The following is a 57,671-nucleotide window of genomic DNA, read 5'->3' on the forward strand; positions in this document are numbered from 1 at the left end:
CATAAAGATAGGCCGTAAACGTAGTTTGATGGCTTGTTCTACCGCGTCATCACGGGTCAGCCCTTCTTGCTCTCCTATACGAGTCTGATGCACGAGTAAAATGGCATTGTTTACTACAAGCCCTAGCAAAATAATGAAGCCAATCATGGTTAACAGGTCCATGGGCTGGAAGGTAAAGATGTTCATGATACGAATAGCAATCACCCCGCCCACCGTGGCTAGCGGAATAGAAAGTACTACCAGCACGCTGTCTTTTAACGATTTAAACAACCCCGCCATTAACAGCAGTAGCAACACCATGGCAAAAAGAAAGTTATCAGCCATCGAGGCAATAGCGCCTTTTAAGCTATCCGCGCTACCACCATAATTAATAGCGCCATCGGTAGGCATCATGGCCATAATGGCAGGTTCAACCTCAGAGGTAATCACTTTCATGGCTTCTTCTAAACTCATACCCTCTGGCGGATTTACGTTTAGCGTCAGGGTTCTTCGACCATCAATGCGCTGAATACGACTTGGCCCTACGGCTCTTTCAATACCTACCAGTTCGCCTAATTGCACCACCTCGCCTGATGGTGTCATGACTGGCGTACTGTTTAAGTCTTCGGGTGTGAACCAAGGTGCTGAGCGAAAGATAATATTCATGCGTTTGGTGCCATCGAAGTACTCCCCCACATACATACCATCACCCATGGCACGTACCAGGTTCCCCATACTGCCGCGATTTAACCCGACTTCCATCATTCGGCTGTCATTAGGGTAAAAGCGAAGCTCTGGTTCAGCTTGCTCTAGTGGAGGATTCGAACGCGCGTTAGCGTTAGGGAAAACTTCTCTCAATTTGTCTAAACCTGCTTGCGCAGCGATGCCGAGCATGGCTTGGTCGGTACCTTGAAGATGTATGTCGATTGAGCGACCATTTCCAAAGCCACCAAACAAATTGCCCTGTTGTGAAAAGGTTTGTGTATCCGGCAAATCCTTTAAAATTTCATCGCGAACAATGGCTTCTAACTCTTTAACCTTAGACTGATCTTTAGCGCGCACACCCAAATTTCCGCCATTTGGCCATGTGATAATGTAGTAGTTTTTCAGCGCTGGCTGCTTTTCTCCGTCCATATAGGGCTGCAGTCGCTCAACGATAATTGGCATCACTTCTTCACTAATAAAGTTTTCACTGGCACCCGCAGGCAAACTTAAGAAGGCGTCAACGGCATCGCGTTTTACGGGCGGCAAATAATCCATGGAAGGCATAAGAAAAACACTACCTGTAATAGGCACGCCCATGAGTGTTATGACTAATACAAGGCGGCGAAGCGGCGTACTTGATAGCGACATAATAGCGCGGGTTATCTTAGCCCATACCCGCTGTAAGCTATCAGCTGGCATGTTACCATTAAGGTATCTAGCGGCAACGACGGGCAATACCGTTACCGCAACCACTAGCGACATACACACTGCAATGGCAATGGTAAGAGCGAGGTCAGCAAACAATTGCCCTTCAACATCTTCCAAAAACATGACGGGAATAAAAATAGCAACGGTGGTGGCTGTTGACGCCATGAGGGCACCAAACACTTCTTTCGTTCCCCGATGGGCACAATCCTCCATGTGCGTTTGTGAATGTGGGTCTTTATTTTCGATTTCGGCTTCGGCGCTCTTGCGCGTTCTTACAATGTTTTCCAGCACGACAATAGCGGCATCTAGCACCAAACCTACCGCGAAGGCGAGTCCTGCCAGTGAAATGATATTGAGCGAGCGACCGGTAAGTTGAAGCACCACAAAAGTGCTAAGTAGTGAAATAGGAATGGCCAATGCCACAATGAGCGTTGCCCGCAGCTGGCGCATAAAGAGCCAAAGCACGGCAATGGCAAGCAGCACGCCTATAAATAAATTGCTGGTAACTAGCTGCACCGCTCTATAGATAAACACTGAGGCATCGAAGCTTTGCGCCATTACTAACTGTTCAGGGGCCAAGTCCTGTTCGTTTATTTGTGCAACTTTTGCTTTTACGGCTTCTAAGGTAGCTAAAACATTGGCGTTGTTTTGTCTGTCTACGCGAATAGATATAGCCGGATTGCCGTTTTGCACACTGTAGTTTGCACCGTCAGCGCGGGTGATTTTAATTTCGGCAATGTCATTTAGCGTGATAGGGCTGCCGTCTCGCCATTCAAGGATCATTTCACCCATTTGCGTAGGCTCGTAGCGACCTTCAAAACGCAGGGTATAGCGTCTTCTGCCCACATCGACAAAGCCGCCTGAAATATCATTCGCACGCCCCAACTCGTTGGCAACTGCCGTTAGGTCAATGCCTAACTGCGCCGCTTTAAACGGGTCGAAAACAATTTGAAACTCCTCAACGCCGCCAACCCCGCTTTCCATACGCGCCCTTGCAACGCCCGGGATAGATTCAAGCTGAGGTTTAATGACATCGGTAAAAAAGGTCACATAGGTATTAATTTCGTTTGGATTGCCTGGAAGGCGCTGAAGAAAGAAGTAGGTCAAAGCGGGGGCGTCTCCTCCACTTCCAGCAAGCATAATATTAGGAGACAAGGCATCGCGACGTAGTGGCGGTACGCGATTCATGCGGCTAATCACTTCAATGAGCGTTTTCTGCATGTCCGTATCTAAACCAAACTCTAGATTAATCCAGGCATTACCTTGGTTTGCCCATGCATTCATCGACTCAAGGCCAGGGATCCCTTGCAGCACTTCCTCTTGAGGTTCAATGATCTCCGACTCAATTTCTTGGGGCGAAGCAGCGCGCCACGAGGTCTGGATGTTAATATTCGGTCTTTCAATGTCAGGAAACAGCTGTACAGGTAAATTAAACAGGCTATATAGCCCTAAAAATACCAGCAGTGTTATTCCGATACCTACCCCAGTCGCGTTTTTTATTGCTTGCTTAGTGATGTCCATAATATGGCACTTATGCTTTTTATTGTTTGGTTTACTATAGGTCGCAGGAATGACAGAAAAAGTTTAAAGCCATGACACTAAGAATTTCAGCGATTATTAACATTTTGTTTAAATACCGTTTAAAAAACGTTATTTATCGCAGATGAGTGGACCTCAAAAATACGCCATTTGTCGGCGCTGGACATATTTGCTTACACCCATCGTTAATTAGGCGTCGCGACGTGGAGTGAGGGTAGGGATATTTTAAACTCGCCCTTCGGGAAGGTCTGGCAATCTTCACTCTGGGAATTTGAAAAGCAACGGCCATTCCTACATTCCCACGCTTTGCTAGGAAACTTACCAGCACCTTCTGGGTGGGCAATCATCTATGCGGATTGGTATTGTTCTTTAAGTATCGAACAAAAATTTAGAGCAAAAAAAAGCCGCTCTAGGAGCGGCTTTTTTCAAATACGTCAGCGATTACGCTTCAGCAATGATGATCACTTTGATTGAAGTGATAACGTCAGAGTGAAGTTGTAAGTCGATGTCATACTCACCAGTTTCACGAAGAGTACCAGTAGGTAGTTTAACTTCTGCTTTTTGTACTTCAACGCCAGCTGCAGTGATTGCATCAGCGATGTCACGAGTACCAACAGAGCCAAAAAGTTTACCTTCGTCACCAGCAGGAGCTGCGATTGTAACTTCAGCAAGCTCAGCAACTTTTTCAGCGCGTGCGTTAGCAGCAGCTAGTTGCTCAGCAATTTTCGCTTCAAGTTCAGCACGACGTGCTTCGAACTTTTCAACGTTGTCTTTAGTTGCAGGAACCGCTTTACCCTGTGGGAAAAGGAAGTTACGAGCGTAACCAGACTTAACAGTCACTTGGTCGCCCAGGCCGCCAAGGTTGGCGATTTTATCTAGTAGGATGATATTCATCTTAGCTAACCCTTATATTCGCCAAATTACTTGTGTGAATCAGTGTACGGAAGCAACGCAAGGAAACGTGCGCGCTTGATCGCAGAAGACAGCTGACGCTGATATTTTGCGCTTGTACCAGTAATACGGCTAGGGACAATTTTACCGCTCTCAGTGATGTAGTTCTTAAGAGTAGCGATATCTTTGTAATCAATCTCAGTCACACCTTCTGCAGTGAAACGGCAGAACTTACGACGTCTGAAAAAACGAGCCATGGGTGATCTCCTTAAGCGTTGTCTTCAGTGGTTTCAGTTTTCTTTTCCGCGCGATCTTGGCGAGGAGCAGAATCGTCACGACGCTCACGACGAGGCTCTTCTTTCATCATTGGAGAAGGCTCAGTCACAGCAGTCTTAGTGCGCATAACCATGTTACGTAGGATCACGTCGTTGAAACGGAAAGCATTTTCCAATTCATCAACAGCTTCTGCAGACGCTTCAGCATTGATTAGTACGTAGTGGGCTTTGTGCAGCTTTTCAATTGGGTAAGCCAGTTGACGACGGCCCCAATCTTCTAAACGATGAATCTGACCACCGTCTTGCTTTAGGATTGTGGTATAACGCTCGATCATACCAGGTACTTGTTCACTCTGATCAGGGTGAACCATAAATACGATTTCGTAATGACGCATTATAGCTCCTTACGGTTGTAGCCTCGACAGTACAGCCGACTGTATGGAGACAAGGAACGAATTGGGATGGCTGTAAGGGCGCGCATTATACGCAGCAGTTACTAATTGCACAAGCATTAATCACCTTTAGAACAATCATTTGCCCTTTCCCCAAACACTACGCTCAGACATTTAATCAAAATACTGTTTATTTATACAGTAAAATACTGTACAGTTTTTGTGTCTTTAACAAACAGGGGACCTACCATGGCCATTACCACACAGTATGTTGTTACGCACAAAGGGGTAGAAAAATTGGTAACTACCGACAAAAAAGAAGCCGATCAGTATGACAAAATGCTCGATGCAGCGGATAACCTTGCTGACTACATTTATGCGAAGGGCATTAAGCTAGACGATAGCGTAGTGGAAGAACTCACCATTATGCTGTCTAAAAACAAAGATAAAATCAGTAAGATTTTCAAAGGCGCTACCGCAGAAAGCGTATTAGAAGATGAAAGCGCAGAAGTGGTAAAGCTACAAGCTAACGGCTGATAATTTAGGCGCGCCTTTCTTTTGCGTCGTTATGATGAGCAATTAATAAGAGCAATTGCCGCTTTAGGCTGATGAGATCTGATAGCATAGCTATACGAAAAAATGTTATTTGATAACATTACCTCAACGCGGCAATGTGTTTTCTCTGGTTTTTAACTGGGTGAACAGACGTGTCGCTTTTGCTAATGTGAACATAAGACGTAAATACAGGTCGGGCTTAGCGTGAATACCATCAATAAAAACAATAGCACTCACTCCCAGCGCAATGCAGTAGTTGAAGGCCGCAGTGCAGTGACTGAAGAGCGCAACAAAGCGATTGAAGTTAGCAATTTACAGTTTTCGTACACCAAAGAAAGCCCCCCCATCATTGACATTAAAGCGTGGCAAGTTTCGCAAGGTGAGCACGTTTTTCTCTCAGGGCCTTCGGGTAGCGGAAAGAGCACATTGCTCAATTTGCTGTGCGGAACATTAACTCCAACTCAGGGCGACATCGCCTTATTAGCGCAGCCTTTCTCCGCATTATCGAACCGACAGCGGGACAAGTTTAGAGCACGCAATATCGGCGTTGTTTTTCAACAATTTAATCTTATTCCCTACCTTTCTGTGGCACAGAACATTAATGCGGCGGTGTATTTTGCAAGTACAAACGTCAGCAAGACAGCATCAGACGCAAAGCTTCGTCATTTACTGGACAAGCTACAGCTGCCTTCTCACGTGCTGCATGCGAAAGCTGACGCATTGAGTATTGGTCAGCAGCAGCGCGTTGCCATTGCCAGAGCACTGATTAACGACCCACAATTATTAATTGTCGATGAACCTACCTCTGCCCTAGATACCGATGCCAGAGATAGTTTTATGTCGCTGCTAAAAGACGTTGCAGGTGAAAGCACCATGATTTTTGTTAGTCACGATAAAGCCATGGAGAGTTATTTCGACCGCCACTGCAGCATGAGTGAATTAAACCCAAGTACAAACCACATAAAAACGCGAGGCGATGAGGCCACAAAAGCACAGGAGCGTGCGTAATGCTAAGTACCATTGCTATTGAAAGCTTAAAGCGCAGGAAAACAACGGCAATCCTCACACTTTTAAGCATTACCATCAGCATTAGTTTACTTTTGTGCGTGGACATTATTCGCACCCAAGTTAAAACCAGTTTTACGCGCACCGTTTCTGGTGTAGATCTTATTGTTGGCGCACCAAGTGGACAGCTTAATTTACTCCTGTCATCAGTGTTTAATATAGGCACTCCCACCAAAGGTATTGAATATAAAAGTATTGCGGCGCTTCAATCTAACAAGCAGGTATCGTGGCTTATCCCACTATCTTTGGGTGATACCCACAGAGGTTTTAGAGTAGTAGGTACGACCAACAGCTTTTTCGACCACTTTAAATACGGTGATATGCAATCACTTGAAATGGCAGCAGGCTCGACATTTACGCAGCCACTGTCTACCGTTATTGGCGCAGATATCGCCAAATCATTGGGGTACAAGGTAGGGGATAAGATTATTATTTCCCATGGTCTGGGTAGCGTATCGTTCAACAACCATGATGATCACCCTTTCACTATCTCAGGCATAGTTAAGAAAACCGGTACGCCCGTAGATAAAGCCGTATACGTTACCCTACAGGGACTTGAAGAAGCCCACACAGGACCTAAACATTCGCCCACCTCAATGTTAGGCCGTAAATCTGCTGACAAGGCGAACGAGCATGAGCATGAGCATGAGCATGAGCATGAGCATGACGAGCATACAAAAGAACATGCAGTTTACAATAGCGAAGCGTTTACGCCTGAGTCAGTATCCGTGGTGATGCTGGGGCTTAAACATCGGGTAACTGCACTGCAGCTTCAGTATCAAATTAATCAAAGTAAAAAAGAGCCGCTAATGGCTATTCTACCGGGCATGGCACTCGCAGAACTTTGGCAAATTATGGGAAATGTTGAATCGCTATTGCTTGGCCTTTCCGGTCTTATCGTCATCTGCGCGCTTATTGGGCTTGCGACTATGCTGCTAGCAACGATGAGGGAGCGTTATCAAGAAATCGCCGTTTTACGAACTATAGGCGCAGGACCGTTTACCTTACTGCTACTCATACAGATTGAAGCGATGCTGCTTACGATTGTGAGTGCCGCACTGAGTTTAGGCTTGGTAGCTGGGCTTATGAGCGCACTAAAACCTTGGTTAAGCAGTACCTATGGGTTGTTTTTAAGCAGCCCGCTGTTTGGACAAAGCAGTGTTATTATCATTTTACTGATACTGGGGTGCACATACTTGGTTTCACTATTCCCCGCTGTGGCGGCCTACAGACGCGGCCTACACGCGGGACTAAACGCGAACTCATAAATACCCAAGCCTACAGCGTTGTTTCGGGTTTTGTCAGCTTCTATTTAGCCCCACATCTGTGCGCAAATAGGCAATAGGTCTTTTAATGGAGCGAGCTTAAGCGAGCTGGAGTGAGTATTACTCTCCTACTCACTTATCTGTACTGAAACGCAATATTAGCTCGTGAACCTGATTAACCGTTGCGCGCAAATCGTGGCTTGCTGCAAGCGATGCTTCAGATGAACGCTGGGTTTCAGACGCGCCGTCAGCGACTTCTACTAACTGCTGGTTAATATGCTCTGCCACCGTGCTTTGTTCTTCTACCGCTGAAGACATCTCTACCGTGGCATCAGCGATACCTTTCACTGCATTGTTAATTTCAAACAATGCACCTCGGGTTTCTTCTACTATAGCGCTGCCGTGCTCAGCTGAAGCTAGCCCTTCCGTCGATACCCTTACAGCTCGATCAGAACGCTCAGCCAATTCATTAATGATGTTGTGGATTTTATCGGTCGATTCGCGAGTTTTCGAAGCTAAAGTACGAACCTCATCGGCAACAACCGCAAAACCTCTTCCTTGTTCGCCAGCCCTTGCAGCTTCAATCGCAGCATTAAGCGCTAACAGGTTAGTCTGCTCAGCGATGGTCGAGATGATATTGGCCGCTTCGCCAATATCGCTGGTTGACTGAGCCAACTCTGTCACTGTGGTAGAAATAGACTCTACCGCCTCGCGCAACGCTACGATCGCCTGCATGGCTTGTTCTGCTTTTTGGTTGCCTGTCTCTACATTGGATGCCGCTGTCCTTGCGCTCTTTGCGTTACTTTCTACTCGTTCGGCAACTTCTTGAATCGCTTGACTCATTTGTGTTACCGCAGACGCAATTTGCTGTGTAGCTTGATTTTGCTGAACAACCGCGGCACTGGTGCTTTCTGCTTGCTCATGCGTGGTGTTAGCAATTGATTCGAGCCCCGCTGACGCATCTTTAATTCGGGTTAATGCCGTGCGATTTCTGGCAAGTTCACACCCCAGTGCAAGTTTGGCTTGGCTTATGTGAGGGGGGTCTGGGAAGTAGGTTTGTGCCACCGTTTCATTCGCGTAGCTTTCTGGGCTAAGAGAAAGCAGCGCGCCCCAGTCTTTTCTTGTCTTGGCTTCTTGAGCAATCATTAAAACTATAGCTCCAAGCAGCGCAATGCCAGCCGCAGCGGCGCCGTGGGTAAATGCAAGAGCTATTACTAAGACAGCACTTATCAGCAACGGAGGCGCCAGATGCATTAGGTTTTGAGCTAAGCGCGACATTGGTGATACCGCTGACTTTCCTTGCTGCATTCTTGCATAAACACCGGAAGCACGCGTTATTTCATCATTCAACGCTGGAACTCGAACGGACTCATAGCCGACAACGGTTTTCCCCTCGTACACAGGCGTTACGAAGGCCGAAACCCAATAATGATCGCCATTTTTTCTTCTGTTTTTAACGAGACCTAACCAGCTCTGCCCAGATTCCAAAGTACGCCACATCTCTTTGAATACGGGGGCTGGCATATCTGGATGACGGATAACATTGTGGTTTTTACCAATGAGTTCTTCACGAGTATATCCGCTCGCCTCCACAAATTCGCTATTGCAATGCTGGATAACACCGCGCTTATCGGTCGAAGATATCAGGCGATGATGTGCTGGAAACTTATATTCTTTTTGGGTAACTGGCTGATTGTTTCTCATTCGGTGCTTTCTCCATGTAGCAAAGCAACCATCCGTTAATCGTAGGAAATGTTGCTTACCTCCTAAGACTAGAACATAAACAAATTCTGTCTAGCAGGAAGAAAAAATTAGAGAAATTCTATATTCTATCAGCTATTTAGGAAAGCAATTTATACTTTAGGCTAGAGGTAACAAAACGGTAACGCGCGTACCCTTTCCTTCTTCGCTGGTGATATTTATCTTTCCGTTGTGCTCTTCAACAATAGTCATGGAAATAGACATTCCCAACCCTGTTCCCTCGCCGGGTGGTTTAGTTGTAAAAAAGGGCGTGAATATTCTATCCAGTGTTTCTTTCGACATACCAATACCCTCGTCTTCTACGATAAGCATGGCGCTTTTGTCATCTTGCTGCACTGCATTAACGCACCAGTGAGAATAGCTCTCGCGCAGTGTCAGAGGGGTTTCGTCTTTGAGAGGTTTGGCGAGCTAGGGAGAGCTATACCATCCATTATCGTGAGATAGCACCTGCTATCATCCCCCAACCGTTAGCGCTTCACCTTCTACAATAAATGCTTTTCCACAATGGGCACCGCTAAATTCGACCGCCGCTATGAATTCGGGCGCCACGCTTTTCAATAGGGCCAGTTGAACCGTAAGGTTCTAGGGCCGCTAATTAACTAGCCTATCAAGGAGTGTTATTACTCTCTCACTGGCTTGTTCCATTTCTATAAGCTTAGCATCAGCTTCAGCGTTGTCGCCATTTTGTTTAGCTAGCACTGCGGCTATTCCGCTGCTATGCACTTTTGCATGCGGCGCTTCAATCTCTCTGAATGCCGTTGTCTGGCCAATCGCTTTGTTAGCATTGTCGCTATACCACTGCCCAAGGCGGCAGTTCTTATGATCGCCAAAGTCCGCTACAGATTTATTGCTGTAACCGCACAGCACCGCATAAACCTCGGCCTTCCACACTACATGATCCAATTTTACTGTTTGAATGAACGTAGCAATTGCGCCTTCGCTAATAGTGGACTTCATACTGTCACAGTGTTGTACCATAACTTCGTAGCTGCCATTTAGCTGATTAATGCCGGTCCCTAGCTGCTCATTGTTACCGCGCAGCTCATTAACACCTGAAACCGCTTTGGAAGTAGACTGAATTATACCGTTCACCAGCTCAGATACTTCTGTTGCTGATTTGTTGGTTTCTGTCGCCAATGCGCGTACTTCATCAGCAACAACACTAAACCCGCGGCCTGCATCGCCTGCTCGCGCAGCTTCGATAGCAGCGTTTAGCGCAAGTAAGTTAGTTTGATCAGAAATACTCGTAATAGTAGTAACAAATTTATTAATGTTATCTGCTGTTGTTGATAGCCCCGATATACGTTCACTCATGCTGCCCATTTGGACATTAAGCCCGCTCATGTCGGTAACAATTTTGCTTAACGTAGTAGCGGAGTCACTAAAGAGCTCATGAATATTAGCCACTGACTGATTCTCAGCGTCAATACGCTGATAAGTGGTCAACACCGTTTCACGAATACCTTCTAATTGACGCATACCATCAATAATGCACTTCATTACAACGGAATCGTTCGACGATGCGTGCTGGCTACTTGCAGCCTCAATGGCATTAATGAGCTCACTATTTTCTGCCTCTAAAACGTCAATTTTGTCTAAGGCTTCTTGCACTCTTGCTTCTAGTTTACGTACTTGCGCTTCTTTTTCTTCGTATTTACTGCGAGATACAAACATGTGTGGTTACCGATATGTTTTTATAGAGTTATTTTGTTCAGATTAACAGATATTCAGACCATTTAACTATTAGTCTGAAGTAGCGTTATGCATTGAATATCGGCAGATTTTCTAAATTCGATACATTTAAAACGACGCGTCCAGTTTCTTATCTAACGTTACGAAAAGTGTAAGTACCCTAAAATGATGAGTGCTAACCATAAGGTTTCTGCGAAAATCATAATTATTGGTCGCACACCAACATTGATGAGCTGACCCAAGTTTGATTTCATTCCAATCGCGGCTATGGAAACGATGAGGAAAAAACGTGAGATTTGACTCCCCATCTCTACAAGACTTTCAGGTAAAACAAAGAAGCTGTTCACGAGCATCATCATTACGAAGCCGACTAAAAACAGTGGTATTTTAGGACTGTTTGTTTGGCGGCTTTTGATACCAACAGATAAGGTTTTTGCTACGACTAACACCATAATCATAACTACTGGAACTAGCATAGCCACCCTAACAAGTTTAGTTAGCGTCGCCATATCACCTACTTCCTGAGAAATCGAGTACCCTGCCCCTACAACTTGCGCAACATCATGAATAGTGCCACCTAGAAAAATGCCGGCTTCACTGTCTGACAGGTTTAGCTGAACAGCGATAATAGGATAGAGTACCATGGCGATTGTAGACATAGCGGTAACGCCAATAACGGTAACTAGTGTATCTCGCTCATGGTGCTGGCCTTTGGGTAGAATGGTAGATATAGCTAATGCAGCGGATGCGCCACAGATGGCAACTGCGCCTCCTGTTAAGGCACCTAACTGCCCTTTTAACCCAAAAATTTTAGCGAGGCCAATTCCAAGCAAAATAGTCGTTAAAATGGCAAAGCACAATAAGCCCAGCGTATCCCAACCCAGTGCCGTTAAATCTTCAAGTGCGAGCCTTAAACCAAGGAGTACAACACCTGTACGTAATAGAGTACTGGCACAGAAATCAATACCTTCGGTACTTGGTGAATCGGCTCGATAGAGGAAAGAAACAGCCATTCCTATCAGAAGAGCAAACAGCATGGCAGGGGAACCGTAGTGATCGCTGAGAAAAAGAGCCGCCAAGCCGGTTATGACCGAAACGCTTACTCCCGGGAGAATCGCTTGATATCTAATATTCATACTTTTATTTATTAATTATAGTTATTACTTAAAAGGCCTATCACTACAATAGCTTGATTTTCGTAGGCCTCTAGAGAACGAATCCCTACTCTCGCCAGAGTTAAACGCAACTTATATCTCTTCGTGCTGGTGTTCATGAGAGTGGGCGTGTAAATGGTCATTATCATCACGACATGGCTCACCCGGCAACTCAAACTCTATCGTGGTATGAGCAAGTTCAAAGGGGGCTAAACGCTCGTGAACTTCCTTTTTGAGTGCTCTCAGTTTGTCATTGTCTATTGCACAGTTTATTACCACGTGTGCAGTAAGCACGTGCTGCTCTCCGTCAAGCGACCAAAAATGTACATGGTGAATTTCTTCAACGTGCTCGATTTTCAAAAGCGTGTTGCTAATAGCATTCCTTGTAGCCAAGTCAGGTACGCCCTGTAGAAACAAAGACATGGTCTGCACAACATACCGAACAACATTGACCAAAATAAATAGCGTAAAACCAATAGATAAAATTGGGTCGAGTATAGGCCATTCAACAAAATGGAGCACAATGGCTACTACCAGTACCGCTACCCACCCCATCGTGTCTTCAATTAAGTGCCAGTTAAGCACCTTTTCATTCATCGAATGACCGCCGTGGAGTTTATAAGCTGCAAACCCGTTCACGACAATACCGAGGATCGCTAATCCAATCATACCCTCTGTAACGGGCATTTCGGGGTTAGATAAACGAGGGATGGCCTCAGACAACACCCAAATTGAGCCAATCACCAAGATAACGCCGTTAATCATAGCTCCCATAAGGCTTAGCCGTTTGAAGCCATACGTATACTTTTCGGTAGATGCTTTATTCCCGAGCTTACTTAAATACCACGCCAGACCTATGGATAGAGAGTCTCCTAAATCATGAACAGCATCTGCCATTATGGCGACACTGTTAGTAAGCCACCCCCCGATGAATTCAATAATAGTAAAGATGAAATTTAGCCAGAACGCCCATCCAATGCGTGTGGAATCTGTGCCTAGCGCTTCAGCATGCGCACCGTGGTGATGGCCGTGATGCTGACCTTTATGATGATTGGAGGCGGTAGTGCTGTGATTGTGGTGATGCATAATAACAACTCACATGAGATCGTATATTGAGCTTAACGTGATGTGTACCCAGGTGCGAACAAAATATCGAGCACAGGTCATTAACAAGTCCCTTAGATAATTTGTAAATAGTGAGTGAAACAAGCACCTTTAAATTTTAACCCACCCTCTAATACAACCTTATATTATTGTTTTATTTGACAATAAGCGAAAAACAACAAAAATAAGACCGACAGCCAAATGTTAATTTTTTGAGAACAGTATTGATCTTTATGTGTCAGTCGCTTAATGTAATGTAAGCGCTTTCAAACAGCCATTTTTATTTGACCTAAATTGTAAGCGCTTACAAAAAGCTTTTTACGTGGCATTTGCCACTACATAAAAACCCAATTTCTTTAGATCAGGGCTGAAAACAATGACGAAAAAAGCATCTCAACTTTCGCGGATAGCTGCCGCGATCTCAGTCGCAACCCTATTTGGCTGTGGAGGCGGAGCAACCACATCTACAGACATCGACGTTGTTGATCCTGCGGCACCCGTTTCTGACTGGGAGCTGGTATGGAGCGACGAGTTCGATGGGAACAGTATTGACGATGACAACTGGACTCATGAAGTAAACTGCGACGGTGGCGGCAATAATGAATCTCAGTGTTATACCGACAGCGAAGACAATTCATTTGTGTCTGACGGTAGCCTAAAAATTGTTGCTCTACCCGCGGAAGAAGGAGCGCAAAAGCCTTATACGTCAGCCCGTCTAAACACGCGCTACAAAGCAGACTTTAAATACGGCCGTATTGAAATGCGTGCTAAATTACCCTCGGGCCAAGGCAGTTGGCCGGCATTTTGGATGATGCCAACTGATGAGGTTTACGGTGGCTGGCCTCGTTCTGGCGAAATTGACATCATGGAAGCCGTAAACCTTAAGGCACTAGATGCTGACGGCAATCCCGAAAGCCATATTCACGGCACCCTTCACTATGGTCAAGAATGGCCAAATAACGATAGCTCAGGCAAAGCCTGCTCGCTTCCTGATGGAGCGAATCCAGCAGACGACTTTCACACCTACGCCGTTGAATGGCAAGAAGGCGAAATTCGCTGGTACATGGACGATTACCTTTACGCTACGCAGCGTCGTTCAGAAGTTCGTTATAACGCAAACGGTGACGCAACTGGACTTTCTCACCGCGGCTGGTATGCGGAATACTTTGAGCAAGGCACAGGTGAACTAACCACTCACTGGGACAATGCGCCATTCGATCAAGAATTCTACATTATCCTTAACTTTGCAGTAGGTGGCGACTGGCCAGCTAACGTAAACGAAACAGGTATTGATGCTGAAGCGTTTGCCGAAGGTCAGACTTACGAGGTCGATTATGTTCGAGTGTACGAATGTGCATCGAACCCAGACACCGGCAAGGGCTGTGAAACTGTTCGCCCAGGTTACAACTCACTAGACGATGCATTAGTGGAAGGCGAGGCGCCTATCCCTTCACCACCGTCAACCGGTGTTGCACAAAACCTTACTATTTTCGACGGAACACCTAATCCAAACTGGCCTGCGTGGGACTGCTGCGGTGGTTCAACACCAGCACTTGTAGAAGATGCCGAGCAAGGACAGGTTTTCGAATTTGCTATTAATGAAACACCTACGGTAATGGGCTTTATCAGTCGAGCTCAATTCATTACCGACCCAGAAGGTGAAGCGTCTCCGTTTGATGCGTCTCCAATGGAAGAAACTGGCAGTGTTAAATTCGATCTGAAAGTTACATCGCTGCCTGCAAATGCGACAACTAATTGGCTATTTAAGATTGAAAGTTCTGAAGGTTCAACTGCCGCAGAACTTCCACTGATGGACGGCTATGTAGGACCCGCAGACACCGCTGGTGCTGCGCCTGAACAGGGTGTGTGGGAGTCTTACGAATTTCCACTTAGCGCGCTTGCAGCAGCAGGCTTAGATACAAGTGCTATCGATGTCATCATGGTTTTCCCTGCGTGGGATACCGGCAATGGCGCGGTTTATCGCATGGCTAATGTTGAAATTTCGCAAGAAGGCGGAGCTAGCTACCCAGAATTAGTCATCTTCGAAGATGGGCAAAACCCTAACTGGCCTATGTGGGACTGCTGTGGCGGCTCTACCCCTACTGAAGAAATGGACAACGAAGAACACGGTCTAACTGCAGAATTTCGAATTGGCGCAGAACCGACTGTAATGGGCTTTATCACGCGTCCTGAATCTGGCGGCGGTGACACCCCATTCGATGCTACAGCACTTACCGACGGTGGCTTATTGCAGTTTGATATGCGCGTAGTGAGTGCGCCTAGTAACGCCGAAGCATCTTGGATATTCAAAATCGAGTCTAATGGCGCATCTACTGCTGTTGAATTGCCACTTTCTGATAGCGTTGAGGGTCAGGAGCCTGTGGAAGGTGAATGGCAAACCTACACATTTACTATTTCAGAATTGCAGGCACGTGGTTTGGACGTGAGTGCTATCGACGTCATTATGGTTTTCCCAGCTTGGGGCACAGGTGAAGGCGCGGTTTATCGCTTAGACAATGTGAAATTTTACCACCCTGATAGCGGCGAAGATGCGTCAGGTGCGGGCATCACGCTCTTTGCTGATACAGCAGCTGAACAATGGTCAATCTGGGATTGTTGTGGTGGTTCAACGCCAACTGAAGAAGTAGACGACGCGGAACACGGCACAGTAGCAGAATTTCGCATTGGCGCTACACCAACGGTGATGGGTTTCTTAGCTGATGAAACCGTATCATTCGATGCTTCATCACTACTTTCAAATGGCGCGATTAAGTTTGAAATGAAAGTAAGCTCAATGCCTAACGACGCCTCTGCACCTTGGTTGTTCAAAGTAGAGTCCATTAATGTCTCTTCTGCTGTTGAACTTCCAATGTCGGCCAGCTTGGAAGGTGCTGATCCGGTTGAAGGTGAATGGCAAACATACACTTTCCCACTACAAACCCTATATGACGCAGGCTTAGATATCAGCGCTATCAACGTCATCATGATGTTCCCAGCATGGGGGCAAGGCGAAGGTGCAGTTTATCGCATCGACAATGTAGAAATAGCAGCACAGTAACAAAGCAAATGCCGCTTTAGCCTTTAAAGCGGCAGTGACCAATTGATAAGAATTAGTAGGGCAATTATGAAAAACACACCATTTAAAAAGACCCAGCTTGCCACATCAATGGCTTTGTTGATGGGCTCTACCCTAGCTCTTCCCTCTTACGCACAAGAATCAGAAGCGGTAACACCGGCAGAGGGCGAAGTTGAAGTTATTCAAGTAAGCGGTATTCGCGGCAGTATGATCCGCTCTATGGATTTAAAACGCAGCTCAAGCGGCGTAGTAGATGCCATATCCGCTGAAGAACTAGGTAAATTTCCTGATACCAACCTGGCTGAGGCACTTCAACGCATAACAGGTGTAAGTATTAGTCGTTCAAACGGTGAAGGTAGTGAAATTACCGTTCGTGGTTTTGGTCCTGAGTTCAACCTAATTACCCTGAACGGTAGACAAATGCCGGGGACGGGCTTTACCCGTTCCTTCAATTTAGCCAACCTTTCTTCTGAAGGTGTAAACACGCTTGAGCTTCAGAAGACCGCCCGTGCAGAAAATCCCAGCGGGGGACTAGGTGCAACGGTAAACATTATTACCATGAAGCCGTTGGCGCAATCAGGACAAAATGCCACGTTTTCAGTGAAAGGTATTTACGACTCGTCTAACGAAGCGGGTGATGACGTAACCCCTGAAATTGCTGGTGTCTACAGCAACACGTTTGCCGATGACATGTTTGGATTTGGTCTGTCATTCTCTCACCAAGAACGTGACTTTCAGCAGCAAGCGGCAAATATTCAAGGCTGGCAGCTTCAAGAAAACGCTGCACTACCTGACTTAGACCCTGAAAATGTGGTTGATAACCGCACCAATATTACCGACGCTGCGTTCTTCCCTAAAGACATGAACTACAGCATTACTGACGTTCAGCGTGAGCGTTCAAACGCCCAAGTTACTTTCCAATTTCGCCCAGTTGACGATTTTACGGCAACGATAGATTACACTGCAACACGCGCCACTACTGGCACCAATACAGTGGGATGGGGTATTTGGAATAACTTTGGCGCTAATATTAATGCGTACGAATTAGACGAAAATGGTACAGCAGTCTATGCCGATATTAGTGGCGACGACGGCTCGTTTACTGCCAGTCGCGAAACCACGCGAGTTGACGCGCGTTCAATTGGTGTAAACCTAGACTGGGTAGTGTCTGACGATTGGCATTTCCGTCTGGATTACCACGATTCTTACAACGAGATTGATAACGGTTATGACAAAGGTTTGGGTAGCTCTGGCCAAATTATACTGGGCTCAAACCAGCTTGAGTCAAAAGTTTACGACTACAGAGCAGGCGAGATTCCACAAGTTTATGTGAACTGGAACAACGGTACGAATGAAATCTTACCTAGTGAAATTGACTCTAACTTCAGCCAATTCATTTACTCACCAGGTCGCTCTGATATTGAGCAGCTGCAGCTTGACGGCACGTGGTATAACTCAGCTTTCGACATACCACTGGTTAAAATTGACTTTGGTTACGCCCGAACAGAACAAGCATTGACGGGTTTTGAAGCGTGGAGCGGACTACGCGGCGGCCCGGGTTTTAGTCCATCTTTCACAGAAATTTTCCCAGACAGCATGTTTATTCGCAATGACACATCAGGTTTCCTAGACGCCTTTGACGGTGGTGGCGCAGGCATGAATCCGGGTTACTATTACACCTATGATTTTGACGAAGCCATTGCCCGTCAACTTGCTTTCATTACTGGTGATGTCGTTGGCGAGAGTAACGCTTACTCTATCGACCCTTACTTCAGCGGTGCGCCTTCTGTCAGTAACGTAGAGGAAATTACCGACTCTATTTATGTTCAGTCAGAGTGGGACTTCGAGGTCGGTGATTATTACGTGCAAATAAATGCTGGTGTACGCTACGAAGAAACAGAAGTGCCAAGCTCTGCGGAGGTTCGTGTACCTGTGCAGGTAAATTGGGTCGCAGCTTCTGAGTGGATCACGCAGTTTGAAGACGAGCTACAGGTGCAAGACTTTACAGGCGAATATGACATTCTATTACCCATGTTCGACGTAAAAGTAGATGTGACGGATGACATTGTTGCGCGTTTCTCTTGGGGTAAATCAATTACCAGAGCGCCGATTGGCTTGCTACAAGGTGGCTTGGCATTCAGTGGAAGCCCTAAAGTTGGCGCGAGAACCGCATCGGCGGGTAACACCAGCTTGCTACCGTTCGAGTCAACTAACTTAGACCTTTCATTTGAGTGGTACTACGACGAGTCGAGCATGCTTGCCGTGGGTTTATTCAGAAAGTCGGTTGAAAACTACATTACAACCACAGGTCAAGATCAGCAGTTCGAAGGTTTACGTGACATCTATCAGGGTCCTCGCTGGAACGAAGCCGTGACCGCATTAACGGCAGCTGGTGAGCAAGCCACCGATAGTGCTATTTATAACTACTTCATTGACAACGGCTATGCTGACGAAAACGGTGTGGTAACCCCTAATGCGGATGACCCGTTAATCACGTGGCGCACCACACAGCCTGGTAACTCTAGCGATTCAAAAACCGTTGAAGGTATTGAGTTAGCTATTCAGCATACGTTTGGCGACACTGGTTTTGGTTTCGGCGCCAACGCAACGTTAGTTGACGGCGACGTTGAGTACGACCCTTACAACCTGAACGAGCAAGACCCGCTTGTAGGCATCAGCGACTCCGCCAACTTCCAGGTGTTTTATGAGAAAGAAGGCCTTTCTGTAAAAGTGACCTATGCATGGCGCTCAGACTATGTTGTGGGTATTGGCCAAGCACAAGGTTCTTCAGATAACCCAGCAACTCAGTTCGACACCTTTGGTCAAGTTGATGCCAGCATCAACTATGATGTGAATGAGCACCTAACTGTCTTCCTAGAAGGCGTAAACATTAACGACGAAACAGAGCGTGGCTACGGCCGATTCGAAGAGCAATTCTTATTTGCTCGTCAGTACGGACCTCGCTACACGCTTGGCGCTAGATATACTTTCTAAGTTGATAGAGCAATAATTCTAAGGGCCTTTTCAGGCCCTTTTTTGTAATTAAACAGCATTGTTTTAACGTCGACAAATCGCTTATCCAACATTACTCGGTAACGGGCGTTCCATCCTTATTAAATTTCGCTATTTCGGCGCCAGAAGACTCCCATTCTTCCTTTTCAGCTTTAGTGGCTTTGGGTGAGAACCAGCCAACGTAGGCGTAAAATATCCCTATTAGGGGCGCCGTCCAACAAGCAAAGGCAAGAGGGATGTACAGCAAGTTTTCTAAGTTTGCGCCAGAAATACCCAAGCCAAGAGCAGATATCACAAAAGCACCACCGGCATTCCAAGGGATGAGCGGTGACATTAACGTGCCCCCTTCTTCAATGCCACGGGACAGGTTAAGCGTGGAATAACCCATGCCTCTATAAACGGGTGAATACATTCTTCCCGGCAAGGCTACCGACAAGTACGGGTCGCCAGCCACCAGATTAGTAGAAAACGCCGTACCAACCGCTGCTATCTGTGTACCAGCAAAGGTTTTCGCTTTGCTCTTTATTGCATTGATAATGCTTCTTAGGCAGCCTGTCGTTTCTAACGCTCCACCGAAACCAAGCGCAATCAATACCAATGAAATAGTCCACATCATTGACTGAACGCCGCCGCGATTAAGCAAACTATCTATTTCAACAATATTCGTTTGGATGGCATATCCGTTATTTGCATAATCGAAAACGGCTTGCAAACTCTGCCCTTGCATAAACATGGCGAAAGCTCCTCCCACAACCGCTCCTGCAAATAACGCAGGAAGGGGGGGAATTTTCTTTAAGGCTAACCCCATAACAACAAGCGCTGGCAATAACGCCCACCCCGTAACGGTAAAGTTATCTTCTAATGCACTGGTGATACCTGCAATTTTTGCAAATGAGACGCTCTGAGCATCGATAACGAAGAAGCCGACGCCAAGGTAAATCAGAAATGCGAGCACCATGGCAGGGATTGTCGTTGCCATCATATTCTTGATATGTGAAAACACGTCGGTACCTGTAACCGCTGGAGCAAGGTTTGTGGTATCCGACAGCGGCGATACCTTGTCTCCGAAAAAGGCGCCTGAAACTACTGCTCCCGCCGTCCAGTACATGGGGATATCGAATCCTTCACCGATACCCATTAATGCTAAACCAACGGTGCCTACGCTGCCCCAACTTGTGCCTAAAGAAACTGAAACGACTGCACAGATAACCATACCCGCGGCCAGAAAAATTTGGGGAGACAGGGTCTTTAACCCGTAGTAAATAATGGTGGGTACCGTACCGCTGGCTATCCAAATACCTATGATCATCCCTACAACAATAAGTACACTTACCGACGGCAACGCAACATGGATAACTTTAAAGATTCCTGCCCGCACTTCTTCCCACGTTAGACCAAGATAAGTACCAACAAAACTTGTTAATGCTATGCCAATGGCAAGCGGTATATGAGGCTCAAACACGCCAAAGTAAAATATCTGGGTGCCAAGGATTAAGAGCGTCAATACAACAGGTGTTAACGCAAGTAAGAGACTTGGTGTTGCCCGCTGTTCATCTGTCATTTTACTACCCTGTAATTCAATGAGTGATAAGAATGAATGCACAGCCGACAAACACCTAAACCAGCTTTCATTCAAACACTGATTATTGTTAATGTTACAGATTGGCTACGGGATGAATTGCATAATAGATCGATAAATAGCTGGTTAAGAGACCGTTGGTACCGTTCTCATCTATCGAAAACAAATGAAATTTCATTTAATCATGAGCATACGATCACCTTTGTTGGCTCCTCGCATTGTGTTTTTTCAGCATTGGACTTGAACGTGAAAGCTTTTTGTAATTTAGCTCCAACGATACGTGTTTGTGATATAGAATCTCTATTGAGGAACACACGCCTCACTCTTTCACACAGGATAAAGGGATTAATGTGAATATGATTAATAATAAAACGTTTATATCAGCGGTATCACTTCTAGCCATCATCGGCGTCACATCAGGATGTGCAACAACATCTTCTCAAGTAGTTGAGACACCGAAAGTAAATAGCTATAACACTCAGTATACAGGCGAAAAGAAAAAACTCGTTGTCGGCCAGTTCGTAAATCGCTCTAGCTTCCAAAACGGCATTTTCTCAAATGGCCAAGACCGTCTGGGTAGCCAAGCTAAGACCACGTTGATGAGCCACTTACAACAAACCAATCGTTTCAGCGTTTTAGATAGAGATAATATGAATCTCTTAGCTGAAGAAGCTCAGCGTACTGGTACAGAACAAAAAATTTCTGGCGCAAAGTTTGTTATCACAGGTGACGTTACTGAGTTCGGTCGTAAAGCAATTGGTGATAAGCAGCTTTTCGGTATTCTCGGTAAAGGTAAATCGCAAATTGCTTATGCCAAAGTAACGTTGAACGTGGTCGATGTTACCACGTCAGAAGTGGTTTATTCTGTCGCAGGCGCAGGTGAATACAGTCTTTCAGAAAGAGAGGTTATCGGCTTTGGCAGCACAGCAAGCTACGATGCCACGTTAAATGGAAAGGTTCTTGATTTAGCCATCCGCGAATCGGTTAACAATTTAGTTAACGGTATCGAATCAGGGGCATGGAAGATTTAAGAATGAAAAAGTTAATAATACTTACAGCCCTAACATTAGGAATTGTAGGGTGTAAAACTACCGAGCCGCTTTACTATTACGGTGAATATAATAAAGCCGTTTACAGTTACCTGAAAGGCGAAGAAACGACCGTCGAAGAACAAATTATGGTTCTAGAAGAGACTATTGAACTCGCTGCGGCAAACGGAAAAAATATTGCACCTGGTGTACATGCACATCTTGGAATGCTGTATTTCGAAAGTGGAAATATTCTGCAAGGCGAAGCGCATTTCGAAACAGAAAAGCAATTATTTCCAGAATCGAAGCAATACATCGATTTCCTTCTTAATTCAGCTAAAGGAGCGTAATTGATGTTTGCTAGAATCCTTAGTGCACTTGTTTTAATTACCTCTTTGTCTGCATGCGTAAGCATGCCGCCTGCTCACGACTACACAGCATTTAAAGCTGCCAATCCTGCGTCGGTTATTATTTTACCTCCGTTGAATAATACCCCTGAAGTGATTGCGCCATATAGTGTTATGACACAGCTTGCTACCCCAATTGCCGAATCAGGTTTTTATGTATTTCCTGTCGCTATGGTTAATCATACCTTTAACAATAATGGTTTGACGCAAGCCGCCGATATTCAAGCAGTTCCGACGACTAAGCTAAAAGAGATATTCGGTGCAGACACGGCACTTTACGTCACTATCGATGACTACGGCACAAGCTATGTGGTTATTTCAAGTGAAACACGAGTAACTGTAACAGCATCTCTTGTAGATCTTGAGACTGGAAACATGCTTTGGACCGGAGCGGCTACCGCATCGAGTGCAGAACAGCAAAACGCCAACAGCGGCGGTTTAGTGGGTATGCTAGTACAAGCAGCGGTAAGTCAAATTTTTGAAACCGTAACAGATAGAGGATTTGATATTGCAGCTATAACCTCTGCTCGACTTCTTTCTGCTGAAAGCTATAACGGCCTGTTATATGGCCCTCGCTCTCCGAAGTACGGGCAACCTGTACCTAGCGAAAAGCAAAAATAAGAGCGTTTATCGTTGGTTAATACCGCCATGATTAAATAATCATGGCGGTATTTTTTCACTCAACTCGTCACTTGTCAGTAACTCAGTTTTGGCAATTTATACTCGCCGATTTGCCAGCCTCGGGCGTAAACTGAATATCTGCCACACTCAAGCTAGCCTTCCCTGAACTTCCCAGCTCAAACGGCACCACAAGACCGGTAAAGTCGATACCTTCATTAACAAAGCACTGTAGATCAATACTTACGTTTGTCCATGTGTCAGCTGGCATTGCCTTTAGCTGCTCGCTAATATCAATTTGAGTTGAGCAGCTGCCTGCTGCGTCTCCCTCGCCTTCACAGTTCATGCCTACCGTTACAGGTGCATTTATGTCTGAGTGACGACTAACGTTAAAGCTTAGGGCACCATGCGTAAGTAATTGCGCACTTAAATCTTCACGGAAAAAGCTCTTGCTTGCAAAACGCATAGCGGCGAACTCAGTGCTATCGAAAGTGATTTTACGCGCATCTTCCTGCACTTCCTTATCAACCGTACGATAAGTAATAGCTCCAACAGTATGCGTGCTAGCGTTCACTGCCAGAGAATCATCACCAGAGTAAAGCCATAATACCCAAGGTGCCTCAACCGAGCCCTTTAGAATTTCCATCGGCTTGTTGCTGTCAGTACTGACTCTAATTTCAGTATTTAGCGTATCGCTTAGAACGTTGTCATCGCTGTACGTTAAGCCGAAGCCATAAGGCAGCAAAGGTTCATAGGTTTCATCGCCCTTGTTAACGATCTGCTGAGGCTCTGACGGCCACGAGAAAGACAGCTTGCCTTTAAAGTCCTGCTCACCAAACAAAACGTCTGCCACCGCTGCACCTTCAGAGCCAGGAAGCCAAGCTGCAACAAATGCATCAGATGCATTTAGCTCTGCGTTAACCCACATCGGACGGCCGCTGATAAACACCGACACCACGGGAATTCCCTGAGATTTCAAGTTTTCGAGCAACGCTAGATCCGTCTTGCTACCGTGTTGATAAATTAAGGTTTCTCTATCGCCATGACCTTCTGCATAAGGCTCTTCACCGAACACCACTATGGCGACATCAGGTTTAGTTTCAAAGCTACCGTCAACCGATAGCTGTACGTTACCACCTGCATTTTCTACATGTGCTTTAATACCGTCATAAATAGAGCTGCCGCCAGGGAAGTCATCGTTGGTATTATTTGTGCCTTGCCACGTAATACTCCAACCACCTGATTGCTTGCCGATGTTATCCGCACCATCGCCCGCTACCAATATGCGTTTGCTTGCAGAAATCGGGAGGGTTTTATTTTTATTTTTCAGCAGTACCAGAGACTCGCGCACCGCTTGCGCCGCCACTTCTCTATGCTCTGCCTTACCAATAAGCGAACGGTCGCCAGATAACGGGCGGTTTGCCGGGCTTGGCTTTTCGAAAAGTCCAGCGCGTACTTTCACTCGAAGAATTCGGCGTACCGCATCATCAATACGCGACATAGGGATGGTGCCGTCGTTTACTTGAGCAAGAGTGTTGTCATACAGCACCTTCCAATCGTTTGGCACCATGAAGATATCTAAGCCTGCGTTAATGGCCTGCGCACAATCTTCGTTGTTGCAACCTTTAACTTGCCCATGACCGTTCCAGTCACCAACAACAAACCCGTCAAAGCCCATTTGCTCTTTAAGTACGTCTGTTAGTAAGTATTTATGACCGTGAAGCTTCTCGCCATTCCAGCTATTGAACGACGCCATAACAGACTGCGCGCCCGCCGTTAATCCGCCCACATAGCCTTGGGCGTGAATATCAAATAACTCTTGTTCGCTGGCAACATTGTCACCTTGGTCATCACCGCCAACCGTACCGCCGTCACCTACAAAGTGCTTTACCGTACTAATTACACGCTGGTCGCTTAAGAAGTCTTTGTCAGCTGCGCCTTGTAAACCTTTAACCACTGAAGCGGCATACTCTCTAACAATGGCTGGGTCTTCAGAATAGCTCTCGTAGGTTCTGCCCCAGCGATCGTCACGTACCACAGCAACGGTAGGCGCAAATACCCAATCGATACCTGTCGCCATGACCTCTTTAGCTGTAATGTGCGCAATCTTCTCTACCAGTTCAGGGTTATTCGCCGCGCCTAATCCAATGTTGTGAGGAAACAAGGTTGCGCCTATAACATTGTTATGACCGTGAACAGCGTCTGTCCCCCACATTGTAGGAATTGTCGAGCCGTCCAAACTGTCATCGATGGAAGCCTGATAAAGCTTTTCTGCAAGTGCTACCCAGTCTTCTGGTGTGGCGTGCTTGTCGTTATTAGGGAATGCGCCACCGCCATTAAGATAAGAACCAAATCCGTATTTGCGCATATCTTCTACCGTGATATTGCGAATTTCAGGCTGGATCATCTGCGCAATTTTTTGCTCGACAGTCATGGTAGACAGAATTTCTTCAACCTTGGTTTCGACAGCAGGATTTGATTTAACTTCAATATCAAGCTTAGGCCACACAGCGCTCGCTTTGCTTGGCGTCGGCTCAACGCTTTCAACTGAAGCAGCATCTTTTTCAGCAGAACATGCACTAACTAAAACGCCAACCAATGCACCGGTAACAACTTTCGCGATTATACTTTTTCGCATTCTTAATCCTCGTTACTTTTCAGTGGTATTAATGTGAGATACGCGACTTCCTACAAGGCCATAGTAGGCAATGTAAAGGTAGCAAGAAGCGGGTAGTAAAAATGACAGCGTAACGCCGACGGTGTCTGCCAGCATGCCCTGTAGAAGTGGAATAATGGCGCCGCCAACTATGGCTAAACAAAGAATGCCAGAACCTTGTGGGGTGTCTTTTCCTAGCTGGTGAAGTGCAAGACTAAAAATGGTAGGGAACATGATTGAGTTAAACAAACCTACTCCCAAAATGCTCCACAGCGCTATGTCTCCTGTGCTTGAAAGTGATAGCAAAATAAGCGCAATAGCCATACAAGCGTTAAACGCCAGCACGTAGCCACCCGAGATTTTTTGCATAACCACAGCACCGATAAAGCGCCCTACCATCGCGCCTCCCCAGTAGTAGGCAAGTAGCTTGGCCGCCCCTGCCTCGCTTAATCCGCCAACCGCCGGACTCGCTAGATAATTCACTAGCATGCTGCCAATAGACACTTCCGCGCCGACATACATAAAAATGCCGACAGCGCCTAAAACAAGGTGCTTGTGATGCCATGCTCCGCCTTTAAATACTCCAGTGCTTGCGCTGGTGTGATTTAGCTTCGGCAGCTTTAAATACATGAAAATAAGAGCCAGAAGAAGCAGTGATGCAGCAAGAATTAGGTAAGGCACTTGAACGTCTGATGCGCTTGGCGTACCGCCCCCGTGCTCGCCCGTTGCGCCGTAGATAAGATAAGAACCGAAAAAGGGAGCCACAGTTGTACCAAAAGCGTTAAATGCTTGGGTCATGGTTAGCCGTGACGAGGCAGTTTTAGGGTCACCAAGCGCCGTTACATAAGGGTTGGCAGAGACCTGAAGTACAGTGATTCCAGACGCTAAGACAAAAAGAGCTAACAGAAAGATACCGTATATTTGACTTGAGGCAGCAGGGAAGAACAACAAGCACCCCGCGCAGGCTATGGCGAGCCCAAGTACAATCCCTTTTTGGTAGCCAATGCGCGATACCACCATGCCTGCAGGCAGTGAAACAATGAAATAGGCACTAAAAAAGCAAAACTGAATCAGCATTGCTTGAGTGAAGCTAAGGTTAAATGCACCTTTTAAGTAAGGAATAAGGATGTCATTCAAACAGGTAATAAAACCCCACATGAAGAACAGCGTGGTGAGTGAGATAAGCGCAAAACGGTATCCACCGTTTGCCTCTGCCTCTTGGGCGCTTGATATATTAGGCTGCACTGGTGTGTCCACGAATAACCTCTGTTGCTATTTTTCTATTTAATGATAAATTTACATTTGAAAGCGCTTACATCTAACTATAAGCAATTTTGTAAGCGCTTACATTGAAGAGATAATTACACGAAGCGTAATCGAATTCAATGTAAATATGATGTTATTTGCTCTGTCTAACGCAGGGTTAATATGAAGAAATTGTTATAGTCAGGACATTTCCACGATGCAAGAAATTAACCTTCCATCCAACTCAATGATGTTGTCGAAAGACTTTTTGTTTGGTGTGGCTACATCGAGCTTCCAAATAGAGGGAGACCGTAAGGGTAGATTGGATTGTATCTGGGACACGTTCTGTGAAAAGAAAGGGGCGATTACTGACGCCACTAATGGCGATATTGCATGTAATCACATTGATTTGTGGAAACAAGATGTAGAGCTAATTGACTCCCTTGGTGTAGACGCTTACCGCCTATCCATTTCGTGGCCGCGAGTAATGAAACAAGACGGTAGCGTAAACGAAGTTGGCATGCGCTTTTACGTAAACTTAGTCAATGAAGTTATCAAGCGCGGCATGAAAGTGTTCGTGACGCTTTATCACTGGGATTTACCGCAACATCTTGAAGATAACGGTGGCTGGCTTAATCGCAATACAGCCTATGAATTCGAAAAATATGCTGAAGCCGTAGCAAACGCGTTGGGCGAAAACGTCCACTCCTACGCGACATTAAATGAGCCATTTTGTTCAGCCTATTTGGGTTACGAGGCAGGCATTCATGCACCTGGAAAGACAGGCATGGCAAATGGCCGAACGGCAGCGCACCATTTATTACTTGCCCACGGTTTAGCGTTGAAGGTGCTTAACCGAGTTTGTCCAAATAGCCAAAACGGTATCGTACTTAACTTTAGTAATTGCCATACAAGAAGTGATTCACAGGAAGACATTCACGCCGCCAAGCTGGCCGATGACTACCACAATCAATGGTATCTAAAGCCTATTATAGAAGGTAAGTACCCAGACATTATCGATAAGCTTGATGCCGACGCAAAACCTGACATATTGGACGGTGATATGGCTCTTATTTGCCAACCAATCGATTACTTAGGCATTAATTACTACACCCGCACTGTGTATCAAAGCGATGGCAACGGTTGGTTTGAAATTGTACCACCAGCCACAACCGAATTAACCGCAATGGGCTGGGAAATTACCCCAGATGCCTTTACCGAACTGCTTGTTGATTTACACCAGCGCTACGATTTACCGCCTATTTATATAACTGAAAACGGAGCCGCAATGGATGATGAGCTCGTAGACGGTGAAGTGTTAGACGACGGGCGTACCGCCTACTTTCACACACATTTAAATGCGGTAAATGAGGCAATAGAAAAAGGCGTAGATATACGCGGATATTTTGCGTGGAGCCTAATGGATAACTTTGAGTGGGCACTGGGCTATTCAAAGCGTTTCGGCATAGTTTATGTCGACTACGAAACCCAAAAACGTACGCTAAAACAAAGTGCTTTGGCTTATTCAGAACTGGTTAAGAGCCGGATAAATGGGTACATTAGCGGTATCAAATAAGGACAAGTACCAAACCGTATGGCAACAATTTACCAAGTATCAGAGGCTGCTGGTGTTTCGTTAGCTACCGTTTCTCGCGTTATGAATGGCAACGCGAAGGTAAGTGAACGCACCCGCAAAAAAGTAGAGGATGCTATGGCGTCGTTGGGATATCAACCCAATGCCATTGCTCAATCTCTTGCGTCAAACCGCACTAACAGCGTAGGTTTGCTCGTATCAGAACTTCACGGTTCTTACTTTGGCGACCTGATGAGTACGGTAGAACATGTGCTAAAACAAAATGGTAAGCACGTTATTATTACCGCCGGTCACGTGGATGAAAAACGCGAACACGAAGCCATTGAATTTTTAAAAAGCCGCCGTTGCGATGCCTTGATTCTGCACGCTGAAGCGGTATCTGATGAGTACTTAAAAACATTAGTAGACAGTAAAACCCCCGTTGTTGTCATAAACCGTAAAGTGGAAGAACTCGACGAAAACTGCTTTGTTGTGGACAACGAAAGAGGCGGTTACATGGCAACGAAAGCTGCTATTGATGCAGGCCACAAAAAGATTGCGTACATTAGCGGCCCGCTATTTAAAAAGGATGCGAGCGATCGTCTGGCAGGTCACAGAAGAGCGCTACAAGAAGCAGGGCTAACTTTTGATGAAACGAGCGTCTTTGAAGGCGATTTCCACGAGTCATCAGGCCAAGAAGGTATGCAGCATCTTCAGAAAACATTCTCTGACTTTACCGCATTGGTATGCGCGAACGACGAAATGGCCTCTGGTGCAATGACCGCTGCACGAGAATCGGGTTTTGATATCCCTTCGCAGCTTTCCATAATCGGTTTCGATAATGTGCTGTTTTCGCGCTACCTTTATCCAAAACTCACTACCATTAATAACCCTATTCACGCTATGGGAGAAATGGCTGCTTATTGGGTGCTACAACATGTTTATGACATAAAAAGCCCCATTCCTATTGAGCACCTATTTGAACCCGAAGTAATAAATAGGGACACATTAGGCAAATTATAAAATGAATAAAGCCCTGTCTCCGTCGCTGTATTACACTCTCATTGTCTCTCTTGGAGGGTTCATTTTTGGCTTCGATGCCAGTGTGATAGCAGGAGCCAATGGCTTTATCGATGCCGAATTTAACCTAAGCGACTGGCAGCAAGGCTTCGTCGTAAGCTCACCAACACTAGGCGCGCTAATTGCCATGCTATTTGCCGGCGGCGTTAGCGACGCTATTGGCAGGCGCAAAGCACTCATTCTTGTCGCTTTCCTTTACCTGCTTTCTTCTGTCGGCTCAGCCTTAGCCCCTAATTTCGAACTACTAGTGCTCTCTCGCTTTATTGGCGGCATTGCCTTTTGTTCGCTGATCATTGCCCCGCTGTATATCTCGGAAATAAGCGCCCCTGAAAACCGAGGCAAAATGGTGTCGGTGAACCAGCTAAACATTGTATTTGGCTTCGCCCTATCCTATTTCACCAACTATTACCTGTTGCAGCTGAGTAACAGCGGTGCAGGTTGGGTTGCTGAATGGGGTATAGATACGCATTTGTGGCGCTACATGCTGGGCTTGGAGGTTATCCCCGCAGCACTATGGTTTGGTTTACTGTTTACTATTCCACGTAGCCCTAGGTGGCTGGTATTGAAAGGCCAGAACAAAGAGGCGGAGCAGGTAATAAATCGCTTGTTCGACAAAGCCCAAGCCAGCGCTCTTGTTGAAGATATAGCGTCTTCACTTAAAGAAAAGTCGTGGCCTTTTCGCGAGCGTCTCGGCTTTCTAAAAGCAAAAGCCATGCGATTTCCGTTGATGGTCGGCATTATCATTGCTATTGCACAGCAAATTACCGGCATTAACGTTATCTTTTTTTACGCGCCCACTATTTTTGAACAAAGCGGTGTAGGTACCAATGCGGCATTTATGCAGGCTGTATGGATTGGCTTAGTTAACGTAGCATTTACCGTAGTCGCTATGCTGACCATTGATAGATGGGGAAGAAAACCGCTGCTACTGATTGGCTTAACTGGCGTAGTGATCAGCATGTCTATTTGTACCTATGGCTTTAAACAAGCAACGTACCAAGTGCAGCAAACGGCCATAAGCGGAATACAGCTAGACGCGCCGAGTGTGGCAATAAAGCTAACATCATTAACCAACGATACTTATTATTCAGACGTCGAGTTTAAGCGCGCGCTTAAAACCGCACTTACCAGCGAAGAATACGAAAATTACCAGCAACCATTGCTTACAAGCAGTATTAACATGAATGCGCCTTTAGTTTTGTTTGGCATTATTGCGTTCGTTGCTTCGTTTGCGATGTCCCTTGGCCCTGTGATGTGGGCAATGCTTGCTGAAATTTTTCCGAATCAAACCCGCGCTTTGGCTATTTCATTAGTGGGCATGGTGAATTCACTCACCAGCTTTCTTGTTCAAGTTGTTTTCCCTTGGGAGTTGGCCAACTTGGGAGCCGCGGCCACGTTTGCAATTTACGGCGGGTTCGCCTTAGTCAGCCTGATATTAGTTGCTAAGTTCTTCTCAGAAACAAAAGGAAGAACGTTGGAAGAAATCACGGAAGAATTTGAGCGATCCGCTTAGCTGAGGTCAATCCTGTATATTAAGGCAACCTGATAGCATGCTGACCTGCACAAAGGTTATCCATTCTCGCCTCTTCTAATAGTAGTGTTGATGATACATTTAACGCGCTTGGCGTAACGTGAGAAGCAACTAGGATGAGATGGTTGGCAGCGTAGCGATTTAATACCTCACACACTTTATGCTGAGTAGCCACATCCAAGCCCTCGAAGGGTTCATCAACAAGCAACACTTTTGCGTGAGATAAAATAGCGCGCGCTAAGGCTAGTCGCTTACGCTCTCCCCCAGAGAGCGTCCTACCCGCCTTGCCAACCCAAATCGACAGTGGCAACAGTGCCTCTAGCCCTAATTGAGCCAACAGGTTAGTCATGTCATCAAGGGGAATACCCATTCCGGCAGGGTCTAAATTTGATGAGACACTGCCAGAAAGCACTATTGGCTCTTGTTCCACATAGCGCCAGTTTTTAATTAAGCCATCGGCTATACGCATGCCATCCACTTCTTTAAGTCCAGTAGAAGGCACAACCCCCGCAATTGACTGAAGCAAAGATGACTTACCACAGCCTGACGGCCCGGATATACATACGATGCCAGTGGCTGGAAATGTAGCGCTAACCAGAGGTAAGCGTCTATTTTTGGCAGTATAGCCAGATAACGTGAGTGAATGGTGCAGTTCGGTGCGTTCAAGTACTTTAATGGGTGAGGTTTTGAGCTTCTTAAGGGCTTTCGCGCTTTGTTTGTGCTGTGCAAACTTGGTAAGGCTGTGAAAAGCTGCACCAGCCCAATCAGGCGCAGCCATCAATATCATGGGCACAACAATAGCAATAGGCATATACGAAAAGTCAGATATTGGACTTACTGCGCCCGACATGACTAACACTACCGCAAAAAATGCAGCCCCCTGAAACCACCAGCTCGCGCGTTGCGCTTTGTCTTTCTGCGTAGTTTGTTGTCGCCACACCCTGTCAGCACTCGGCATGCTATTGATCGCATGCCCACCCTCTTCCTTTGGCATGTTGTTCATTGCTTTATTTAAGTGCCATATAGCGCTGCAGTTAAGAAAGTCGGCTGATTGCTGGCGAAATGCCTTATTTTCTTTCGTTACTCGTTTGGCAATATTTAGTGCACCTAAGCCTTGTACCACCACTGCCACTAACCAAATAGCAAAAAGCGTAATTAAAAACGAGGTGCCGGGAAGGTCAAACCATACCGCAGCAACGCAAAGGTTAGTGAATATAAATGTGATGTTAGAAAGCGGAGCTATCCAAGCAATCCACCGACTGGCAAGCGTTTCGGTATGCTGGGCTAATGCTTCTGTTGTGAATGCTTTGTCGGTAATTTTACTGTTTTCAAGTTGACTGAATACAAGCAAGCGCCCCTCTGCGATACGGGTAAGCAAATCGTTATGACCCACCCACATACTGGCATATCCCGAAGCAATGCGAAGTAGTGCTAGCGCGCGAATAACCACCGCGGGAATAACGTAATTAAAACCTACAGGTGCAATAGCGCTGATAGCGATAAACCACGAAGAAATAACAAGAATGGTTATTCCTGCCACACCGTGTAAAAGAGCAAGCAGTAGCGTGAGATAAGCCGGTTTACTTTTCATCAAGACCACACTCCTTTTGATTGGCATTCGCCTTAAAGCTCGTTTCCGTCACGCTGCTACAGCCTTGTAGGTGCCCGTCTTGTACTGCACCTATTTTGCTTTTAAGCCCTGCCTCTGATTTTGACTTTGAGTTGAAGTTTGAGTTGGAAATGGCGTCTTGTTCGGGCGTGCTTCGCGATACCGTCCAAAAGCGGTTAAACCAGTTTGCAGGGAGTGCTTTGTGAGAAGCCCAAATCAGTGTTTTGTCTCTACCCAAACGTTCAATTAACTGTGCCAATCTTGCATGCTGGGAATCTGGCAAATGGGCTGTAGGCTCGTCTAGTAACCATATATCGTCTTTGCGCAACAGCGCTCTCGCTAGCGACAGCCGTTGCGCTTCTCCACCTGAAAGCAGTGGATAATCCGTCATTACCGTATCAAGCCCCAAAGGCAATAACGACAGCCACAAGTCAAGTTCTACTGCTTCTAGTGCTTTCGTAAGCGCGTCGTCTGTATAGGTGTCGTTTAAGCACAAATTTTCACGCACGGTACCTGGCGTGATCACGGGGTGCTGGGTAATCCAAATTACCGGTTCACTGAATGTATGTGTGCTAGGTCTTTGACCGCCTAAGGCTTCTAATAATAGTGTTTTGCCCGAACCAGAGCGCCCGCTAATGAGTATTTTATCGCCCTTTAATACTACAAGGGATTCAGCGTGCAAGAGTGCAGGAGTATCATCAAAAGCCGATTTATCCTTACCGCTCGGCAAGCGAGGTTGCGGGGCGTTTATGTCAAAAACCTTAAGGTTTTTAGCCGCAAGCAATACCTCGTGTTCTGATGAATAATGGTGGGTTGTGTCAGCGTTGACCGGGTTCATTGCACTACCATCAAGATTCTGTGTGAAGCGCGAGAATAAGGGAGCAAGTTCAGCTTTGGCGGCTTCTGCTTGCGCTTTTTGATGATATACCTGCCCCAGCTTTTTCATTTCACTGAGTAACAATGGCACAGTCAGCAATATCCATAAGCCTTGCTGGAGCGTTATTTCCGACCCAATACTCAATTCACCTAACAGTGAAAAACCAATAAATACTGCCGTAAGTGCAACCGCGAGTGTTGCGAAGAAGTCGAGCACGCTGTTGGACAAAAACGCTACGCTCACTACTTTCATAGTACGCGCATTCAAATTTTCACTGGCATCTTTAAGCAGGGCTGTTTGTTTTTGATGCGCCTGATAATTTGCGAGCATCGGCAGCGCGGCTAACCTATCAGTAAATAAACTTCCCAAACGTTCAAGGGCGATAAAATGCTTTCGATGTAGGGCAGCGGCTCCCTTGCCCACAATGATCATAAAAAGCGGCACTACCGGCAATGTCAGTAATAGGCCAATTCCTATAACGGGGTTCACATAAAAGATAACGGCTAAAGCAAACAAGGGGACAACAACTGCAATCATTTGCTGCACTCGATATTCAAGTGCCCAGTCAGCAAAAGCCTGTAAGTGCTGCAGCCACACCGTTTGCCAATAGTAAACCGAGTGCTGGCGAATAAGCGCATATTGACGCTCAATGAATACGTGTTGTAGGTGCTGTTCGAGCTTGTTTAACACCTGCATTCTTGCACTACTAGATAAGGCATTGAATGCGCCTTGTAGCAGCCAGCTAAGCCCCAGAGAAACGGCAAGTCCTGTGACATCACTCGCTGTTGCAGGAGACTGGTTTACTACCCAGTCATGAGCAATATGAGAAAAATAATAGAACCCAATAATCAAAGAAAAAAGCGACAAACACTTAACCACTACTTGCGCCATAAGCGAAGTGCGCAAGCCAAGCGACTGCGCCTTATCCATCTCATTGCACCACGCATTAAGCGTTTGCCGGTTGGGAACTTTTTCTTTGATCACTGTGGTTTTGACTCATCTTTTTCGTTACTTAGTAACGAGAGCAAATCTCGCATTTCTTTTTCATTCTTTTCCAAGTGGTGGGCTGGCTGCAAGAACCTACCAATTAAACTGATAGCGCGGTGTTCATCCGTTTTCAAACCTTCAGCAGCAGGGACGCTGTTGAAGAGCCCCCATGGATGGGTTTACGGCGTGTTTGAAACCGGATGAACTCCGCGCTATTTAAAACACCTAGTCTTCGGGCCTATCCATATTTTCCGTCGACTCCAACCACATGGCGTTGATAATGCCAAAAGAGCACGCCAGTAAAACTCCTAAAATCCAAGCGAAATACCACATAGCGTTCTCCTTAATAAATGGTGTGAGACTGGTCGAGGTCTTCGTTTTTAATGCGTCCGCGCATTACGTAAAAGCTATAGGCCGTGTAGCTAAGTACAATAGGCACAAAGATACAGGCAACAATAAACATTACGTTTAGCGTCATATGGCTAGACGTAGCGTCCCATACGGTTAAGCTCGCTTCTGGCATGGTGATGCTTGGCATTAAGAATGGGAACATAGAAAAGCCAGCCGTTAAGATAACGCCTGCTATAAATAGCGCACTCGATACAAACGCCATGCCTGCATTACCTTTCTTAGAGAAAAGCGCACAGGCCAGACCCGCAATAATACCCAGCACAGGTGCTGCCATCATAAGGGGGTATTTGCTGTAGTTGCTCATCCAAGCTCCAGCTTCAATGGCAACCTCTTTCTTAAGTGGATTTGACGTAGCAATGGTATCGACTGCCGACGTAATCACGAAGCCATCTAATCCAAAGGCTACCCAAAGACCTGCAAGTACAAATAGCGTGACACCAGCCAGGCTTAACACAACCGATACTGCACGTGCGCGAACTTCAATAAAGCCATCGGTTTTCATTTGTAGCCAGGTTGCACCGTGGTTCAGCAACATAGCCACTGAAAGCAGGCCTGCTACCAGCGCAAACGGTGTTAAAAGGCCAAAGAACGAGCCTGTGTAGGTTGACTTAAGCGTACTATCCATTTCAAACGGTACGCCCAACAGCAGGTTACCAAAAGCCACACCAAAGATAAGGGCTGGGATAATACCGCCAGCAAATAGCGCCCAATCCCACGCTTTCCGCCACTGCGGGTTAGGCAATTTACTGCGGTAATCAAAGCCTATCGGGCGCATCCAAAGGGCAATTAAGGTGAGGGCCAGCGCAAGGTAAAAACCAGAAAACGCAGTGGCGTAAATCATAGGCCACGCGGCAAAAATAGCGCCACCTGCGGTAATAAACCAAACTTGGTTGCCATCCCAGTGCGGCCCTACTGTATTTATCATTACGCGGCGCTCTTTGTCATTTTTGCCAATAAGCGTGAGCAGTGCTCCAACGCCCAAATCGAAGCCATCAGTAACCGCGAAGCCAATTAGCAGAACGCCAACCAAGCACCACCAAATGACTCTCAGTAGTTCATAATCAATCATGCTTTTGCTCCTTGCTCATCAAGGTCAATAAGATCAAATTCAGTGTCAGGCTGCTTATCTTCAGGTGGAACTGGCCCTTTCTTGGCAAACTTCTTCATTAGATAAAAACCAATAATGAACATGCCGGTGTAGAAAGCACTGTAGGCTACAAGGGTTATTACCACGTCGCTTACGGCGAGATTAGATACCGACGTATGCACCGGAAGCACCTCTGCAATTGACCATGGTTGGCGGCCATATTCAGCGACAAACCAGCCAGCCTCACAGGCAATCCAAGGAAGCGGTAAACCGTAGAGCGCGCTTTTTAATAGCCAACGTGGCTTAGTAATCTTGTGTTTAGTACTGTAGTAAAAGGCGCACACAAATAGCGCAAGCATAATAAAGCCAGCCACAACCATAAGGCGGAAACTCCAAAACAATGGGGCAACCGGCGGAATGCTGTAATCTACTGCCTGTTGAAGCGCGGCATCAGAAGGATTTGAAACGTTCTCAGTGAAAGGCTCTAGCAACATAGCGTAACCTAAACTGTCTTTATTTTGGTCGAAGGCAGTACGTTGCTCAGCTGTCGCGGTGCCGTTTCTTACATCATCAAGCACTTCATAGGCTTTAATTCCGCTCAGAATACGCTCGCGATTCTCTTCTTTAAGATCCTTAATACCTTTCACTTCTTCGGTTAACGAACGGGTAGCAATAATGCCCATTGCCCAAGGAATTTGAAGGGCGTACTCGGTTTCCTGCTTCTCGTCGTTTGGAATACCAAACACAGTAAACGGCGCAGGTGCAGGATGGGTTTCGTACTCAGCTTCAACTGCTGCCAGCTTCACTTTTTGTACATCACCAAGCTCATAACCACTTTCATCGCCTAGCACGATCACAGAAAGCGTTGAGGCTAGGCCGAAGCTAGCAGCTATGGCGAACGAACGGCGCGCAAAGGCGATATGCTTATGATTAAGTAGGTAGTAACTTGAAATTGCCAACACAAACATTGCGCCGGTCACGTAACCTGCTGATACAGTGTGAACAAATTTGACCTGTGCTACGGGGTTAAAAATAACCTCAGCAAAGCTGGTCATTTCCATACGCATGGCTTCAAAATTAAATTCAGCGCCTACCGGGTATTGCATCCAGCCGTTAGCAATCAAGATCCACAGTGCAGAGAAGTTTGAACCAATGGCCACCAGCCAAGTCGCCATCAGATGCTTCACCTTTGACATTTTGTCCCAGCCAAAGAAGAACAACCCCACGAAGGTAGACTCTAGGAAAAAGGCCATTAGGCCTTCGATGGCAAGTGGCGCACCGAAGATATCGCCTACATAGTGAGAATAGTAAGACCAATTCATTCCGAACTGGAATTCCATGGTTAAGCCTGTGGCTACACCAATGGCAAAGTTAATTCCAAACAGCTTTCCCCAGAATTGGGTCATCTGCTTATAAATTTCTTTACCCGTCATTACGTATACCGATTCCATAATGGCAAGTAAGAAACTAAGCCCCAAAGTTAAGGGTACAAATATAAAGTGGAACATTGCAGTTAATGCAAATTGCCACCGCGATAGTTCTATTAACGTATCGCTCATGGGTTATCTCCCTTGTATTTCGTGTGCGCGTTAAACGCTTAGCAGAAAAGTGGTTTAAAATTCAGTGATGAACACATGAATATGCCGCATGGCAAGAGCACGGTTTATGCCATACATCAGTAATTTGGCTGCTTAAGCGCAATTACCGATAGACGGCGGTATTTTCGTACTGTGCAGATAAATTATTCCACGACCGAGCGTGTGGCTTATTGATCCAACGCAACAATTGATGGCGATGCATTCGCCATATTTGTCATTTAGGTGACAAATATGGCACAAGGGAAAGGTCACGTAGGTGAACATTGAGAGGTAGAGAATAGGGCGCGTTAGGGTGTATATGTGATTGTGAATGCACCCCGTAAATCACCCAATTCAAACCCTGTAGCTTGATCATTGGGATAGTGCTTTAGAATGGATTGTTTTACTGAAGGTGCCACATTGGCTCCGTGGCATGCCATGCACACCTGACCTTGTTCAATAGCCATCATGTACCTAAACTTACCGCTTTCGCTATCGTATTGATAAGTTTCAAGGGGTCTTTTATGGGCCAAATTGTCTTGCTTAGCTTTGGTCAGTAATTGTGAAAACCACGCTAACTGCTCACGCTCCCATTGATCTGCCGCATTGTTTGGGTTCCTTACTTTCAGCGCGGTACGCCCAACCTCCCACCCGTTTTGACTAAGCGCCAGAGCAATAGGAGCCGCTGTAATCTGGCATTCGTTAACGCCAGCCTCTAGCCCTCCGGATTGAATTGCTTGCTGTAGTCGTGACTTTAGCGCGCCTCCCAGTGCTTTTGCGTGTAATCGCGCTTCTTTGACTTTTTCCTGTACACTGTTTTCACTTTTTTTCTCATTGGCAGTCACTGTATCTGCCAATGAATGAGCACTACTTGCCAATAAGCTTATCGCCACCAGCATTACGCTATTTTTCATTATAAAACTCTCTTAGGAACTGAATGAATTTCTACCGAAGTATTGTCGTTTGTCTCAAACAATGAACAAGCTCTATGCCAATATGATAAATTGCCAAAATTAAATTAGAACAAACTAATATTCAGCCACCCATGAATATATCCATAGTACAAGCGATGATAGATGCGATAGATAAACCCGCAATCTTCATTAACCCAAGCTACGTTATTGAAGCTGTCAACCAGCCCTACAGAGACACCTACCCTGTGGATATAAAGCTTGGCTTTAGTACCTGCTATCAAGTCTCTCACCGCAACAACAAACCTTGCGATAAGTGCGGCGAGCATTGCCCCATGCAAGAGAGTAAAGCCACAGGACGAGCGGCTAGCGTAGTACACGTTCATACCACCAGTGAGGGTCAAAGCTACTGCGACATCCTCATGCGCCCGATCTTCGACGGTAGCGGAGAATTATTAGGTTTCTTGGAAATACTCGATAAGCTTTCGTTTGCCTCAAACCGACCTTCAGCAGGAAAGATGGTCGGCGAATCAGAGGCATTTAAAGCAATGCTAAACAAAATAAATCGCGCCGCTAACTCAGATATTTCAGTACTACTGTTTGGCGAAACCGGCACGGGTAAAGAGCTGGTGTCCCAAGCACTTCACTCGAGTAGTCACCGTGCTGGCAAACCATTTGTTATCATCGAGTGTACCGGCATGTCCGACACGCTGCTTGAAAGCGAACTATTCGGTTATGAAAAAGGGGCATTTACAGGCGCAACCACAAATAAGAAAGGGCTCGTAGAAGCAGCGGAAGGCGGCACATTGTTTTTTGATGAAGTCGGCGATATCCCACTTTCAACACAAGTAAAGCTTCTGCGGCTGTTCGAGTCTCAAACTTATCGACCTGTAGGAAGCACAGTGTCTAAAAAGGCTGATTTTCGTTTAGTGTGTGCATCTCACAAAAATCTAAAGCATATGGTGGAAACGGGCGAATTCAGACAGGACCTGTACTACCGCATTGCCGGTTTTCCTATCAACCTCCCTTCTTTACGACAAAGAAAATCAAATATAGCACTGATAGCCGCTCACTTTTTAGCAATGTCTAAAGAGAAAAAACGGTTTCATAAAAACGCGCTAGAAAAACTAACCAACTACCCGTTCCCAGGCAATATTCGCGAACTCAAAAACATTGTAGACCAAGCTATTTTACTGGCTGATGAAACCGTTATTTACGATACAGACTTACCCGAGCTCGATAACATAAGCGCTGATGCTATCAATGATACCTCGTCATCTCACGGTAACGTTGTGACCTTAGACGAAATGGAACGCCAATACTTACGTCAGGTTCACACGTCTTTTGAAGGCGATACCCAGCAACTTGCACAAGCGCTGGGAGTGAGTACCCGTACACTTTACAGAAAGCTGAAAAAAGCGGAGGTTGGAGATACTTAAAAATAATAGGTAGAAAAATTACCAAAACGCAGGCTATGATAAAAAGGCGCTAACCAGATAAAGAAAAATGACTTTAAGACGCCTACTTACACTAACACTTTGCCTTTGTATGCTTTTGCAGAATGCATTAGCACTTGGCCTTGCTGCCCATACTATGCAGCAAGCACGTGCGTTTGTAGGTGAAGATATTGAACTTATTTGTACTGGCAAGACCATGCGCTACATTTCAATTAGCGCCACTGAGTTTGAAGGTGAGTTCGTTTTTGTTAGCCCCGAACTGCTCAAAGCACCCGCCGAGCACTTTGACTGTACCAATGGCACGTTAGCCGACTTACCTCAGGTTGACGAGCCACTACTTGCCACATTACCTTTGATATCACTTGTTCGCTATCGCGCTCTAGTCGCGCGTTTAGCGGCTAAGCCCTTTACAGATTTTGCTTACGCGGCGCCACTAAGCCGCGCCCCACCACACGCATAACAACCTCCAAAACACACTGAACATGCATGCTTTCACCATGCACAACACTCGTTTTTTAAAATGGAATTGTTATGAAGCAATCTATCATTGCGCTTGCAGTATTCACTGCGTGCGCGCCTATACATATTTACGCAAACACTACCGACTTGGCCGATAACACTTCAACAGAAGTGGTCACCGTTATTGGCACACCGCTTTCCCTTATCACGCAAAATGTCGAACAAGAGTCTGTTAATGCTACCAGCAATATTGACGCTGACTTCGGCGATCAGCTCGCCATATTACCTGGCGTGTCGATATCTCGAAACGGCCCGGTGACAGGGCTTATTCAGTATCGAGGACTTTATGGTGACAGAGTTGGCGTGAGCATTGACGGCGTCGATATAACTGGTGCCGGGCCAAACGCCATGGACTCGCCCCTTTCTCATGTACTGCCAGAACCAGGGCTGACAGCCACCGTTTACCGAGGAATTGTACCTGTAAGTGCAGGTGTGCAAACGTTAGGCGGAAAGCTTCGTATTCACTCTGATGCCTCAGCACTTTTTGATTTGAATACAGGCTTTAGTGGTAGCGTAAGTGCCAGCGTAATATCTCCGGGAAGCGGACAGCAATATCAGGGCAACGTGTTTTATAAAAGTGAGCAAGCTTTTGTTAGCGGCGCCTTCACTCATCAGCAGCGCGACGAACAAGAGTCGGGAGATAACAGCGTTATACCAAACAGCCATTACCAAAGAAATGGCGGTAAGTTTAGGGCGGGCTATGAGTGGGGCAATCACCAAGTCGATGTGAGTTATCAGCAACTTAATACTAACGAAAGCGGCACGCCTGCTCTAGCCATGGACATTGGTTTTATTGATGCCGCTTGGTATCGACTGGGCTATCGCTATAACGCAAATGATAGGGAGTTCTTCACGTTAAGCTGGTTTGGCAACAGCAACCAACATGCCATGGACAACTTCTCACAGCGCATGGTGATGTCTGCCGACATGGCGAGAGAGAATAACGCTGATGCTATTGCTCAAGGTGTAGATGCCACCTATGTAATGCCATTTTATAAAGGCGACCTCAAACTGGGTGCCAATCTGCACCACAGCAGGAATAACTCGACCATCACCAACCCTAATAACGGCATGTTCTTCGTTGATAACTTTACCAACGTAGAAAAAGACACAGCCAGCGTATACGCAGAATGGCAGCGAGATAAAGCATCTTTTTCAACAACAATTGGTACCCGATATACACGTGTTGACATGGATGCCGGGCTAGCCGGTTCTAATATGGTTATGATGAACCCAGCCATTGCTTCACTCGTTGATGATTTCAACGCGGCAGAACGCAGTAAGAGCTATAACATGTTAGATATTGCCGCTAGCACGCGATATCACGCCAGCGACAATGTCGATGTTGTCCTTGGCGTATCGCAGAAAAACCGTGCCCCTACTTACTTCGAGCGCTATACGTGGCTACCTCTTGGTATTTCTGGGGGAATGGCAGACGGATTTAACTACATTGGTAACTTGGCTCTAGACAACGAAACTGCACGCCAAATAGATGTGGGTATTGATTACCGTTTCAAAAGCTGGTCAGTTTCTCCTCGCCTCTTTTATCAAGATATTGAAGACTATATTACTGGTTCTCCCAGCACGAATATGGCTGCCAATATGGTCTCCACCATGATGGCAGGCACAACACCATTTCAATGGACTAATACAGACGCCGTAATCAAAGGGGCAGATCTGACTGTTTCGGGTAATGTGTTTGATAACGTGAAGCTTAACGCAGTAGCAAGTGTTCAGCACGGTAATCGCGACGATATAGACGATGCGTTGTTTCGTATCGCCCCCGAACAGCTAATCACCACCATTCAGTGGGATACACAGCTATTTAATGCGCCAATGGCGCTGCAACTAACGTCAGAATTGGCAGGAGCACAAAACCACGTTTCAGCGCTACAAAATGAAACCACTACTGCAGGATATGGATTAGTGCACATTACGGGGCTTTTCACCCTTATAGATAATGCACAGTCAAACCTTCAGGTAACGGCAACCGTTCATAACCTGTTTGATAAACACTACGCCCCACACACAGCAGGAATTAACCGCGTGATGAATACTGATGTTGCAGTAGGTGAGCGAGTACCCGCTGCGGGACGAGAGTGGCATTTATCGCTGAGCTACAGGTTCTAACCGTTTAAAACTCAAACTCCAAAAGGCATAAAGATAAACCAGTGATTCTCCTTCGCTGGTTTATCTACTCGTAATGTCTGATACACATGCCGTTTTAAACGCTAGAAATGAAAACTTGCGCACTAACGTAAGTATTTTGAAGGTAAAGAACTGTGTCAGATTACAGCGGGAAATAAGGTTGAGAATGCCTGCCACAAGAGCCGCAGGGCCAACAGTGTCACCACTATCTTGAACGCCAGCATAAATTTTTCAGCTGGGACACGCTTTAATACTTTCAAGCCGATGAATGTGCCGAGCGCACCACTGGCAATCATAATAATGATTAGCCCGGCCCACTGGGCAAAAGAAAATCCTACAAAGGTAAAAACAAACGCTTTAAGGCCGTGTTGCAGTGTCATACAGCTGGCAAACGTGCCGGTTATCTGCATTTTGCTGTAATTATTTCTGTGTACAAAGGCCGCCACCAAAGGCCCTGTAGCACCTACAAACATTGAAACCAACGTGGTTACTAACCCTGCCAATGCTCTACCCGCGGGGTTCATTTCTTGTGCTTTGGGTTTACTCCCCCACACCAGAAATAAAATAAATGCGGCAACCGCAAATTGAATAATAACCAACGGCAGCTGAACCACAACAAACGAGGCCAAAAAAGCGCCAACGATTGCGCCTAAAGAAAAATACTTCAGCATATTCCAGTCGATATGCCTTGCCGTCATCAGTGCACGGTTGCCGTTTGAACCAAGCTGTACTAAACCGTGAACCGGGATCAGCGCACTGACTGGCATAGCACCGGCCATTACTGCCAGTAATAAGACCCCGCCACCAATACCCAGCGTTGCTGTCATCATCGACGTAAAGAAGGAGGTAACAACAAGTACTACTGATGATGACATCGACATCGCATCATTGGCCGTTAACCAGCTATAAAGTAACTCCAAGGGTCAAATTCCACATTAATTCGTAACACAGTTTGTATGGTTTGAGTGATCATTACACCAAAACATATCGTTTAAATATCATACAAAACTCACGCCTAGCGCGTAAGGTTATTTATCATGCCTTCTATTAGTTATTTAAACAAAGCACTTCGAATAATACGTGACAAGCAGTGTACAAAAGGCGCTAAGCTAGTTGCCAGGCAACTTCTCCGCAATAGCGGGTTCACTGATAAAGATATTTATGATTGTTTAAAGCAGGGCTCGATTATTCGCATTACCATATTTGAAGCCTAGGGTAGAGTGAGACCTTACATCTTACACTTACCGCTTGCCCACCCACTCGCATGGGTCTAATTTCTGCACCTAAAAACCCATTGACTTTCTTCATTATGCACAGGATACTCGGGTCATTAAATACTCACTAGCAGCGCACTGTTTTTAAATACTATGCCTAAAAACACGAATACACATACTGCTTACTCAGCGTCTGCGCTGATTATTATTCTCGCTATTCTAAGGAATGGGCGGGTTAGCTAGTGCGTAAATAGAATCCACTAAACCCGCCGCAAAGGCGGGTTTTTTATTGGCTCGTCTTGCGGTAAAAATAACGGAACGACAGCCATGAACAATCCAATATCTCACGTGTTACAACAGTTGCATGACGCAGTAAACCGCGGCGATCAAGACGCCTTATCCCAATGTTATGCTAGCGATGCAACAGTGGTCGCGACCCCTATGTCCAGCTCAACGCAAAACCAAGCCGCTGAAGAACATGCCACGCAGCACGACTGCGTTGAAGCCCTGCTTAAATTTCAAAAGAAATTCATGCCCGATCATTTTGTTACAACCGGAGATGAACGGGTTATACAAGCCGGTGACGTAGCGCTAGTCGTCGCGAAGCTTTACCTTGTTCCCAAAGCAACACCCAACGCCCTACCCTGCGAGGGTAAGCGCGCCGTTTATGTTCTGCAAAGGGATGGAAGTGGAGAATGGCGCTGTGTCATTGATAACTTTTTTGGTACTGACTTACTGGATTTTGCGTAGCTTTAAAAGTTGAGCCTGATGCCCATTAAATAATCTGAGCTTCAGCTTTTCCGGCGATTAACGTCATACGCCAATGGCGCTTTAAAACAGCGCTATTGTCAGGCTCTTTGCAAACTTAAAGTGTGATAATGTATCAATCAAACAATTTAAATGTTATATTATAACACTCAAGGGGTGTGGCAGGGTCAGTAGCGCTGTGAATTAAATATCTAACAAATGTTCTGTAGCATCAAAAGTGCGAATTGCTATTTGCGCAAAGCACAGCACAACCCCATCACCTATTGTTTCATTACTTCATCAAAAGCGAGCTGCTTTTTAAAAGATAGTGATGTAAGTCGTTGTTAAGGGCTCATTCAGAGGTAATTTTGGCCAGTTTCAATTCTCCCAATACGGTACTTCCCGATGTCACCACCGAGCAATCTACTGCGCAAGTTCCGGTTATTGATAAAGTTGGTATGCAGGGCATTGCCATACCCCTACACATCTTAGGTAGACGCGGTGAGCGCTTAGCCAGTAAGGCTACGGTTGATGTAACAGTAAGTTTAGATCATCCCAATGCCAAAGGTATTCACATGTCTCGTTTATACAATCTGCTGCAGCGGTATTTGAGCAACCAATACTTGCATAAGTCGGCGCTTGTATCGTTAATGAACTCGCTTATCGAGTCTCAAGATGGGCTGAGCAACAGCGCCCAGCTTAATTTACACTTTGACCTCACAGTGTCGCGTCCGGCGCTCATAAGTAGGATGTCAGGATATCAATCGTACCCTGCTTCACTTTGCGTAAGGCGTTCACCTGAACGTTATGAGGCACAGCTTAAGTTAAGAGTACCGTACTCTAGTACTTGTCCTTGCTCGGCCTCCCTCTCTCGCAAGGCGTTATCAGAAGTGTTTGTGCAGCAATTCGAAGGAAAAGGTTTATCTGTAGAAGAAATGGGCGCTTGGCTCGCTTCTAAACAAGCCAGCATCGCCACGGCGCATGCACAGCGTTCCTTTGCCGATATAACCCTAGATTTAAGCGACAACGAGATCCCCGATTTTATTGGTATTATTGACCTGATAGAAAACGCGTTAGGCACACCGCTTCAAACCGCAGTTAAGCGTGAAGATGAACAGGCGTTTGCCAAGCGTAATGCTGAAAACCTAATGTTTGTAGAAGATTCGGTAAGGCGACTGCATGAAGCGTTAAGTACGTATTACCAAGCTACCTATTTTCGTGTAAAAGTAGAACATCAAGAAAGTCTGCATGCACACGACGCCATTGCTGAAATATCAGGCCCAGTTTATCGATAAGTTCAGGGGTAATTATGGTGTTGAAACCCTTAGGCAGAAAAAACGATAAAAGGAAAATAACATTGTTATCTCTTAACAAACTCTCTTACATCAGCAAAGCAGCGTGCATAGGCGCTGCAGTATCAGCTATTGCGGCGTGCTCGTCTACGCCATCAACCCCGCTTGCTGGTGTAAAAACACATACCCTTTCGAACGCCGTGGTGTATCAAACCAGCAGCAAAGAGTACCCTGTTCTTTCCAGCTTTGTGTATAACCAAGCTATTGCAGCACTACCTACGCGCTTTGCCGATGGCGACGTTGTGGTTATGGATGTTGATGAAACTGTATTAGATAACAGCACATACCAGAAAGAGCGCGAAAGCGTAGGTTTGGGCTACTCGTCAAAAAGCTGGGCTGATTGGGTAAAGCGTGAAGAGGCTACACTGGTACCGGGAGTAGCCGCTTTCATCGATGAAGTTGTTGCACGAAATGGCAAGGTGGCGCTTATTACGAATCGCGATAAAACACTTGATAGTCACACGTGGAATAACCTCTTGGCGCAAGGTTTACCGCTTACCACGAGTAATACCTGTGTTGTTGGCCGCACTGCTGAAGACAAAGAAGCGGTAGGCCAAGAAGGTATGGTTAATGACAAGGACTTGCGCAGAATGCAGCTTACCCAAGGCAAGATCGCATGTTCAAATACGTCTAAAGACGCGACGTCTACGTGGGCTGTGCCTCACACTATTATCATGCAAATTGGGGACAACATTGAAGATGTAGGCGGCGTAACTCAAGAATCTGCCAACGTTCAGTCACTCATGCCACGAGTGGGCACAGAGATTTTTATTCTGCCAAACCCCATGTATGGATCTTGGTAGAGAGCGAAGCTAGAGTAGCCGGGGCAACTAGCTTATTTAACACTGTTGAATAAGCTAGTATACCCAGCGCGCTCGTTTGATTATAGAAGTCAGCGGCTTTCTATCGAGAAGTAGAAGTGTCTGCAGGACACGCCAACTCCCGTTCACTTTTAAGCCCAAGTACATGTTTAAAAAATAGCGTTGCTGGGCAAAAGCCAGTGAAGCTCTGTTGGAACAAGTTTGCGCCAATAAACACGGTAAGCCACATAAAGTTTGCATGAACAAAATGGGTTAGTAATACAGACAACAACACCATGAGCCCTGCGAAGACGGTTAATGCTTTTTCCTGAGACATAACGTAATCCTTAAATATTGGAAGAGATTAAAAATAAAATCGATAGGCAATAAACGCATTACTTGCGTCTTCAAACTGCCCCCAAAACGTATAGTTATCCTTACCTGAAAAGACATTCACCCCCGCTCTCACTTGCCACTTGTCGGTGGGCGAATAAGCCACTGTAGTCTTTAGGTATCCGTCGCTATCGCTGGGTGAATAAAACAGAAAAGTATTTAACGTCAGTGTTTGACGAAGTGCTAACCACGTTAAACGGGTCGTCACCCAATGGCGGTATTTTTCTTGAACTCGCTCAGAAGACGAGACTGTTCTATTTAGGCCATCCGCATTGTGTAAGTACTCGGTGTACCACTGGAAACCACCGGTAAGATTTGCGGCAATTTCTTGGCTATAGCCTAGTAAGAAACGACTTTGATCATTCGCTATTTGCCCGTCACTTCCATCCATGTCTTCAAGGCTGTTGTAGAAAACGTATTCCGCATTTGCTATCCCCCGCCCCAGAGGCGCGACAACACTTGCGCCATAGGCATTCATTTTACTGTAGCGCGGTCTTCCAAGAGAATCTGTCGCGGTGGGCTGCCTTGTATAACCGGTGTAACCATAGCCTGCAATCTCCATCCCCTTAACAGATTTATACACCCTTAAGGCAAGCTCACTTCCTCGTGGGCGATTATCACGTTCAACAGAAAACGAAGGGGCAATGTTTTCATCCAATTGCGGGCTGTAAAAAGAAAATATTTCGCCTGTAATACCAATATCAGGCTCAAATTCAGGTGTGACGACTAAATCTACATTGGCAAAATCCGTGTAGCCCGACACCTTTAATGCATTACTCGGCGCTTTAAGGTATTCGTCTTCTCTTCCTGCAAAGAACGACTGATAATCTTTAGGGAAGAGATCATTTAAGAACAAGTAATCCCCTGTCCCCCAAGTCAGCACTTGCTTACCGACTTTAATGTCAAATGCATTTGCCCAGTCCCCCGTGCCGACTAAAGCGCTGGGTAGAATACTGCTTAAGCTACCTTGCCATGCCAGTTCGCGAAGTTGTGATTCCCACGACGACGTTACGCCGTCATACCAAACGTCGGCTTTACTGGAAATGGAGGAACTGTCTAATGCATAGTCTGCGCGAAGTTGAACTCTGGCGTCGCGCAATGTGCTGTTATTTAACACGGATGGCGCGTTAGCTGCTTGAAAACTCTCGTTCATTTGTGAATTCTGACTGCCAAACGCGGTAGCCATGTCACGGGAAAAACGGTTTCCTACGGCGAGCTCGGCGAAACCAGAAATACGAAGCTTACTTTTGCTGTCAGTGCCCCATTCGTCATCCCACTTATCGCTCCAATCGTCACCTGATTCGACATTATCCTCCTCAGGCCACACGCTGTCCCACTCGTCGCTTGCGTTAGCTTTCCGCTCTTTTACTCCGCTTTTCAACGGGTCTTTTTGGTTCTGTGTTTCAACACCCATTGTCTGGGCGTTTAATGGAAGACTTACTACAGCCGTGAGCGCAAAGGTGAGAATAATCGGCGCGAGTAAAGCGTGCGCCCTCCATTGCTTTTTAACCCACTCAGAAAGACCATAGGCTTGGCTAGGCAGCGTTATCCATATGGATGGAGCTAGTAATTTAGGCAAGCGCACCGTGCTAGATTCCTTTTTCAAGATTGTGTTATTTAATATAGCGTTGCGGTGGCACACGAAGGCTACGCTCACTAAATATGCTATCTGGAAGACCTATGTCGTATTCAATCCCTCTGAATTCCATAAGGGTATAGCCACCTGATGCAAGGTCCGTCACCTTACTTCTCACCACAGTAGGATTGCCCTGTATAGTCTCAATAGTTAAAGCTTCAACGCGGCGGTAGTTATTGTCACCCTTATAAAAGTTAATTAAGGTGGGCAAATAAGTGTCTTTGTCTATCTCTACTACATAGTGGCTGAACTCAACGAGCGCTGTGTCCTTGGGCGTTGCTTTTAAGTGATAATGAGTTTGGGTTTGTTCAAGCAGCTCAAAACTGTCCTGGGCCGTTGCGCGGCCGGAAACATCTTCATAGAAGAAATGAGAACCAACAAACGATGTACGTTTATCGCCTGCGGCGATTCGCTTTACTAAATCTAAAGCCGGCAAATATAACCAACGGTCGTCATCAGAATTAAGCGCCGCATGCTTTTCAACGCGAAATACCGTACCTTCAACTTCAGTAGGACGGCTAAAGAAAACCAGCATACGTTGATCGCCGGTGTCGGCGCCTGCCTCATTCAACACATCTTTGCGCAGAATAGTAAACTGACGCATTTGCTTTCGACCTTGCTCATCTACAATGAGCATTCTCGCCATTGAACGTCCGTCATTGCCCGCGTAGTACGCCGCCTGCTCAGCCTTATTAACGATTTCAGCAACATCGATACTACTGCTGCTTTCGTCGCTTTGGGTTGCCAAGGCTTGAGCAAATCCATTACCCGATATAAGTAATAGCGCAACAAGGCCCGTGAACATGCTTCGAAGGTTTCGTATTTTTGGTCGACGCCACATGAACACTGATAATATGGAAATACGCATTTTAGGCCTCCTTGAAAACCCAACGTTTAAGCAACGTCATAGCAGCTGGCAACACCAGCAGCGTAACGAGTGCTGAAATAAACATGATACTTGCCAGAAAAATGCCCACGGTGATGTAAGGCACAAGTGGTGCTAAAAGCAGCGGCGTAAAGCCAAGCGCGATGACCAGCGCATTACGAGTAATAGCGCTAGCAGGCTCTTCAAACATGGCATCAAACGTTTTACTCACGTTAGCCGTTTGCTTGTAAATCTCTTTGGCTCTAGCCAGAAAGTGAATGGCAAAGTCTACCGACAAACCCAATGTCAGGGCTGAAAGCACGGCAATAGGCATATCGTAATCTTTACCTACAATGCCAATAGCACCGTAAATAAAGGTGATAGTTATAGTAAGGGGCAGCATGGCTAATACACCGAATATCAGTGAGCGCAGCAGCAATACCATCATCACAAAAACAATAATGAAGGCGCTAAGTAAGCTGTCTAACATGCCTGCAACCATGTTGTCCTGCCATACCACATTTAGATATGCCTTACCTGCCCATTGATATGTCAGGCCATCAGGCAGTGGGTGTTGAGCGAAGTAGTATTCGACTAACTCAATTACCTTTGTCATATCTTGGTTGTCACCACTGGATAGTTGTAGCCACACCAAGGTTTTACGATAGTCTGGTGTCACGAAATGCCACAAGTCTTGAGGCCTATGAGAGGACTGATATTGCAAGAGCGTCTGTGCTATCGCCGGCTGAGTATTAGGTAACTCGTAGTCGCTGTCATTGCCCGAATGCAGCTCTCGGTTAACCACTTTAATCACATCACTGAGGGACTGAGTTTTACCCACCAGCGTTTGAGTGCTTAGGTAATTTTGCAGGTCTGAAAGCAGCGCTACATTATCGGGCTGTTGAAACGTTTTGCTTGTGCCTTTAATTTCATCAATGCTTGAAAGCAATTGATTTAAAGCGTCATATTCGTCGCTATCAAGATCACCAAATAATGCATCATCGACGGCAAATGCGAGAGTCTCAAAATTATTGCCGGCATTTTCATTGTTTAGTGTATCGAGGGTTGTTTCACGCCATTCATCTAATGAAGGGGGCAACACTGCACTTAGCAGTATTTCACGTGCACTTTTCAGCTTGCGGGTATCTTCAATAACAATGTACGCGTTGTACGTACCCGCAAACTCCTTATTAAGCGCCTTATCGGCTACGCGAATTTCATGATTTTCTTTAAACCAGCGCACAGGGTTGTCGTTAATTTGTATTTGGAAAATACCCCACACTGATACCGCTGAAATCACCATAAACGCAACGAGTAATGCCCCTTTATAATTTAGCGCCAAGGTGCGAATACCGTACACAAATCGCTGTAAGTATGTTGTTTTCATTGATGAGGTATTGGCATCGGCGTGCAGTGCAGACTGCAATTTTGCGAGCGCCTCTGGCGACATTCTTGATATATAAGCAGGTATAAAGGTAAGCGTAATAGCGAAAGCCAACAGAATACCTGAGCCAATGAAAGCACCGAAAATCTGTACGGGTGGAATGGGAGTTAGCATAAGTGAATAGAACCCTGCCGCAGAGGTCAGCGACGTAAACAGCATCGGCTGAAATAGGTGTTCAACCACTGTGGTAATCACTTCATCGGCCTTTTGACCTGGTTTATAGCGGTCTGAAAACTCAGACAATATATGCACCGAGTCAACAACAGCGATAGGCATCAAAAATATGGCAATCATCGATGACATGATGTGCACAGTGAAACCTAAGCCGATTAGCGCCCCCATTGTGATAATTACTGTTGCCATTGCCACCACCATCGGGGCGGTAATCAGCGTAAAATTGCGGAAAAAGACAAAGAGGAGGATAAAAATCATTAGTCCCGCAGCTGGCGCTGAAATTGCCATTTGAATAAACATTTCAACGCCGAACTGATCTTCAGCAACAGGGAGTCCTGTTATGTGCCACTGCAATGTTTCGTTTATTGTATTCGCGCCAATATAGGCACGAATGTCTTCCGCAATACGAAAGCTCTCATTTTTATCTTTAATGGGCACATAGATAGCCGCAGCATTGTGTGATGAAGAAGCCAGGCTCCCCTGTAACATTGGAAGGCGTGCAATAGCATTGGCAATGTAATCTGCTTCCTCTTGCGATGATGGGGCTTGTGACATCATCCAAGAGAACTTGAGCTCACCGTCGTCACCTTGAGTAATATTGTCCACTGTTGAGAACGACATGACATCTCTAGCAATAACCCCCTCAGTGTTTAATATTTGCTGGGTAACACCGTCTATTGCTTGCAGGTTGTTTGGTGTGTAGATGCCTTTATTGGTACTTAAAGCAGTTTTATGAGTGGCTGTGTCATTGGCCGGTGATGCTATAACCCCCACCACTATCGCGTCGTGCATAGCAAAAGTATGCTTCACATCGTTATGAAAGACGCGGGCAGGATGATTGGATTCAAGCATATTCTCTGGGTCGGTGTCTATCGTAATTAGCCGCATTTGATAAGCGCAAAAGACAACAGCCAACAGTAAAGCGGCATAAACCCACTTACCTTTCCGGGTAGAGAGGAACAGTAATTTTTCAATAACTGCCGTGAACATAGCTATGAACTCCTACTAGGAAATACATTGATTCCCTCTAATCGTGATACGACTGGTTTAACTCCATCCACTGTGTTTCCTTGGCGTGTTGAGTGGCGCTCCACTTTCACAAACCATGACCTTTGATCTGCAGAACATTTCACAACGCCTACCTGCGTTAGCAAAAACAATGGGTACATTTATGGGCCACAGCGTTTATGGGACACAGTATTAAATTAGATTATTCTAATATATAAATAATCTAATGTATTTTTAGAAAAGATCAAGAGCAATGCGACGAGTAACACAGAGAAAAGAAAAGTGTTTGTAAAACGCTACACACCACCGAGAAAAAACTACATACCTACTCAACCTTAGTTTTTCAAATACGAGCTACCCACTGTCCAAAAATAAAAATAATCTTTAAAAATCAGTAAATTAAAATCATTCTAAATTGAATTTAAGGTTTGGCACAGATCACGCATACATTAGACTAACGGATAAATACAGAACGCAGTTTGTAGCTAGGATAGCTTTAGCGACGGAGAGGCCAAATTGCGTAGATGACAAATACTGAAGGTGACGACATGGGAAGTGCATGGAGTGTGTCACCAAGGAAAAACGGATGTGTCAGTATTGTAGCTAATGGATGCCTGTAGAAGATTCGTTAAATTGCTGGTCGATGATGAGGTTAGGTAAAAGACAACCTAATTAAACTCGCAGGATGCAAGGCACTTGTTTCATAAGGATTGCAAACAAGCTCTGAGTACCTACATCGCAAGCACCGACAGTGATGTCTCGTGCAGCAAGGGATTGTTGACCCAATTTGGATTCGTTGAATGTACGTGTGTGTTGCTTCAGCGAGACCATAGTGAGGACACTGGTAATGTCGTCGATGTTATTAGTGAGTTGTCATCCGACGACTACCCTCTCCCCTCAAAGGCCCATCCCGGCCTTTACATACCTCTGATTTTGGCCCGCCTTTGGCGGGCATTTTTTTATCTTCATTTGTGATAAAATTGCTTTGTTTCTTTATCGCCTACCAAAAGGGCTACCTGCGTGCTTTCGCCGTCTGCATCTACTATCGTTTTTAGAGTTCTTTTTTGTGCGTTGCTCGCTACGTCTGTTGGCCAAAGCGTAATGCTTACCACACTCCCTTCTATGGGGCGACAGGCGAACCTTTCTGAATTCCACATTGCCACTATTATGTCTAGCTCTGCACTTATTTTTGCGTTCGGTACGAATGTGTGGAGCAAGGTCGCTAAGCGTGCGGGCTTTAAACGTATTTTAATGGTTGGTCTGTCGGGTTATAGCTTGGGCACATTTGCCTTCGCTAGTGCATGGATGGCAGGATTTTCTGGCATTATAAGCGGCACCAATTTGTTTTTGGCATTGTTGATAAGCCGAAGTCTGCAATCAACCATTATGTCTGCAACTCCGCCTTCTGCGGTAGGTTACGCCGTCGCCATCAGTACGCCCCAAAGTCGAGTAAGTGCAATCAGCAAAGTCACCTCTGCAAGCAACGTAGGGCAAATTGTGGGGCCCGCCTACGCTGGGCTTTTAGTCGGTTTTGGCTTATTGGCACCGTTGTACAGCATCGTGTTGCTAACCTTACTGGCGCTTACATTGGTATATTTTAAGCTACCTGTTCTGCCGCCTTTGTCTCAGCAAAAAAACGCTCAGCAGACTAGCGACAATAACCAAGCGCCTAGCAAAGTACCTTATGTATTCGTCGCTGCATGTATTTGTGTATTTTGCGCAATGGCGATGATGCAGCAATCACTGGGTTTCTTTTTTATCGATTTTTACGACTATTCACCCGTAGACGCTGCTCGGCAAGTGGGTTTCGCGATGATGGTCAGTGCTGCCGCGTCTCTCACAGCCCAATTTGGGTGGGTACAAAAAGGCCGAATAAGCAAAGAAGCGATGATCACTATCGCGCTTCCGCTATTGGGCTTAGCCTACTTGCTGCTCTTTCTTCAACATTCGTTATTTATGCTTTATGCGGCCATGACATTAATGGGTTTAGGTATGGGAATGGCCTACCCATCTTTGGCAGCTGCAGCAACGACCTACTGCGCCCCCTCTCAACAAGTCACTATCACTGGGTTAATTACAGCGACTACTGCCATGGGCTACGTAATAGGTCCGCCACTGGCAGCTTTCATTTACCAACTGGATATCGCGCTTCCGTTCGCTATCGCGTCAGCGCTAATCGCAGCAACCACATGCGTCGTCTACATAACATTACGAAGAATAAGACACGTTGGCTAGGTCCTGTTTACCGTTGCTATACATTTGGCCCAATTCGTCATCAAAGCTAAACAGGCCTTAGCGAATTAATGCCAGCCTGACAGGTGACAGGAATACGCCTATTTCAAAGGTATTTATTTTTTTACCTTTTATTTTTAAAAAAGCGGAACCTTTTTATAATTAGGCTATCTTAACTTATACATGAAGTCGTTGAGTGTGCGTCTTTGTGGTGTGTAAATGTGTTTTCCAAGTTATGTTGTGGTTTTTTAAGGGGCTTTTTAGCCCCTTTTCTTTTGCTCTAACCTTTCCTTTTCCAGTGCGTATTCCTCGCTTATTGTTATAGTGCTAATCCAACGTACACCTATCTATTTTATTTGTATTAGTTTCTCTCAAAACCGGTCAGTTAATCTAAAAAATAGAACTAAACAATCCTGATCATTTCACCTTTAGAAATGGAAATGAGAATTATTTCTAAATAGAATAACTACTCAAGATCACAGGAGTAAGCTAATGTCTAAACCGCAACCTCGCAGAGCTATTGTCACCCAATCAGTCCGAATTACCCCAAATATGCAGCGTGTACACCTCAGTGGGGAAGACCTTCTTACCTTTCCCTCGGTTACTGCAGGTGCGTACATTAAACTTATGTTCGACCTAGAAGGAAACCCGCTGAAACGCCCCACAGATACGAGCCAAGTGGCAATGCGCACCTATACGGTTGCGCACTTTGACGCAGAGAAGCCTGAAATGATTCTGGATATGGTTATCCATGCCGATGGTGGTAAAACTGGCCCTGCGTCGGCATGGGCGACAAGTACAAAGCCTGGCGACATCATCACGCTCGCAGGGCCCGGTTCTAGTAAGGGACTCAGCGAGCAATATGATTGGATACTGTTGGCTGGCGACATGACAGCGCTTCCTAGTATTAGAAATCACCTCGCCGAGCTTCCTGTGCAAACCAAAGGCTACGCCGTGATTAAAATTGAAGACGAAAAGGATGCGGTTACACTTAAAAAGCCCGAAGGAGTAACGGTGATATGGGAACATGAGCAATCTTTACCTTCCCGCCTCGACCAGTTACCTTGGCTCGACGGAAATCCCACAGTTTGGGTGGCGTGTGAATTTTCTGATATGCGGGCGATTCGGGCATGGCTCAAGGACGAAAAATCCGTGGCGCACGAGAATATTTACATTAGCAGCTACTGGAAGAAAGGCCGCAGCGAAGATCAACATAAAATAGAAAAAAGGCAGGACAGTGAAGCGTATGCTAAAACATTGGCCTAGTTGATGACTATGCTTCCTGTAGGCTTTGCAAGAACTTGTAAATTCTGCATAAAAAACAACTGTGCGGCAGGATTTTCACAAACAACAAATTCAATACTTTCATATACCTACACAATGGAACAGCATTTGCTGCCAAGAAAATAACTGGCCAATTTTTCCGCCAGTTTTTTCAACCAATTGTTTGGATAAGGAGAGCAAGTTATGAACAGTGATCGTATTGAAGGTAATTGGAAAGAAATGAAAGGTAAGGTGCAGCAAAAGTGGGGCAAACTTACCGATGACGACCTAGATGTAATTGACGGTCGACGTGAAGAATTAGTAGGTAAGATTCAACAAGCTTATGGCAAAAGCCGTGACGAAGCTGAAAAAGAGGTCGATGGTTATTTTAATTAATCGCCGTCTTCATTATATGAATTAAGACACTGGCAGTATAACAATCTGGTATCACTGTGTTGTTAATCTTTACTGCTACTAAAAGGGCCGCTGCATAATGCAGCGGCCCTTTTTATTTGTGTCGTAGTCAAGGGAGGTTATGCCCTTTGATTTTTTATCACTCTTCCGTCTTAGGCTGTAAGTTATCGCGAACTTCCCTTGCGTCAAAGCTCGTTGCCGACGTTGGACGCGTACCTTTGCCTATCTCAATGCTCAAGATACTTTCGATCTCACTTTGCTGAGAGCCCCCTACAAATACACCCGTTTCGAATTGGGTAGTAGGGTGGTAGGACGTTCTGCAAGTGAGCACACCGCACTCGGTAACCCGTGCATATCGCTGGCTAAAGCCTGCGGTAGGTGTGGTTTGCACGGTCTCCTTATCTACTAAGGTCTCTCGGTCAGTCACTACAAACCAGTCGTAACCTTCTAATAACGTAAGTTCGGCAGCACGGAGCATGGCGTAATCCATCGCCTTGCCTTTATCAGACCCCTTCGCTTTGAAATGCACGCGATATTGGGTATCACTCAACTTACTTTCCGTGTAGCCAAAGCCGCCTTTTTGGGCCTGTCTATAATCGGGTTGACTGGCGCAGCCCGCCATAATTAATACCGCAAGTACTAACATAATTTTAGTTTTCATCATTTACTCCTTCGGCCTTGTCAGCTAGCCAGGTTGCTTCAATTGCGTTTTTCTCTTGCTCTCGGTTTAATGGCGCAGATGCCATCATTTTGTCTAACTCTTCTTCCATTACTTTAGCGCTAGTGGCGGTTTGATATTGACCTGCATTCTCACCTAGCTCGTCCAATTTGCTAGCGGCAAGCTGCCACGCACCTTGTTTATCTTTACAAGCGATCATTACATTTAGTTCATCTTGAGATGCCACTTCAGCCTGTCGGCAGTAATTAAAATCCGTATTTACAAAAGACAACTGGGGTGTAACCGTAACACCTGTGTCAAAGGTGGTTGCTTCACCAGTTAGGTTGCTGTCCAGCACCGACGATACGTTTGCCCAATGTGTAGGCTGCGTTGTTTCAGCGCCCTGCTGATTAAAGAACACTAAGCCCGCTAATACCGCCACACTTGCAGCAATGGCGAAGGGTCCCTTCCACTTTGTCTGATTTTGCTGCGCACTGTTAATCGAGCTCGCCTTCTGCGGAAACGGCGTTACATTTTCCGTTGAATATTGCTCTGTGGTACTTTCGCGCTCTAATCTAACATCTGTTGCCTGTGCTTCACTTTTATCGCTTTGGCGGTTTTCATCACTCAAAAGTGCCACTATTTCTTTAGGTAACGCCACTGCTGTCGCTTTTTCTGCCGCCGCTTTTACCACTCTATCGACCTCAGCAAGCGCGGCGAGCCGGTCAGAAATGGCAACGTCATGCGCTATCGCTTCACGAACCAGGTCCATCTCAGCAGTGTCTAGCTCACCATCTAAAAATGCAGAGAGTTTTTCGTCAGTTAAGATCACGATAACACCTCGTTTTGGCCATTAAGTAAATTTGATATTTTTGCTCTCGCTCTGGCAAGCCGGCTCATGATGGTCCCAGTAGGAACCTGTAACACTTCCGAAGCATCAGAGTAACTCATTCCCTGTACTGCAACTAAGGAAAGGGTTTCTCTTTGCTCACAAGGTA

46 protein-coding genes (2 of these 46 cut by a window edge) are annotated in these 57,671 nt (G+C 45.9%); 20 read left to right on the forward strand and 26 right to left on the reverse strand.

Annotated features, from left to right (window positions below; all coding sequences use genetic code 11):
• The 4 genes from MHM87_RS02440 to rpsF form a co-directional block, all read right to left on the reverse strand.
• Nucleotides 1-2,913, reverse strand: partial view of an efflux RND transporter permease subunit gene (locus tag MHM87_RS02440; protein ID WP_239257671.1) — the 5' portion only. Its footprint begins 273 nt before the window's first position; 2,913 of the gene's 3,186 nt are visible here — the first part of the coding sequence; the start codon lies at nt 2,911-2,913; the stop codon falls past the left edge of the window.
• Between the two features lie 459 nt (nt 2,914-3,372).
• Nucleotides 3,373-3,825, reverse strand: coding sequence for a 50S ribosomal protein L9 (gene rplI / locus MHM87_RS02445; protein ID WP_012519953.1), 453 nt, complete (start codon nt 3,823-3,825; stop codon nt 3,373-3,375).
• 26 nt (nt 3,826-3,851) lie between these two features.
• On the reverse strand, nt 3,852-4,079 hold the full coding sequence (gene rpsR / locus MHM87_RS02450) for a 30S ribosomal protein S18 (protein WP_012519954.1): 228 nt from the start codon (nt 4,077-4,079) through the stop codon (nt 3,852-3,854).
• Between the two features lie 11 nt (nt 4,080-4,090).
• Entirely contained in the window at nt 4,091-4,492 is a 402-nt protein-coding gene (rpsF, locus tag MHM87_RS02455) for a 30S ribosomal protein S6 (protein ID WP_014951120.1), read from the reverse strand.
• A gap of 246 nt (nt 4,493-4,738) precedes the next feature.
• Here rpsF and MHM87_RS02460 point away from each other — a divergent pair, with 246 nt between their 5' ends.
• The 3 genes from MHM87_RS02460 (at nt 4,739) to MHM87_RS02470 (ending at nt 7,377) form a co-directional block, all read left to right on the forward strand.
• Nucleotides 4,739-5,026, forward strand: a complete 288-nt coding sequence (locus MHM87_RS02460) for a YebG family protein (RefSeq protein WP_061096102.1) — start codon at nt 4,739-4,741, stop codon at nt 5,024-5,026.
• A 222-nt stretch (nt 5,027-5,248) separates the two neighbouring features.
• Nucleotides 5,249-6,052 carry an ABC transporter ATP-binding protein gene (locus MHM87_RS02465; protein ID WP_061096103.1) on the forward strand — a complete coding sequence of 268 codons (804 nt, stop codon included), beginning with the start codon at nt 5,249-5,251 and terminating at the stop codon, nt 6,050-6,052.
• Entirely contained in the window at nt 6,052-7,377 is a 1,326-nt protein-coding gene (locus tag MHM87_RS02470) for an ABC transporter permease (RefSeq protein WP_049585674.1), read from the forward strand. Before MHM87_RS02465 ends, MHM87_RS02470 begins: the two co-directional genes overlap by 1 nt.
• A 129-nt stretch (nt 7,378-7,506) precedes the next feature.
• On the opposite strand, the gene MHM87_RS02475 is transcribed toward MHM87_RS02470, so the two are convergent.
• From MHM87_RS02475 to MHM87_RS02495, 5 genes are all read right to left on the reverse strand, one after another.
• Nucleotides 7,507-9,078 carry a PAS domain-containing methyl-accepting chemotaxis protein gene (locus tag MHM87_RS02475; RefSeq protein WP_187446407.1) on the reverse strand — a complete coding sequence of 524 codons (1,572 nt, stop codon included), beginning with the start codon at nt 9,076-9,078 and terminating at the stop codon, nt 7,507-7,509.
• Between the two features lie 156 nt (nt 9,079-9,234).
• Nucleotides 9,235-9,471, reverse strand: a complete 237-nt coding sequence (locus tag MHM87_RS02480) for an ATP-binding protein (protein WP_239257672.1) — start codon at nt 9,469-9,471, stop codon at nt 9,235-9,237.
• A 255-nt stretch (nt 9,472-9,726) separates the two neighbouring features.
• Nucleotides 9,727-10,809 carry a methyl-accepting chemotaxis protein gene (locus MHM87_RS02485; RefSeq protein ID WP_239257673.1) on the reverse strand — a complete coding sequence of 361 codons (1,083 nt, stop codon included), beginning with the start codon at nt 10,807-10,809 and terminating at the stop codon, nt 9,727-9,729.
• 158 nt (nt 10,810-10,967) lie between these two features.
• Entirely contained in the window at nt 10,968-11,963 is a 996-nt protein-coding gene (locus MHM87_RS02490; protein WP_168532764.1) for a YeiH family protein, read from the reverse strand.
• A 111-nt stretch (nt 11,964-12,074) separates the two neighbouring features.
• Nucleotides 12,075-13,067 (reverse strand): cation diffusion facilitator family transporter, encoded by a 993-nt coding sequence (locus tag MHM87_RS02495; protein WP_168532766.1) that lies wholly within the window; start codon nt 13,065-13,067, stop codon nt 12,075-12,077.
• Between the two features lie 394 nt (nt 13,068-13,461).
• Between MHM87_RS02495 and MHM87_RS02500 the strand changes: the two genes are divergently transcribed.
• Nucleotides 13,462-16,143 (forward strand): glycoside hydrolase family 16 protein, encoded by a 2,682-nt coding sequence (locus MHM87_RS02500; RefSeq protein WP_239257674.1) that lies wholly within the window; start codon nt 13,462-13,464, stop codon nt 16,141-16,143.
• 66 nt (nt 16,144-16,209) lie between these two features.
• Nucleotides 16,210-19,155, forward strand: a complete 2,946-nt coding sequence (locus MHM87_RS02505) for a TonB-dependent receptor (RefSeq protein ID WP_239257675.1) — start codon at nt 16,210-16,212, stop codon at nt 19,153-19,155.
• Nucleotides 19,156-19,246: 91 nt separating this feature from the next.
• Here MHM87_RS02505 and nhaC read toward each other — a convergent pair whose 3' ends face one another.
• On the reverse strand, nt 19,247-20,734 hold the full coding sequence (nhaC, locus tag MHM87_RS02510) for a Na+/H+ antiporter NhaC (protein WP_014951141.1): 1,488 nt from the start codon (nt 20,732-20,734) through the stop codon (nt 19,247-19,249).
• Nucleotides 20,735-21,108: 374 nt separating this feature from the next.
• Here nhaC and MHM87_RS02515 point away from each other — a divergent pair, with 374 nt between their 5' ends.
• The 3 genes from MHM87_RS02515 to MHM87_RS02525 are packed head-to-tail and all read left to right on the forward strand — an operon-like array spanning nt 21,109 to nt 22,808.
• Complete coding sequence (locus MHM87_RS02515; protein WP_014999891.1) at nt 21,109-21,783, forward strand: CsgG/HfaB family protein; 675 nt, start codon at nt 21,109-21,111, stop codon at nt 21,781-21,783.
• A 2-nt stretch (nt 21,784-21,785) separates the two neighbouring features.
• Nucleotides 21,786-22,130: a DUF4810 domain-containing protein gene (locus tag MHM87_RS02520; protein WP_044556859.1), complete on the forward strand. Its 345-nt coding sequence runs from the start codon at nt 21,786-21,788 to the stop codon at nt 22,128-22,130.
• A gap of 3 nt (nt 22,131-22,133) precedes the next feature.
• Nucleotides 22,134-22,808 (forward strand): DUF799 domain-containing protein, encoded by a 675-nt coding sequence (locus MHM87_RS02525; RefSeq protein ID WP_239257676.1) that lies wholly within the window; start codon nt 22,134-22,136, stop codon nt 22,806-22,808.
• Nucleotides 22,809-22,890: 82 nt separating this feature from the next.
• On the opposite strand, the gene MHM87_RS02530 is transcribed toward MHM87_RS02525, so the two are convergent.
• Nucleotides 22,891-25,443: an exo 1,3/1,4-beta-D-glucan glucohydrolase gene (locus tag MHM87_RS02530; protein ID WP_239257677.1), complete on the reverse strand. Its 2,553-nt coding sequence runs from the start codon at nt 25,441-25,443 to the stop codon at nt 22,891-22,893.
• Nucleotides 25,444-25,455: 12 nt separating this feature from the next.
• Nucleotides 25,456-26,718, reverse strand: a complete 1,263-nt coding sequence (locus tag MHM87_RS02535) for a sugar MFS transporter (protein WP_239257678.1) — start codon at nt 26,716-26,718, stop codon at nt 25,456-25,458.
• A 205-nt stretch (nt 26,719-26,923) separates the two neighbouring features.
• On the opposite strand from MHM87_RS02535, the gene MHM87_RS02540 reads away from it, so the two are divergent.
• Genes MHM87_RS02540 through MHM87_RS02550 form a run of 3 tightly spaced genes read left to right on the forward strand, consistent with a single transcriptional unit; the run spans nt 26,924 to nt 30,872 of the window.
• Complete coding sequence (locus MHM87_RS02540; RefSeq protein ID WP_239257679.1) at nt 26,924-28,282, forward strand: GH1 family beta-glucosidase; 1,359 nt, start codon at nt 26,924-26,926, stop codon at nt 28,280-28,282.
• An 18-nt stretch (nt 28,283-28,300) separates the two neighbouring features.
• The gene (locus MHM87_RS02545; RefSeq protein ID WP_239257680.1) at nt 28,301-29,302 is read left to right on the forward strand and encodes a LacI family DNA-binding transcriptional regulator; all 1,002 of its coding nucleotides are present in this window, start codon (nt 28,301-28,303) and stop codon (nt 29,300-29,302) included.
• A gap of 1 nt (nt 29,303) precedes the next feature.
• Nucleotides 29,304-30,872, forward strand: a complete 1,569-nt coding sequence (locus MHM87_RS02550) for a sugar porter family MFS transporter (RefSeq protein ID WP_239257681.1) — start codon at nt 29,304-29,306, stop codon at nt 30,870-30,872.
• A gap of 19 nt (nt 30,873-30,891) precedes the next feature.
• Here the strand turns inward: MHM87_RS02550 and MHM87_RS02555 are convergent, their stop codons facing one another.
• From MHM87_RS02555 to MHM87_RS02580, 6 genes are all read right to left on the reverse strand, one after another.
• Nucleotides 30,892-32,481 (reverse strand): ATP-binding cassette domain-containing protein, encoded by a 1,590-nt coding sequence (locus tag MHM87_RS02555; protein ID WP_239257682.1) that lies wholly within the window; start codon nt 32,479-32,481, stop codon nt 30,892-30,894.
• Nucleotides 32,471-34,360, reverse strand: coding sequence for an ATP-binding cassette domain-containing protein (locus MHM87_RS02560; RefSeq protein WP_239257683.1), 1,890 nt, complete (start codon nt 34,358-34,360; stop codon nt 32,471-32,473). The genes MHM87_RS02555 and MHM87_RS02560 overlap by 11 nt, the downstream gene beginning before the upstream one ends.
• A 228-nt stretch (nt 34,361-34,588) precedes the next feature.
• Nucleotides 34,589-34,696: a cytochrome bd-I oxidase subunit CydX gene (gene cydX, locus MHM87_RS02565; RefSeq protein WP_061096111.1), complete on the reverse strand. Its 108-nt coding sequence runs from the start codon at nt 34,694-34,696 to the stop codon at nt 34,589-34,591.
• Between the two features lie 10 nt (nt 34,697-34,706).
• Nucleotides 34,707-35,843 (reverse strand): cytochrome d ubiquinol oxidase subunit II, encoded by a 1,137-nt coding sequence (gene cydB, locus MHM87_RS02570; RefSeq protein WP_014951150.1) that lies wholly within the window; start codon nt 35,841-35,843, stop codon nt 34,707-34,709.
• The gene (locus tag MHM87_RS02575; protein WP_039229177.1) at nt 35,840-37,420 is read right to left on the reverse strand and encodes a cytochrome ubiquinol oxidase subunit I; all 1,581 of its coding nucleotides are present in this window, start codon (nt 37,418-37,420) and stop codon (nt 35,840-35,842) included. The genes cydB and MHM87_RS02575 overlap by 4 nt, the downstream gene beginning before the upstream one ends.
• Nucleotides 37,421-37,746: 326 nt before the next feature.
• The gene (locus MHM87_RS02580) at nt 37,747-38,352 is read right to left on the reverse strand and encodes a DUF3365 domain-containing protein (protein WP_239257684.1); all 606 of its coding nucleotides are present in this window, start codon (nt 38,350-38,352) and stop codon (nt 37,747-37,749) included.
• Between the two features lie 155 nt (nt 38,353-38,507).
• On the opposite strand from MHM87_RS02580, the gene MHM87_RS02585 reads away from it, so the two are divergent.
• From MHM87_RS02585 to MHM87_RS02595, 3 genes are all read left to right on the forward strand, one after another.
• Nucleotides 38,508-39,788 (forward strand): sigma-54-dependent Fis family transcriptional regulator, encoded by a 1,281-nt coding sequence (locus tag MHM87_RS02585; RefSeq protein ID WP_239257824.1) that lies wholly within the window; start codon nt 38,508-38,510, stop codon nt 39,786-39,788.
• Nucleotides 39,789-39,897: 109 nt separating this feature from the next.
• Nucleotides 39,898-40,266: a hypothetical protein gene (locus tag MHM87_RS02590; protein WP_239257685.1), complete on the forward strand. Its 369-nt coding sequence runs from the start codon at nt 39,898-39,900 to the stop codon at nt 40,264-40,266.
• A gap of 71 nt (nt 40,267-40,337) precedes the next feature.
• Nucleotides 40,338-42,455 carry a TonB-dependent receptor gene (locus tag MHM87_RS02595; protein WP_239257686.1) on the forward strand — a complete coding sequence of 706 codons (2,118 nt, stop codon included), beginning with the start codon at nt 40,338-40,340 and terminating at the stop codon, nt 42,453-42,455.
• Between the two features lie 155 nt (nt 42,456-42,610).
• Here the strand turns inward: MHM87_RS02595 and MHM87_RS02600 are convergent, their stop codons facing one another.
• Nucleotides 42,611-43,393 carry a sulfite exporter TauE/SafE family protein gene (locus MHM87_RS02600; RefSeq protein ID WP_239257687.1) on the reverse strand — a complete coding sequence of 261 codons (783 nt, stop codon included), beginning with the start codon at nt 43,391-43,393 and terminating at the stop codon, nt 42,611-42,613.
• Nucleotides 43,394-44,014: 621 nt separating this feature from the next.
• On the opposite strand from MHM87_RS02600, the gene MHM87_RS02605 reads away from it, so the two are divergent.
• The 3 genes from MHM87_RS02605 to MHM87_RS02615 all read left to right on the forward strand — a co-directional run bounded on the left by MHM87_RS02605 (nt 44,015) and on the right by MHM87_RS02615 (nt 46,589).
• Nucleotides 44,015-44,437, forward strand: a complete 423-nt coding sequence (locus tag MHM87_RS02605; RefSeq protein WP_239257688.1) for a DUF4440 domain-containing protein — start codon at nt 44,015-44,017, stop codon at nt 44,435-44,437.
• A 365-nt stretch (nt 44,438-44,802) separates the two neighbouring features.
• Nucleotides 44,803-45,729, forward strand: a complete 927-nt coding sequence (folE2, locus tag MHM87_RS02610; protein WP_239257689.1) for a GTP cyclohydrolase FolE2 — start codon at nt 44,803-44,805, stop codon at nt 45,727-45,729.
• Nucleotides 45,730-45,791: 62 nt separating this feature from the next.
• Nucleotides 45,792-46,589 carry an HAD family acid phosphatase gene (locus tag MHM87_RS02615; protein ID WP_239257690.1) on the forward strand — a complete coding sequence of 266 codons (798 nt, stop codon included), beginning with the start codon at nt 45,792-45,794 and terminating at the stop codon, nt 46,587-46,589.
• 100 nt (nt 46,590-46,689) lie between these two features.
• Here MHM87_RS02615 and MHM87_RS02620 read toward each other — a convergent pair whose 3' ends face one another.
• Genes MHM87_RS02620 through MHM87_RS02635 form a run of 4 tightly spaced genes read right to left on the reverse strand, consistent with a single transcriptional unit; the run spans nt 46,690 to nt 52,088 of the window.
• Nucleotides 46,690-46,923 carry a DUF2892 domain-containing protein gene (locus tag MHM87_RS02620; RefSeq protein ID WP_239257691.1) on the reverse strand — a complete coding sequence of 78 codons (234 nt, stop codon included), beginning with the start codon at nt 46,921-46,923 and terminating at the stop codon, nt 46,690-46,692.
• Nucleotides 46,924-46,950: 27 nt separating this feature from the next.
• Nucleotides 46,951-48,564, reverse strand: a complete 1,614-nt coding sequence (locus MHM87_RS02625; protein WP_239257692.1) for a hypothetical protein — start codon at nt 48,562-48,564, stop codon at nt 46,951-46,953.
• Nucleotides 48,565-48,592: 28 nt separating this feature from the next.
• Nucleotides 48,593-49,483, reverse strand: a complete 891-nt coding sequence (locus MHM87_RS02630) for an outer membrane lipoprotein-sorting protein (RefSeq protein WP_239257693.1) — start codon at nt 49,481-49,483, stop codon at nt 48,593-48,595.
• Nucleotide 49,484: 1 nt separating this feature from the next.
• On the reverse strand, nt 49,485-52,088 hold the full coding sequence (locus MHM87_RS02635; protein ID WP_239257694.1) for an MMPL family transporter: 2,604 nt from the start codon (nt 52,086-52,088) through the stop codon (nt 49,485-49,487).
• A gap of 1,038 nt (nt 52,089-53,126) precedes the next feature.
• Here MHM87_RS02635 and MHM87_RS02640 point away from each other — a divergent pair.
• From MHM87_RS02640 to MHM87_RS02650, 3 genes are all read left to right on the forward strand, one after another.
• A complete protein-coding gene (locus MHM87_RS02640; RefSeq protein ID WP_239257695.1) occupies nt 53,127-54,341 on the forward strand; it encodes an MFS transporter in 1,215 nt (404 codons plus the stop codon).
• A gap of 489 nt (nt 54,342-54,830) precedes the next feature.
• The gene (locus MHM87_RS02645) at nt 54,831-55,604 is read left to right on the forward strand and encodes a siderophore-interacting protein (RefSeq protein WP_239257696.1); all 774 of its coding nucleotides are present in this window, start codon (nt 54,831-54,833) and stop codon (nt 55,602-55,604) included.
• Between the two features lie 201 nt (nt 55,605-55,805).
• Complete coding sequence (locus tag MHM87_RS02650) at nt 55,806-55,997, forward strand: CsbD family protein (protein ID WP_014951177.1); 192 nt, start codon at nt 55,806-55,808, stop codon at nt 55,995-55,997.
• Nucleotides 55,998-56,154: 157 nt separating this feature from the next.
• Here the strand turns inward: MHM87_RS02650 and MHM87_RS02655 are convergent, their stop codons facing one another.
• The 3 genes in view from MHM87_RS02655 to MHM87_RS02665 are tightly spaced (each overlapping or abutting the next) and all read right to left on the reverse strand, a layout consistent with a single transcriptional unit that may run on beyond the window.
• The gene (locus MHM87_RS02655) at nt 56,155-56,676 is read right to left on the reverse strand and encodes a hypothetical protein (RefSeq protein WP_239257697.1); all 522 of its coding nucleotides are present in this window, start codon (nt 56,674-56,676) and stop codon (nt 56,155-56,157) included.
• A complete protein-coding gene (locus MHM87_RS02660) occupies nt 56,666-57,505 on the reverse strand; it encodes a DVU3141 family protein (protein ID WP_239257698.1) in 840 nt (279 codons plus the stop codon). The genes MHM87_RS02655 and MHM87_RS02660 overlap by 11 nt, the downstream gene beginning before the upstream one ends.
• Nucleotides 57,502-57,671, reverse strand: partial view of an RNA polymerase sigma factor gene (locus MHM87_RS02665; protein ID WP_239257699.1) — the 3' portion only. It continues 328 nt past the right edge of the window; only the last 170 of its 498 coding nucleotides appear in the window; the start codon falls outside the window, past its right edge — the gene reads right to left on this strand; it ends in the stop codon at nt 57,502-57,504. Before MHM87_RS02665 ends, MHM87_RS02660 begins: the two co-directional genes overlap by 4 nt.

Origin of the sequence: Alteromonas sp. Cnat3-28, assembly GCF_022348265.1 — a bacterium.
Classification (GTDB): Bacteria; Pseudomonadota; Gammaproteobacteria; order Enterobacterales; family Alteromonadaceae; genus Alteromonas; species Alteromonas macleodii.

Excerpts from the sequence above, each read along its gene's own strand:
- MHM87_RS02500 (WP_239257674.1), top strand. The coding sequence starts at position 13,462 with ATGACGAAAAAAGCATCTCAACTTTCGCGGATAGCTGCCGCGATCTCA.
- MHM87_RS02630 (WP_239257693.1), bottom strand. The coding sequence starts at position 49,483 with ATGCGTATTTCCATATTATCAGTGTTCATGTGGCGTCGACCAAAAATA.
- MHM87_RS02515 (WP_014999891.1), top strand. The coding sequence starts at position 21,109 with ATGATTAATAATAAAACGTTTATATCAGCGGTATCACTTCTAGCCATC.
- MHM87_RS02655 (WP_239257697.1), bottom strand. The coding sequence starts at position 56,676 with ATGAAAACTAAAATTATGTTAGTACTTGCGGTATTAATTATGGCGGGC.
- MHM87_RS02550 (WP_239257681.1), top strand. The coding sequence starts at position 29,304 with ATGAATAAAGCCCTGTCTCCGTCGCTGTATTACACTCTCATTGTCTCT.
- MHM87_RS02575 (WP_039229177.1), bottom strand. The coding sequence starts at position 37,420 with ATGAGCGATACGTTAATAGAACTATCGCGGTGGCAATTTGCATTAACT.
- MHM87_RS02460 (WP_061096102.1), top strand. The coding sequence starts at position 4,739 with ATGGCCATTACCACACAGTATGTTGTTACGCACAAAGGGGTAGAAAAA.
- MHM87_RS02585 (WP_239257824.1), top strand. The coding sequence starts at position 38,508 with ATGATAGATGCGATAGATAAACCCGCAATCTTCATTAACCCAAGCTAC.
- MHM87_RS02490 (WP_168532764.1), bottom strand. The coding sequence starts at position 11,963 with ATGAATATTAGATATCAAGCGATTCTCCCGGGAGTAAGCGTTTCGGTC.
- MHM87_RS02520 (WP_044556859.1), top strand. The coding sequence starts at position 21,786 with ATGAAAAAGTTAATAATACTTACAGCCCTAACATTAGGAATTGTAGGG.
- MHM87_RS02590 (WP_239257685.1), top strand. The coding sequence starts at position 39,898 with ATGCTTTTGCAGAATGCATTAGCACTTGGCCTTGCTGCCCATACTATG.
- MHM87_RS02595 (WP_239257686.1), top strand. The coding sequence starts at position 40,338 with ATGAAGCAATCTATCATTGCGCTTGCAGTATTCACTGCGTGCGCGCCT.
- MHM87_RS02645 (WP_239257696.1), top strand. The coding sequence starts at position 54,831 with ATGTCTAAACCGCAACCTCGCAGAGCTATTGTCACCCAATCAGTCCGA.
- MHM87_RS02475 (WP_187446407.1), bottom strand. The coding sequence starts at position 9,078 with ATGAGAAACAATCAGCCAGTTACCCAAAAAGAATATAAGTTTCCAGCA.
- MHM87_RS02545 (WP_239257680.1), top strand. The coding sequence starts at position 28,301 with ATGGCAACAATTTACCAAGTATCAGAGGCTGCTGGTGTTTCGTTAGCT.
- MHM87_RS02605 (WP_239257688.1), top strand. The coding sequence starts at position 44,015 with ATGAACAATCCAATATCTCACGTGTTACAACAGTTGCATGACGCAGTA.
- nhaC (WP_014951141.1), bottom strand. The coding sequence starts at position 20,734 with ATGACAGATGAACAGCGGGCAACACCAAGTCTCTTACTTGCGTTAACA.
- cydB (WP_014951150.1), bottom strand. The coding sequence starts at position 35,843 with ATGATTGATTATGAACTACTGAGAGTCATTTGGTGGTGCTTGGTTGGC.
- MHM87_RS02555 (WP_239257682.1), bottom strand. The coding sequence starts at position 32,481 with ATGAAAAGTAAACCGGCTTATCTCACGCTACTGCTTGCTCTTTTACAC.
- rpsR (WP_012519954.1), bottom strand. The coding sequence starts at position 4,079 with ATGGCTCGTTTTTTCAGACGTCGTAAGTTCTGCCGTTTCACTGCAGAA.
- MHM87_RS02540 (WP_239257679.1), top strand. The coding sequence starts at position 26,924 with ATGCAAGAAATTAACCTTCCATCCAACTCAATGATGTTGTCGAAAGAC.
- MHM87_RS02485 (WP_239257673.1), bottom strand. The coding sequence starts at position 10,809 with ATGTTTGTATCTCGCAGTAAATACGAAGAAAAAGAAGCGCAAGTACGT.
- MHM87_RS02525 (WP_239257676.1), top strand. The coding sequence starts at position 22,134 with ATGTTTGCTAGAATCCTTAGTGCACTTGTTTTAATTACCTCTTTGTCT.
- rpsF (WP_014951120.1), bottom strand. The coding sequence starts at position 4,492 with ATGCGTCATTACGAAATCGTATTTATGGTTCACCCTGATCAGAGTGAA.
- MHM87_RS02650 (WP_014951177.1), top strand. The coding sequence starts at position 55,806 with ATGAACAGTGATCGTATTGAAGGTAATTGGAAAGAAATGAAAGGTAAG.
- rplI (WP_012519953.1), bottom strand. The coding sequence starts at position 3,825 with ATGAATATCATCCTACTAGATAAAATCGCCAACCTTGGCGGCCTGGGC.
- cydX (WP_061096111.1), bottom strand. The coding sequence starts at position 34,696 with ATGTGGTATTTCGCTTGGATTTTAGGAGTTTTACTGGCGTGCTCTTTT.
- MHM87_RS02620 (WP_239257691.1), bottom strand. The coding sequence starts at position 46,923 with ATGTCTCAGGAAAAAGCATTAACCGTCTTCGCAGGGCTCATGGTGTTG.
- MHM87_RS02470 (WP_049585674.1), top strand. The coding sequence starts at position 6,052 with ATGCTAAGTACCATTGCTATTGAAAGCTTAAAGCGCAGGAAAACAACG.
- MHM87_RS02495 (WP_168532766.1), bottom strand. The coding sequence starts at position 13,067 with ATGCATCACCACAATCACAGCACTACCGCCTCCAATCATCATAAAGGT.
- MHM87_RS02635 (WP_239257694.1), bottom strand. The coding sequence starts at position 52,088 with ATGTTCACGGCAGTTATTGAAAAATTACTGTTCCTCTCTACCCGGAAA.
- MHM87_RS02505 (WP_239257675.1), top strand. The coding sequence starts at position 16,210 with ATGAAAAACACACCATTTAAAAAGACCCAGCTTGCCACATCAATGGCT.
- MHM87_RS02530 (WP_239257677.1), bottom strand. The coding sequence starts at position 25,443 with ATGCGAAAAAGTATAATCGCGAAAGTTGTTACCGGTGCATTGGTTGGC.
- MHM87_RS02580 (WP_239257684.1), bottom strand. The coding sequence starts at position 38,352 with ATGAAAAATAGCGTAATGCTGGTGGCGATAAGCTTATTGGCAAGTAGT.